The 56,341-nt window shown below is 71.9% G+C and carries 53 protein-coding genes and 1 pseudogene (2 of these 54 cut by a window edge); 18 read left to right on the top strand and 36 right to left on the bottom strand.

The annotated features are described in order from the left end of the window. Window positions 1–977, top strand: partial view of an esterase-like activity of phytase family protein gene (locus ACFWPQ_RS02600; RefSeq protein WP_384029175.1) — the 3' portion only. The gene continues 364 nt to the left of window position 1, outside the view; 977 of the gene's 1,341 nt are visible here — the last part of the coding sequence; its start codon lies off the left edge, out of view; its stop codon occupies window positions 975–977. A gap of 15 nt (window positions 978–992) precedes the next feature. Here the strand turns inward: ACFWPQ_RS02600 and ACFWPQ_RS02605 are convergent, their stop codons facing one another. Beyond that, entirely contained in the window at window positions 993–1,547 is a 555-nt protein-coding gene (locus ACFWPQ_RS02605; RefSeq protein ID WP_384029177.1) for a hypothetical protein, read from the bottom strand. A gap of 182 nt (window positions 1,548–1,729) precedes the next feature. Continuing rightward, window positions 1,730–2,896: a xylose isomerase gene (gene xylA / locus ACFWPQ_RS02610; protein WP_384029179.1), complete on the bottom strand. Its 1,167-nt coding sequence runs from the start codon at window positions 2,894–2,896 to the stop codon at window positions 1,730–1,732. A gap of 227 nt (window positions 2,897–3,123) precedes the next feature. On the opposite strand from xylA, the gene xylB reads away from it, so the two are divergent. The 8 genes from xylB (at window position 3,124) to adh (ending at window position 11,471) form a co-directional block, all read left to right on the top strand. After that, window positions 3,124–4,569 (top strand): xylulokinase, encoded by a 1,446-nt coding sequence (gene xylB, locus ACFWPQ_RS02615; protein WP_384029181.1) that lies wholly within the window; start codon window positions 3,124–3,126, stop codon window positions 4,567–4,569. A 44-nt stretch (window positions 4,570–4,613) separates the two neighbouring features. After that, on the top strand, window positions 4,614–5,822 hold the full coding sequence (locus ACFWPQ_RS02620; protein WP_384029183.1) for an ROK family protein: 1,209 nt from the start codon (window positions 4,614–4,616) through the stop codon (window positions 5,820–5,822). Window positions 5,823–5,966: 144 nt separating this feature from the next. Next, the gene (locus ACFWPQ_RS02625; RefSeq protein WP_384029185.1) at window positions 5,967–6,458 is read left to right on the top strand and encodes an NUDIX hydrolase; all 492 of its coding nucleotides are present in this window, start codon (window positions 5,967–5,969) and stop codon (window positions 6,456–6,458) included. Window positions 6,459–6,639: 181 nt separating this feature from the next. Further along, the gene (locus ACFWPQ_RS02630; protein WP_384029187.1) at window positions 6,640–6,828 is read left to right on the top strand and encodes a hypothetical protein; all 189 of its coding nucleotides are present in this window, start codon (window positions 6,640–6,642) and stop codon (window positions 6,826–6,828) included. Next, window positions 6,825–7,838, top strand: coding sequence for an acetamidase/formamidase family protein (locus tag ACFWPQ_RS02635; protein ID WP_384029189.1), 1,014 nt, complete (start codon window positions 6,825–6,827; stop codon window positions 7,836–7,838). The genes ACFWPQ_RS02630 and ACFWPQ_RS02635 overlap by 4 nt, the downstream gene beginning before the upstream one ends. 52 nt (window positions 7,839–7,890) lie before the next feature. Further along, the gene (locus tag ACFWPQ_RS02640; RefSeq protein WP_384029191.1) at window positions 7,891–8,493 is read left to right on the top strand and encodes an N-acetylmuramoyl-L-alanine amidase; all 603 of its coding nucleotides are present in this window, start codon (window positions 7,891–7,893) and stop codon (window positions 8,491–8,493) included. A 101-nt stretch (window positions 8,494–8,594) separates the two neighbouring features. Further along, complete coding sequence (locus ACFWPQ_RS02645; protein ID WP_384029193.1) at window positions 8,595–9,851, top strand: GAF domain-containing protein; 1,257 nt, start codon at window positions 8,595–8,597, stop codon at window positions 9,849–9,851. 96 nt (window positions 9,852–9,947) lie between these two features. Continuing rightward, window positions 9,948–11,471 carry an aldehyde dehydrogenase gene (gene adh, locus ACFWPQ_RS02650; RefSeq protein WP_384029195.1) on the top strand — a complete coding sequence of 508 codons (1,524 nt, stop codon included), beginning with the start codon at window positions 9,948–9,950 and terminating at the stop codon, window positions 11,469–11,471. Window positions 11,472–11,627: 156 nt separating this feature from the next. On the opposite strand, the pseudogene ACFWPQ_RS02655 reads toward adh, so the two are convergent. From ACFWPQ_RS02655 to ACFWPQ_RS02670, 4 genes and pseudogenes are all read right to left on the bottom strand, one after another. Further along, window positions 11,628–11,789 (bottom strand): annotated as a pseudogene (locus ACFWPQ_RS02655) (transposase); the annotation flags it as partial. Between the two features lie 326 nt (window positions 11,790–12,115). Then, window positions 12,116–13,363 carry a cytochrome P450 gene (locus tag ACFWPQ_RS02660; protein ID WP_384029197.1) on the bottom strand — a complete coding sequence of 416 codons (1,248 nt, stop codon included), beginning with the start codon at window positions 13,361–13,363 and terminating at the stop codon, window positions 12,116–12,118. 116 nt (window positions 13,364–13,479) lie between these two features. Next, window positions 13,480–14,283, bottom strand: coding sequence for a hypothetical protein (locus ACFWPQ_RS02665; protein WP_384029199.1), 804 nt, complete (start codon window positions 14,281–14,283; stop codon window positions 13,480–13,482). Window positions 14,284–14,668: 385 nt separating this feature from the next. Further along, entirely contained in the window at window positions 14,669–16,120 is a 1,452-nt protein-coding gene (locus tag ACFWPQ_RS02670; RefSeq protein WP_384029201.1) for an FAD-dependent oxidoreductase, read from the bottom strand. Window positions 16,121–17,248: 1,128 nt separating this feature from the next. On the opposite strand from ACFWPQ_RS02670, the gene ACFWPQ_RS02675 reads away from it, so the two are divergent. Together ACFWPQ_RS02675 and ACFWPQ_RS02680 are read left to right on the top strand one after the other, a co-directional pair. Continuing rightward, entirely contained in the window at window positions 17,249–18,052 is an 804-nt protein-coding gene (locus ACFWPQ_RS02675) for an SDR family NAD(P)-dependent oxidoreductase (protein ID WP_384029203.1), read from the top strand. A gap of 24 nt (window positions 18,053–18,076) precedes the next feature. Further along, window positions 18,077–18,826 carry an SDR family NAD(P)-dependent oxidoreductase gene (locus tag ACFWPQ_RS02680; protein WP_384029205.1) on the top strand — a complete coding sequence of 250 codons (750 nt, stop codon included), beginning with the start codon at window positions 18,077–18,079 and terminating at the stop codon, window positions 18,824–18,826. On the opposite strand, the gene ACFWPQ_RS02685 is transcribed toward ACFWPQ_RS02680, so the two are convergent. From ACFWPQ_RS02685 to ACFWPQ_RS02765, 17 genes are all read right to left on the bottom strand, one after another. Beyond that, window positions 18,823–19,896 (bottom strand): MBL fold metallo-hydrolase, encoded by a 1,074-nt coding sequence (locus ACFWPQ_RS02685; RefSeq protein WP_384029207.1) that lies wholly within the window; start codon window positions 19,894–19,896, stop codon window positions 18,823–18,825. The genes ACFWPQ_RS02680 and ACFWPQ_RS02685 overlap by 4 nt on opposite strands. Beyond that, window positions 19,893–21,464, bottom strand: coding sequence for a class I adenylate-forming enzyme family protein (locus ACFWPQ_RS02690; RefSeq protein WP_384029209.1), 1,572 nt, complete (start codon window positions 21,462–21,464; stop codon window positions 19,893–19,895). The genes ACFWPQ_RS02685 and ACFWPQ_RS02690 overlap by 4 nt, the downstream gene beginning before the upstream one ends. Before the next feature lie 64 nt (window positions 21,465–21,528). Continuing rightward, window positions 21,529–21,849, bottom strand: a complete 321-nt coding sequence (locus ACFWPQ_RS02695; protein WP_361291007.1) for an EthD family reductase — start codon at window positions 21,847–21,849, stop codon at window positions 21,529–21,531. 19 nt (window positions 21,850–21,868) lie between these two features. Next, window positions 21,869–22,252, bottom strand: a complete 384-nt coding sequence (locus ACFWPQ_RS02700; RefSeq protein WP_384029211.1) for a nuclear transport factor 2 family protein — start codon at window positions 22,250–22,252, stop codon at window positions 21,869–21,871. Then, entirely contained in the window at window positions 22,249–22,599 is a 351-nt protein-coding gene (locus ACFWPQ_RS02705; protein ID WP_361291001.1) for a nuclear transport factor 2 family protein, read from the bottom strand. The genes ACFWPQ_RS02700 and ACFWPQ_RS02705 overlap by 4 nt, the downstream gene beginning before the upstream one ends. A gap of 105 nt (window positions 22,600–22,704) precedes the next feature. After that, entirely contained in the window at window positions 22,705–23,331 is a 627-nt protein-coding gene (locus ACFWPQ_RS02710) for a TetR/AcrR family transcriptional regulator (RefSeq protein WP_361290998.1), read from the bottom strand. Between the two features lie 148 nt (window positions 23,332–23,479). Next, on the bottom strand, window positions 23,480–24,268 hold the full coding sequence (locus ACFWPQ_RS02715; protein WP_384029213.1) for an enoyl-CoA hydratase-related protein: 789 nt from the start codon (window positions 24,266–24,268) through the stop codon (window positions 23,480–23,482). Continuing rightward, complete coding sequence (locus tag ACFWPQ_RS02720) at window positions 24,265–25,035, bottom strand: SDR family NAD(P)-dependent oxidoreductase (protein WP_384029215.1); 771 nt, start codon at window positions 25,033–25,035, stop codon at window positions 24,265–24,267. The genes ACFWPQ_RS02715 and ACFWPQ_RS02720 overlap by 4 nt, the downstream gene beginning before the upstream one ends. Next, window positions 25,032–25,838 carry an SDR family oxidoreductase gene (locus ACFWPQ_RS02725; RefSeq protein ID WP_384029217.1) on the bottom strand — a complete coding sequence of 269 codons (807 nt, stop codon included), beginning with the start codon at window positions 25,836–25,838 and terminating at the stop codon, window positions 25,032–25,034. Before ACFWPQ_RS02725 ends, ACFWPQ_RS02720 begins: the two co-directional genes overlap by 4 nt. Then, window positions 25,835–27,049 (bottom strand): acyl-CoA dehydrogenase family protein, encoded by a 1,215-nt coding sequence (locus tag ACFWPQ_RS02730; protein ID WP_384029219.1) that lies wholly within the window; start codon window positions 27,047–27,049, stop codon window positions 25,835–25,837. The genes ACFWPQ_RS02725 and ACFWPQ_RS02730 overlap by 4 nt, the downstream gene beginning before the upstream one ends. Before the next feature lie 12 nt (window positions 27,050–27,061). Next, window positions 27,062–28,069 (bottom strand): phosphotransferase family protein, encoded by a 1,008-nt coding sequence (locus ACFWPQ_RS02735; RefSeq protein ID WP_384029221.1) that lies wholly within the window; start codon window positions 28,067–28,069, stop codon window positions 27,062–27,064. Further along, a complete protein-coding gene (locus ACFWPQ_RS02740) occupies window positions 28,066–29,277 on the bottom strand; it encodes an acyl-CoA dehydrogenase family protein (RefSeq protein WP_384029223.1) in 1,212 nt (403 codons plus the stop codon). Before ACFWPQ_RS02740 ends, ACFWPQ_RS02735 begins: the two co-directional genes overlap by 4 nt. 70 nt (window positions 29,278–29,347) lie before the next feature. Beyond that, window positions 29,348–30,496 (bottom strand): thiolase family protein, encoded by a 1,149-nt coding sequence (locus ACFWPQ_RS02745; protein WP_384029225.1) that lies wholly within the window; start codon window positions 30,494–30,496, stop codon window positions 29,348–29,350. Further along, window positions 30,493–30,864: a Zn-ribbon domain-containing OB-fold protein gene (locus ACFWPQ_RS02750; RefSeq protein WP_384029227.1), complete on the bottom strand. Its 372-nt coding sequence runs from the start codon at window positions 30,862–30,864 to the stop codon at window positions 30,493–30,495. The genes ACFWPQ_RS02745 and ACFWPQ_RS02750 overlap by 4 nt, the downstream gene beginning before the upstream one ends. Continuing rightward, the gene (locus ACFWPQ_RS02755; RefSeq protein WP_351492692.1) at window positions 30,849–31,637 is read right to left on the bottom strand and encodes an enoyl-CoA hydratase/isomerase family protein; all 789 of its coding nucleotides are present in this window, start codon (window positions 31,635–31,637) and stop codon (window positions 30,849–30,851) included. The genes ACFWPQ_RS02750 and ACFWPQ_RS02755 overlap by 16 nt, the downstream gene beginning before the upstream one ends. A gap of 101 nt (window positions 31,638–31,738) precedes the next feature. Beyond that, window positions 31,739–32,872: an acyl-CoA dehydrogenase family protein gene (locus ACFWPQ_RS02760; protein ID WP_384029229.1), complete on the bottom strand. Its 1,134-nt coding sequence runs from the start codon at window positions 32,870–32,872 to the stop codon at window positions 31,739–31,741. Window positions 32,873–32,883: 11 nt separating this feature from the next. Beyond that, window positions 32,884–33,690, bottom strand: coding sequence for an SDR family NAD(P)-dependent oxidoreductase (locus ACFWPQ_RS02765; RefSeq protein ID WP_384029231.1), 807 nt, complete (start codon window positions 33,688–33,690; stop codon window positions 32,884–32,886). A gap of 57 nt (window positions 33,691–33,747) precedes the next feature. On the opposite strand from ACFWPQ_RS02765, the gene ACFWPQ_RS02770 reads away from it, so the two are divergent. From ACFWPQ_RS02770 to ACFWPQ_RS02800, 7 genes are all read left to right on the top strand, one after another. Next, complete coding sequence (locus tag ACFWPQ_RS02770; RefSeq protein ID WP_384029233.1) at window positions 33,748–34,839, top strand: NAD(P)-dependent alcohol dehydrogenase; 1,092 nt, start codon at window positions 33,748–33,750, stop codon at window positions 34,837–34,839. Window positions 34,840–35,042: 203 nt separating this feature from the next. Further along, on the top strand, window positions 35,043–36,413 hold the full coding sequence (locus tag ACFWPQ_RS02775; protein WP_384029235.1) for an FAD-dependent oxidoreductase: 1,371 nt from the start codon (window positions 35,043–35,045) through the stop codon (window positions 36,411–36,413). A 165-nt stretch (window positions 36,414–36,578) separates the two neighbouring features. Then, window positions 36,579–37,448 (top strand): branched-chain amino acid ABC transporter permease, encoded by an 870-nt coding sequence (locus ACFWPQ_RS02780; protein WP_384029238.1) that lies wholly within the window; start codon window positions 36,579–36,581, stop codon window positions 37,446–37,448. A gap of 12 nt (window positions 37,449–37,460) precedes the next feature. Continuing rightward, entirely contained in the window at window positions 37,461–39,998 is a 2,538-nt protein-coding gene (locus tag ACFWPQ_RS02785) for an ATP-binding cassette domain-containing protein (RefSeq protein ID WP_384029240.1), read from the top strand. A 77-nt stretch (window positions 39,999–40,075) separates the two neighbouring features. Beyond that, window positions 40,076–41,254, top strand: coding sequence for an ABC transporter substrate-binding protein (locus tag ACFWPQ_RS02790; protein ID WP_384029242.1), 1,179 nt, complete (start codon window positions 40,076–40,078; stop codon window positions 41,252–41,254). A gap of 120 nt (window positions 41,255–41,374) precedes the next feature. Beyond that, a complete protein-coding gene (locus ACFWPQ_RS02795; protein ID WP_384029244.1) occupies window positions 41,375–42,559 on the top strand; it encodes an acyl-CoA dehydrogenase family protein in 1,185 nt (394 codons plus the stop codon). A gap of 111 nt (window positions 42,560–42,670) precedes the next feature. Beyond that, entirely contained in the window at window positions 42,671–43,393 is a 723-nt protein-coding gene (locus tag ACFWPQ_RS02800; protein ID WP_384029246.1) for a phosphatase PAP2 family protein, read from the top strand. 12 nt (window positions 43,394–43,405) lie between these two features. Here ACFWPQ_RS02800 and ACFWPQ_RS02805 read toward each other — a convergent pair whose 3' ends face one another. The 13 genes in view from ACFWPQ_RS02805 to ACFWPQ_RS02865 are tightly spaced (at most 13 nt apart) and all read right to left on the bottom strand, a layout consistent with a single transcriptional unit that may run on beyond the window. Continuing rightward, a complete protein-coding gene (locus ACFWPQ_RS02805) occupies window positions 43,406–44,731 on the bottom strand; it encodes a glutamate-1-semialdehyde 2,1-aminomutase (RefSeq protein ID WP_384029248.1) in 1,326 nt (441 codons plus the stop codon). Window positions 44,732–44,738: 7 nt separating this feature from the next. After that, a complete protein-coding gene (rfbC, locus tag ACFWPQ_RS02810) occupies window positions 44,739–45,290 on the bottom strand; it encodes a dTDP-4-dehydrorhamnose 3,5-epimerase (RefSeq protein ID WP_384029250.1) in 552 nt (183 codons plus the stop codon). Further along, on the bottom strand, window positions 45,287–46,537 hold the full coding sequence (locus ACFWPQ_RS02815; protein WP_384029252.1) for a polysaccharide pyruvyl transferase family protein: 1,251 nt from the start codon (window positions 46,535–46,537) through the stop codon (window positions 45,287–45,289). The genes rfbC and ACFWPQ_RS02815 overlap by 4 nt, the downstream gene beginning before the upstream one ends. Further along, on the bottom strand, window positions 46,534–47,481 hold the full coding sequence (locus ACFWPQ_RS02820; RefSeq protein WP_384029254.1) for a glycosyltransferase family 2 protein: 948 nt from the start codon (window positions 47,479–47,481) through the stop codon (window positions 46,534–46,536). The genes ACFWPQ_RS02815 and ACFWPQ_RS02820 overlap by 4 nt, the downstream gene beginning before the upstream one ends. Continuing rightward, on the bottom strand, window positions 47,478–48,767 hold the full coding sequence (locus ACFWPQ_RS02825; RefSeq protein WP_384029256.1) for a hypothetical protein: 1,290 nt from the start codon (window positions 48,765–48,767) through the stop codon (window positions 47,478–47,480). Before ACFWPQ_RS02825 ends, ACFWPQ_RS02820 begins: the two co-directional genes overlap by 4 nt. A 5-nt stretch (window positions 48,768–48,772) precedes the next feature. Further along, on the bottom strand, window positions 48,773–50,056 hold the full coding sequence (locus tag ACFWPQ_RS02830) for a DUF4910 domain-containing protein (RefSeq protein ID WP_384029258.1): 1,284 nt from the start codon (window positions 50,054–50,056) through the stop codon (window positions 48,773–48,775). Continuing rightward, window positions 50,044–51,078, bottom strand: a complete 1,035-nt coding sequence (locus tag ACFWPQ_RS02835) for an NAD-dependent epimerase/dehydratase family protein (RefSeq protein WP_384029260.1) — start codon at window positions 51,076–51,078, stop codon at window positions 50,044–50,046. The genes ACFWPQ_RS02830 and ACFWPQ_RS02835 overlap by 13 nt, the downstream gene beginning before the upstream one ends. Before the next feature lie 6 nt (window positions 51,079–51,084). Beyond that, complete coding sequence (locus ACFWPQ_RS02840; RefSeq protein ID WP_384029262.1) at window positions 51,085–51,732, bottom strand: PIG-L deacetylase family protein; 648 nt, start codon at window positions 51,730–51,732, stop codon at window positions 51,085–51,087. Next, window positions 51,729–52,523 carry a sugar phosphate nucleotidyltransferase gene (locus ACFWPQ_RS02845; protein WP_384029264.1) on the bottom strand — a complete coding sequence of 265 codons (795 nt, stop codon included), beginning with the start codon at window positions 52,521–52,523 and terminating at the stop codon, window positions 51,729–51,731. Before ACFWPQ_RS02845 ends, ACFWPQ_RS02840 begins: the two co-directional genes overlap by 4 nt. Next, window positions 52,520–53,767 (bottom strand): methyltransferase domain-containing protein, encoded by a 1,248-nt coding sequence (locus ACFWPQ_RS02850; protein ID WP_384029266.1) that lies wholly within the window; start codon window positions 53,765–53,767, stop codon window positions 52,520–52,522. Before ACFWPQ_RS02850 ends, ACFWPQ_RS02845 begins: the two co-directional genes overlap by 4 nt. After that, entirely contained in the window at window positions 53,764–55,005 is a 1,242-nt protein-coding gene (locus tag ACFWPQ_RS02855) for a glycosyltransferase (protein WP_384029267.1), read from the bottom strand. Before ACFWPQ_RS02855 ends, ACFWPQ_RS02850 begins: the two co-directional genes overlap by 4 nt. 2 nt (window positions 55,006–55,007) lie before the next feature. Then, window positions 55,008–56,252: an O-antigen ligase domain-containing protein gene (locus tag ACFWPQ_RS02860; RefSeq protein ID WP_384029329.1), complete on the bottom strand. Its 1,245-nt coding sequence runs from the start codon at window positions 56,250–56,252 to the stop codon at window positions 55,008–55,010. Window positions 56,253–56,265: 13 nt separating this feature from the next. Continuing rightward, window positions 56,266–56,341: the final stretch of a right-handed parallel beta-helix repeat-containing protein gene (locus ACFWPQ_RS02865; protein ID WP_384029269.1), read on the bottom strand. Its footprint extends 1,466 nt past the window's final position; 76 of the gene's 1,542 nt are visible here — the last part of the coding sequence; its start codon lies off the right edge, out of view — the gene reads right to left on this strand; it ends in the stop codon at window positions 56,266–56,268.

Here is a 56,341-nt window from a genome sequence, read left to right on the forward strand (position 1 = left end):
TGAAGATCCGCGTCTCCGGCGACGCCGTCGAGGTGATCGACGCGATCCCGATCACCACGTCCTCCGGCAAGGCCGTGACCGGGCTGTCCAACCAGGCGAGCCGGGACGAGGCACCGTACTCCTACGACGCGAAGACGCCGCTGTCGTACAACCCGAACGGCCTGGACACCGAGGGCATCGTGCGCGCGGCGGACGGCACCTTCTGGCTCGTCGACGAGTACGGCCCGTCGCTGGTCCACGTCTCCGCGCGCGGGAAGGTGCTCACCCGGTACGTGCCCAAGGGGCTGAACCTCACCGGCACCGACTACCCGGTGGTCGAGGCCCTGCCGTCCGTCTTCCTGCACCGGAAGGTCAACCGTGGCTTCGAGGGGCTGGCCCTGCTGCCCGACGGGGACCTCGTGCTGGCCCTGCAGAGCCCTCTCTCCCTGCCCGACGGGGACGCCGGGGACGCCTCTCGCACGACCCGCCTGCTGCGCTTCTCGCCCCGGAAGAAGGCGGTCACGGCCGAGTACGCCTACCGGTTCGACCCGGTGAACGTGGTGGACCCGAGCGAGGACGACACCTCCGAGCTGAAGATCTCGTCGATCGTTGCCGTCGGCGGCGACCGGCTGCTGGTCGAGGAGCGCACCGACAAGGCCGCGCGGCTGGAAGAGGTGAAGCTGGACCGCAGGTCGGACATCCTCGGCGGCGCCTACGACGACGACACCACGTCCCCGTCGCTGGAGCAGCTGGACGACCCGGCGGCCGCCGGCGTCCCGGTGCTCGGCAAGCGGCTCGTGGTCGACCTGAACACGGTGACCGGGGTGCCGTTGAAGATCGAGGGCATCGCGCGCGTGAACCACCACACGCTCGCTCTGATCAACGACAACGACTTCGGGATGACCGACGGCGCGGGCGCGTTCGACGCACAGGGCCGCCTCGTCGACAGCGGCATCGAGACGACCCTGGTGTACGTCCGGCTACCCAAGGGGCTGTGAGCCGGGCGGCTGCGACTAGCCCAGGAGTGAGGGCAGGAGGGAGTCCAGGCCGCTCGGCAGCTCACTGGGCAGCTCCGAGGGCCACTGGGAGGGGAACTCGCTCGGCAGGCTCGACGGGAGGCTGCTGGGCAGTTCGGTCGGCAGGCTGAACGAGGGGCGGGGCGAGCCGGACGGGGTCGTACTGCTCGCGGTGGGCTTCTGGTCGGCCGGGTCGTCGCCGTCGGACCTCATCAGGACGACGGCGGCGACGGCCACCGCGGCCACCAGCAGGACCAGTACGGCGAACAGCGGGCCCCTGCGCCGGCGAGGCGGCCTCGGCGGCGGTGGGGGCATCCAACCGACGGCGGTGGGCGGATCCTCGGCGCCGGGTGGGGCGCCGAAACCGGCGTGCGGGGACCGGTCGGACATGTCGTCCGGCGGCGGGCCGAAACCCCCGGCGGAGGACGTGGCGAAGCCGTCGTCCGGGGGCGGTCCGAAACCCCCGTGCGGAGGCGGGTCGTAGCCTCCGCCGGAAGGCGGGGTGCCATCCGGCGGGCCGGGCGGTCGAGGCGGTACGGGCGGCATGGCCATACCGCCAAGAGTCACCGCGTTCCGGTCATCGCGCGAGCCCCGCACCGGAGTTGGCACGGACTCATGCCATGGACCGCATGATTCCGGAGCATTTCCGGTGCGAACCGGCCGTGCGCGCACAGGTGACGACACGCGCGCGCGGGCGTCCGCTCCGCATCGGCCCGCACGCGCGCGTGCGTGGGTCAGCCCCGGGCGCCCAGCAGGTGGTCCATCGCCAGCTGGTCGAGCCGCTCGAAGGCCATCCCGCGTGCGGCGGTGGCGTCCGCGTCGAACTCCTCGAAGGCCGTGCGGTCGGCGAGGAGCGACTGGAGACCGTCCGCGGCGGTCGGCAGGGCCAGCTGGTCCAGGCGGGAGGCGCGCAGGGCCTCCTGGACCTCCGGGTCCGCGCGGAAGGCGGCCGCGCGCTCCTTGAGGATCAGGTAGTTGCGCATGCAGCCGGCAGCCGACGCCCACACACCGTCGAGGTCCTCGGTCCGCGGCGGCTTGAAGTCGAAGTGCTTCGGGCCGGCGTAGCCCGCGCTCTCCAGGAGGTCGACCAGCCAGAAGGCGGCACGCAGGTCGCCGGCGCCGAACCGCAGGTCCTGGTCGTACTTGATGCCGGACTGGCCGTTGAGGTCAATGTGGAAGAGCTTGCCCGCCCACAGGGCCTGGGCGATGCCGTGCGGGAAGTTCAGGCCGGCCATCTGCTCGTGGCCCACCTCGGGGTTGACCCCGTACAGCTCGGGGCGCTCCAGGCGCTCGATGAACGCGAGGGCGTGGCCGACGGTGGGGAGCAGGATGTCGCCGCGGGGCTCGTTCGGCTTGGGCTCGATGGCGAAGCGCAGGTCGTAGCCCTGGGAGGTGACGTACTCGCCGAGGAGGTCGAAGGCCTCCTTCATGCGGTCGAGGGCGACCCGCACGTCCTTGGCGGCGCCGGACTCGGCCCCCTCGCGGCCGCCCCAGGCGACGTACGTCTCGGCGCCCAGTTCGACGGCCAGGTCGATGTTGCGGATGGTCTTGCGCAGCGCGTAGCGGCGCACCTCACGGTCGTTCGCGGTGAACGCGCCGTCCTTGAAGACCGGGTGGGTGAAGAGGTTGGTGGTGGCCATCGGCACCTTCATGCCGGTGGCGTCGAGGGCCTGGCGGAAGCGCTTGATGTGCGACTCGCGCTCGCTGTCGGAGGACCCGAAGGGGATCAGGTCGTCGTCGTGGAACGTCACACCGTGGGCGCCCAGTTCGGACAGGCGCTGGACCGTCTCGACGGGGTCGAGGGCGCGGCGGGTGGCGTCGCCGAACGGGTCCCTTCCCTGCCAGCCGACGGTCCACAGGCCGAAGGTGAACCTGTCCTCGGGGGTGGGCTGGAAGCTCATGCCGCGGCTCCTTGCTCGGGGGCTGTGCTCGATGACTGCGGTGGATGACGGGTGGATGACTGTCGTGCCGACTATTTCGTCATCGCGGTTTACAAATTAGTATGCCGACGCGTCCCTGGGAAGGGTCACCCTGTCCCCGAAGGACGAAAACCGGGTCGCGACACCCCGACGAACCGGGAAAATTGCAGGTCAGGTACACCGCGAGCCGCGGAAAAAGGGAGAGCCCGATGTCAGCAGCCGAGGGTCCGCTCGTCGTCGGCGTGGACACGTCCACCCAGTCCACCAAGGCGCTGGTCGTCGACGCCTCCACCGGCGAGGTGGTGGCGAGCGGCCAGGCGCCGCACACCGTGACCACCGGGGCGGGCCGGGAGAGCGATCCGCGCCAGTGGTGGGACGCGCTGTGCGAGGCGCTGCGCCAGTGCGGGGACGCAGCGCACGAGGCGGCGGCCGTGTCGATCGGCGGGCAGCAGCACGGTCTGGTCACTCTGGACGAGCACGGCGAGCCGGTGCGGCCCGCACTGCTCTGGAACGACGTGCGTTCGGCGCCGCAGGCCCAGCGGCTGATCGAGGAGCTGGGCGGCCCGAAGGCCTGGGCGGAGCGCACCGGGAGCGTGCCGGGCGCGTCGTTCACGGTCACCAAGTGGGCCTGGCTGGCCGAGCACGAGCCGGAGGCGGTCCGCGCGACCAGGGCCGTACGGCTCCCCCACGACTACCTCACCGAGCGGCTGACCGGGCTGGGCACGACCGACCGCGGCGACGCCTCCGGCACCGGCTGGTGGGCGTCGGCGACCGAGGCGTACGACGCGGAGACCCTGGCCCATGTGGGCCTGGACCCGGCCTTCCTGCCCCGGGTGGTCCGGCCCGGCGAGGTCGCCGGCACCGTCCGGGACAGTCACGACCTGCCGTTCTCCAAGGGCACCCTGGTGGCGCCCGGCACCGGTGACAACGCGGCGGCCGCGCTGGGGCTCGGACTGCGTCCGGGCACCCCCGTGCTGAGCCTCGGCACCTCGGGCACGGTGTACGCGGTCTCCAAGCACCGGCCCGCCGACCCGACCGGCACGGTGGCGGGCTTCGCGGACGCGCACGGCGACTGGCTGCCGCTCGCCTGCACCCTGAACTGCACCCTCGCCGTCGACCGGGTCGCGGCCCTGCTCGGCCTGGACCGCGAGGCCGTCGAGCCCGGCACCTCGGTGACCCTGCTGCCCTACCTGGACGGCGAGCGCACCCCGAACCTGCCGCACGCCTCCGGGCTGCTGCACGGCCTGCGCCACGACACCACCGCGGGCCAGCTCCTGCAGGCCGCCTACGACGGTGCCGTGCACGCCCTGCTGGGCGCCCTGGACCTGGTCCTCGACGAGGACGCGGACCGGACCACCCCGTTGCTGCTGATCGGCGGCGGCGCCCGGGGCCGGGCCTGGCAGGAGACCGTACGGCGGCTCTCGGGGCGGCCGGTGCAGGTGCCGGAGGCGAAGGAACTGGTCGCCCTCGGCGCCGCCGCACAGGCGGCCGGGCTGCTGACCGGCGAGGACCCGGCCGCGGTGGCGCGGCGCTGGAACACGGCCGCGGGGCCGGTGCTGGACGCGGTGGAGCGGGACGCGGCGACGCTGGCCAGGATCTCCGGGGTACTCTCCGACGCGGCCCCGCTGCTGGAGCGGGCGCCGGAGAACCGCTGACCGGCAGGGGACTGTCCAGAGGATCCCAGAGGGTTGATGGAGGCATGACCGCACCGCTGCACGAGGCCCGCCCGACGGCTCCCGGCCGTGCCCTGCCGGACACCCAGCAGGGCATGCGCCGGCGCAACCTCGCGCGCGTGATGCACGCGGTCAGCGCGGAGGGTTCGCTGTCGCGGGCCGCGGTCGCCTCACGCATCGGCCTCACCAGAGCGGCCGTGTCGACCCTCGTCGACGAGCTGATCCGCTGGGAGCTCCTGGAGGAACTGGGCCCCGAGCGGCCCAGCCGGGTCGGGCGGCCGGGTTCGGCGCTCGCGGTGAGCGGGCACGGCCCGGCCGGTATCGGGGCGGAGGTCGGGGTCGACCACCTCGCCGTGTGCGCGGTGGACCTGCGCGGCGAGGTACGCGCGCGTGCCGTGCGGCACGGCGCGAACCGGGGCCGGGATCCGCGCCCGGTGCTGGCGGAGCTCACCGGGCTGGTCCGGCGGGTCGTGGCGGACGCGGAACGGGAGGGTCTGTGGCCCGCCGGTCTCGCGGTCGCCGTCCCCGGCCTGGTGGCCCGTGACGGGCACACGGTCGTGCACGCCCCGAACCTCGACTGGCACGGCACCGACCTCGGCGCGCTGCTGCCCGCCGGCCTCCCGCTGACGGTGGACAACGAGGCCAACTTCGGCGCCCTGGCCGAGCTGTGGCTCGGTGAAGCCACGCCGCGCGACTTCCTGCACGTGTCCGCGGAGATCGGTATCGGTGCCGCCGTCGTCGTGGACGGGCAACTGCTGCGCGGCAGACGCGGTTTCGCGGGCGAACTCGGCCATGTGCCGGTCCACCCCGACGGGCCGCGCTGCGCCTGTGGCGGGCGCGGCTGCCTGGAGCAGTACGCGGGCGAGGAGGCGGTGCTGCGCGCGGCCGGCCTCGAATCCCGGCAGGACGCGGTGGGCCTGCTCGCGCAGCAGGCGGGCGCGGACCACGAGGGCGTCCGCCGCGCCCTGCAGGACGCCGGTACGGCCCTGGGCATCGCCCTGACCGGCGCCGTCAACCTCCTCGACCCCGAGTCCGTGGTCCTCGGCGGCGCCCTGGCCGGCCTCGCCCCCTGGCTCCTCCCGTCCCTGGAGGCCGAGCTGGCCGACCGGACGACGGGCCCCGCCTGCCCGGTCTCCGTCTCCCGCCTGGGCCCCGAGGGCCCCCTCCTGGGCGCGGCCCACTCGGTGGTCCGGGCCGTCCTGGACGATCCGGCGAGGGTGGCGAAGCGGGTCTGACCGAGGCGCCCCGGACGGCCTGACCATGCCGCCCCCGGACGGCCGGAAGGTGTCGCTTCCTCCGCCGCCTTCGCACCCGGTGGTTCGGGACGCCCCCGCCGTGGGGAGTCACCCTGAGGTTCCGTAGGACTCCGGGAGGTTGGCGTGGCCGAGTGGGTTCCCCGCGCGGAATGGATCAGGACCCAGCCTCAGGCACTCATCGCCGCATGCGTGTTCGTGCGGGACGAACACGATCGTGTCCTGCTGCTGCGCTACGGCCCCGGCCAGCCGGTGGCGGGCGAGTGGTGGCTGCCGGGCGGGATGCTCGACCACGGCGAGGATCCCCTGACCGCGGCCAGGCGGGAGATGCTGGAGGAGACCGGCATCGTTCTCGGTCCGGCGCTCAGGTTCCTCGGTATCGACCATCGGGCCGATGTGGACGGCACCGGCCCCGTGCTGGACTGCTTCTTCGACGGCGGGATCCTCGCCGAGGAGACGGCGGTACGGCTCAGCGACGAGCACGACCGACATGCGCTGGTCTCCGTACAGGAGTTGGCGGCCACGCCCCTTGTCGCCTCTCCTGCGACTCTCGTCGCACTCCACTCGGCGGCAAGCTCGGGCTCGTGCGCCTATCTGCGCGAGGGGGCACCCGTGTGAGGCCCCCGCTCCCCTTCCACCGTCTTCACCCGTCCGAGTGAGGAAGTTGTCCACTGTCCCCGCGCCGTCCACAGAACCACCGGGCGCCCTTCTGCCCAACCCGCGGGCGCCGTACCGTGATTCACGCGAGGCAACCGCCGGAACGAGGGCACCACTCACGTCGGAGGCAGTCTTCGGCTCCGTGACGAAGCCGACCGCCCCGGTCTCGTACGGCGGTCCGGTGGCCGCCGTCCGGATGGCGATCGGGGTGGTCCTGCTCCTGGTGCTGATCCGGCGTCACCCCGAGCGCATGGCCGAGACCGCGCGGGTCCACCTCGACGAGGACACCACAGGCACCGTCGCCGCACAGAACGGAGCAACACCGCAATGACCGACCCCCGGATCCTCACCGTCCGCCCCGGACCGGACGAGTACGCCTGGACGTTCGGCGGGGCGCCGCCGGTGGCGCGGATCGCGCCCGGCACGGTCCTCGACCTGTACACGGAGGACTGCTTCGCCGGACGGGTGCGGTCCGAGAAGGACCTGGTGTCCGAGGTGTGCGAGTTCCCGTTCCTCAACCCGCAGACCGGGCCCTTCCACGTCGAGGGCGCGGAGCCGGGCGACACCGTCGCGGTGCACTTCGTGTCGATCGAACCCGCGCGGGACTGGGCGGCGTCGACGACGGTCCCCCTGTTCGGCGCGCTCACCTCCACGCACACCACGGCGACCCTCCAGCCGCCGCTGCCGGAGAAGGTGTGGATCTGGCAGCTGGACCGCGCCCGGCGCACGGCCCTGTTCCGGGCGCACGAGGGCGACATCGAGCTGGAGCTGCCGCTGGACCCGATGCACGGCACGGTCGGGGTGGCCCCCGCCAATCTGGAGGTGCGCTCGGCCCTGGTGCCGGACGCGCACGGCGGGAACATGGACACGCCCGAGATGCGGGCCGGCGTCACCTGCTACCTCGGGGTCAACGTCGAGGGCGCACTGCTCAGCCTCGGCGACGGGCACGCCCGGCAGGGCGAGGGCGAGACCTGCGGGGTGGCAGTGGAGTGCGCGATGAACACCGTGGTGATCGTCGAGCTGCTGAAGGGGATCGCGACGCCGTGGCCCCGCCTGGAGTCGGACACGCACATCGTCTCGACGGGCTCGGCGCGTCCGCTGGAGGACGCCTTCCGGATATCGCAGCTCGACCTGGTGCAGTGGCTGGTGCGCGACTACGGCTTCGGCGAACTCGACGCGTACCAGTACGCAACCCAGACGGTGGAATCGCCGTTGGCCAACGTGTGCGACACCAACTACACGTGCGTGGCCAAGCTCCGCAAGGAGTGGCTGCCCGCGCGCGAGACTTACCGCGGACTGCATGCGCGACTGCGCGAGACGGCGGCGACCCTGCGCCGCTGACCACCCCTCGACTCCCCGTGCTTCGAGCACGCTTGCGAAAGGCACCCCATCCATGGACCGGGCACGACCGCTCCTCGGCAGGCGACGGCTCCTGAAGGGCGCGGCGCTCGCCGTCGTCCCGTACGCGCTGCTCCCCGCGGGCCGGGCGGGCGCGCAGACCGGGGTCGTCGACTATCCGTCGGCGGAGTGGCAGGCGGCGAGCGGCGAGAACCGGACGCCGGCCAACCGCCCCGACGACTACGCCGTCGACCGGGTGATCATCCATGTCACTCAGCAGTCGTACGCGGGCACGCTGTCCATCTTCCAGAACCCGAAGAAGCGGGTGTCCGCGCACTACCTGGTGCGCTCGGCCGACGGGCATGTCGCGCAGTGCGTGCGGGAGTCGGACGTGGCCTGGCACGCGGGGAACTGGGACTACAACACGCGGAGCGTCGGCATCGAGCACGAGGGCTGGGTGGACAAGCCGGAGTACTTCACCGACGCCCTGTACCGGGAGTCGGCGCGGCTGACGGCGTCCATCTGTGACAGATTCGGCATCCCGAAAGACCGGGACCACGTCATCGGCCACGTCGAGGTACCGGGGACCGACCACACCGATCCGGGCAAGCACTGGGACTGGGTGCGCTACATGAAACTGGTCGTCCAGTCGGAGTGAGCCGGTGCGGCTGTCGTCTCGGTGAGGCCGGTCGAAACGGTTGTCGGCGCGGACACCGCGAGTGACGATGTCCGCAGCCGCATCGCCGTCGGGAGGCCGAGTTGACCGATCCCTGGGTGGCCCTGGAGCCGGGGGCCGACCCTGCCGAGCGCGTCCGGGTGCTGCGCCGGGCGCACGAGACGTTCACCACGGCGGGCACCGTGCCGCGTCCGGTGCGGTCCGTGGTTGCCGAGTCGTGGCGGCGTTCCGCGCGGGCCGGGGTGGGGCCGGACGGCGCGGCGCGCGTGGAACTGACGGACGGTGACCTCGGGGCGTACCGGGCGGAGCATCCGCTGGCCCGGGTGATGCCGCTGTTCCGGGAGCTGATGGGCACCTTCGCGGCGGACGGCGAGCATCTGCTGGCGGTGTGCGACGCGGACGGCAGGCTGCTGTGGGTCGAGGGGCATCCGGCGACCCGGCGGCGGGCGGACCGGATGAACTTCGTGCCGGGCGCCCGCTGGTCGGAGACCGCGGTCGGGACCAACGCGCCGGGCACGGCGGTGGCCGTGGACCGGCCGGTGCAGGTGTTCGCCGCGGAGCACTTCATCCGCCGGGTGCAGCCGTGGACCTGCGCGGCGGCGCCGGTGCACGATCCGCGCACCGGGCGGGTGCTGGGCGCCGTCGACATCACCGGCGGCGACCGGCTGGCGCATCCGCACAGCCTGGGCTTCGTCCAGGCGGTGGCGCGGGCCGCCGAGTCGCAGCTGGCGCTGCTCGATCCGCCGGTGCCCGCCGACGAGGCGCCGGCGCTGACGGCGCTCGGCCGGGACGAGGCCGAACTGCGGCTGGACGGCCGTCGGCTGCGGCTCGGACGCCGGCACAGCGAACTGCTGGTGCTGCTCTCCCGCCACCCGGAGGGGCTGACCGGCGACGAACTGCTCTGCGCGCTCTACGAGGACGAGTCGGTGACGCCGGTGACGCTGCGGGCGGAACTGGTCCGGCTGCGCCGGCTGCTGGGCCCGGGGCTGCTCGCGTCCCGGCCGTACCGGCTGACCGCGCCGGTCGAGTCGGACGCGACCGTGGTGGAGCGGCGGCTGGAGACGGGCGCGGTGGCGGCGGCCGCGGGGGCGTACACGGGGCCCTTGCTGCCGGGTTCGCAGGCACCCGCGGTCGTACGGCTCAGGCAGCGGCTGGCCAACGGGCTCCGGGCCGCGCTGATCGGGTGTCAGGATCCCGACCTGCTGGCGGACTGGGCGCACGCGCCGTGGGGCGAGGACGACGTGGAGGTGTGGCGGGCGCTGGCGGCGGTGCGGCCGACGGCGGTCGTGCGGTCCCGGCTGGCGGCCCTGGAGGCGGAGCTCGCGGCACCGGTCGGCTGACCTGCGGCGCAACGTGTTCGCAACGTCCGCTCCTCTAGCCTCCGCGCCGAGAGCTGCCCAACGGCGGGCAGCGCATCTGCAAGGAGGCAGGCCACCATGACCCGTTTCGCGGCGCCCGGCACCGAGGGCGCGATCGTCTCCTACCAGGCGCGCTACGACCACTTCATCGGCGGCGAGTGGGTGCCGCCGGCCCGCGGTCAGTACTTCGAGAACCCGTCGCCGGTGAACGGGCAGCCGTTCACCGAGATCGCGCGGGGCACCGCCGAGGACGTGGAGCGGGCGCTGGACGCGGCGCACGCGGCCGCGCCGGGCTGGGGCCGTACGTCGGTGACGGAACGCTCCGACATCCTCCTGAAGATCGCCGACCGGATGGAGGCCCACCTCGAACAGCTCGCGGTCGCCGAGAGCTGGGAGAACGGCAAGCCGGTGCGCGAGACACTGGCCGCCGACATCCCCCTCGCCATCGACCACTTCCGCTACTTCGCGGGGGCGATCCGCGCGCAGGAGGGTTCACTGGGCGAGGTCGACGACGACACGGTGGCGTACCACTTCCACGAGCCGCTCGGCGTCGTCGCGCAGATCATCCCGTGGAACTTCCCCATCCTGATGGCGACCTGGAAGCTGGCGCCCGCGCTGGCCGCCGGCAACGCGGTCGTCATCAAGCCGGCCGAGCAGACACCCGCCTCCATCCACTACTGGATGAGCCTGATCGCCGATCTGCTGCCGCCGGGCGTGGTGAACATCGTCAACGGGTTCGGCGTGGAGGCGGGCAAGCCGCTCGCGTCCAGCCCGCGGGTGGCGAAGGTCGCCTTCACCGGTGAGACCACCACGGGGCGGCTGATCATGCAGTACGCCTCGGAGAACATCAAGCCGGTCACGCTCGAACTGGGCGGCAAGTCCCCGAACATCTTCTTCGACGACGTCTGGGCGCACGACGACGACTTCCGCGACAAGGCCCTCGAAGGGTTCACGATGTTCGCGCTCAACCAGGGCGAGGTCTGCACCTGCCCGTCCCGGGCCCTCGTCCAGCGGGGCCACTACGCCGAGTTCATGGAGGCGGCGGTCGCCCGCACCCGCCTGATCAAGCCGGGTCACCCGCTCGACACCGACACGATGATCGGCGCCCAGGCCTCCAACGACCAGCTGGAGAAGATCCTCTCCTACCTGGACATCGGCCGGCAGGAGGGGGCGAGGGTCCTCACCGGCGGCGAACGCATCGACTACGACGGAGAGTTGAAGGGCGGCTACTACGTCCAGCCGACCATCTTCGAGGGCGACAACCGGATGCGGATCTTCCAGGAGGAGATCTTCGGCCCGGTCGTCTCGGTGACGTCCTTCGACGACTTCGACGACGCGATCAAGATGGCCAACGACACGCTGTACGGCCTCGGCGCGGGCGTCTGGACCCGCGACATCAACACCGCGTACCGCGCGGGCCGCTCGATCCAGGCGGGCCGGGTGTGGACCAACTGCTACCACGCGTATCCGGCGCACGCGGCGTTCGGCGGCTACAAGCAGTCGGGGATCGGCCGCGAGACCCACAAGATGATGCTGGAGCACTACCAGCAGACGAAGAACATTCTTTGTTCTTACAGCCCTCAGAAGCTTGGCTTCTTCTAGAGCCTGAAGTCGGTTGCCTGGAGGCTTCGTTACGCTCCAGGCGATCCGACACGGGAGACACCCTGCGCAATCAACTCAATGCCTTACGTCAGTGTTCGAACTGCCAGTGAACCCGTCCCGGACCAGCCGCGGACCAAACGGCGTCCCCACTACCAAACGCGCAGGCAGATCCCGCCACGGCACCCCGGTCCGGGTCCGGTGCAGGATCCCGTTGATGATCCTGCGATGACTGCCCCAACGTCCCTCACGGAGCCCGGACTTCGGCAGATGCGGCTTCAGCCGAACCCATTCACCTCTTGTGAGATCTCCCCGCCCCATGCGCATGCCAACGAACCAAGACGGAGACGGTCACAAGATCCGCCGGACAGCCCCTAGGGACATCACCGCGCGAGCCGCCGCTGCCCCGAAGCTGATCACCGACCGGACGCGCAGTGATCACGTCCGTCGCGAAACCCCCACCCGCGACAGTCCCGACACGGCACTGCCCGACGAGACCGACTCTCTCCTGGACTCCCTCGACGTGGCCCCTCTCCTGCGCGACCTGTCCCCGGAACACCGGGAAGCGTTCGTCCTCATCTACCTCCGGACGTACGGCGAACGAGGTGTCACACATCCTGGAACGGCTGACACCGGTAGCCCGGCCGTCACCAGCGGACCGGCAGCTCCTCCAAGCCGCCGACCAGAATCCCTGACCTACGCTTCAACTGCGCGGCCGGTAACGCGAGTTCGAGCGTCGGAAGCCTCTTGAGCAGGGTGGCCAGAACGGTCCTCAGTTCGGTGCGGGCGAATTCACGGCCCACGCAGATCTGGGGACCGTATCCGAAGGTGAGATGAGGGTTGGGGGCGCGCCGCAGATCCATCCGGTCCGGGTGCGGGAAGACGGTCCCGTCACGGTTGGCCGCAGCGATCTCGGCCATGACGGTGCAGCCGCGGGTGAGGGTGGTGCCGCCGAACTCCATGTCGGCGGAGAGGTAGCGCGGCAATGCGAAGCCGTGGTTGGCGTCGAAGCGCAGCGCTTCCTCCACCGCGGTGGGTACGAGCCCGGGGTCGGCCAGCAGTTCGCGCCAGCGGTCGGGATCGGCGAGCAGCATCGCGGTCATCTTGCCGATCATCTGGGAGGTGGTCTCGTGTCCGGCGACGAGCAGACCGATTCCCGCGCTCGCGAGCTCGGGTTCGTTGAAGCGTCCGTCGTCCGCGTCGACGATCGCGGCGAGTTCGCTGATGACGTCGTCGCCGGGGGCGGCGCGCCGGCTCTCTATGTGCGCGATCATGTAGTCGTAGAAATCGCCTCCGGCCTGGTCCATCTCGCCCTGTGTGTGGCGGGTGAGGCTGAGCAGGACCGTCGACCATTGCAGAATCCGGTCGTGGTCCTGGTGCGGGATGGCGAGGGCTTCGCAGATCACCCACAGGGGCAGCGGCCTCGCGAGGGCACTGATCAGATCGGCGGGACCCGGACGCGCGGTCATGGCGTCGATGAGCTCGTCGGCCTTCGCGGCGATACGGGGGCGCAGTTCGTCGAGCCGCCGCCCGGTCAGGGCCCGGGTGAGGACGGCACGCCAGCGGGTGTGCTCGAATCGCTCGTCGCGGCCGGCGTCCGCTAAACCGTCTCCGCCGGCATCGGGGTTGTAGAACAGTGCGCCGTCCTCGGTGTCGCCCAGCCGGGAGGTGTCCTCCGCGGCCAGGTTCCGGCGGAATCTGCGGTCGGCGAACAGCTTGCGGACGTCTTCGTAGCGGGTCAGCAGCGCGGTCTCGTCACCGCCGGGTGTGCGTACCCATGTCACGGGGCACTTCTCGCGCAGCCCGGCCCACTGGGCGGGTGGTTCGAGGGCGGTGGCGCTCACGAACGGGTAGTCCTGCGGGTCTTCGTCATCGTGGCCGGCGGCCGAGGTCATGTCGTAGTCCTGCCTTCGTAGGTGTGGCAACTTCCATCACTGGTGGAAGCGGCTGACGCGAATTCCTGGTCCAGAAGACCGGGCTCCTGGGCCCCAGTCCCTGTCCGTGCCAGGAGTCAGTTTTGGTTCCGTCCGGCCGCAGGGACTGTCTCGCCCCGGTCGCTCTTGGGGATGCCGGCCTTGATCGCGAACCACACTCCGTTGGCCCCCTGGCCGTTCGTGTCGCCGGGTGCTTTGTCTCCGTCGAAGGTGTAGGCGGGCCAGCAGTTGAACGATTCCTGGTCGGTTCCACCTGGTGTGCTGAACGTGAAGAGGACCTCCGGGCTGAGACCCGCGGCCTCGGCATCAGCAGCGGTGACCGGGGCGCTCGGCGTCCACTTCTGGAGACACTTGGCATCGCAGGCTGTGGTCATCGGCCACGGGGTGTCCTTGGTGAAGAGGTAGAGCGTGCGTCCGTTCCTGTCCTGGAGGACCCGGCCCAGCTTCGGGCTGTCGAGGACGCCCAGAGCCGGCCTGCCGGCACCCGTCTTGGCGCCGTCCACGGCTGCGGCGTACCACGCCTTCTGATACCCCTGCCCCTTGGTGTCGCCCGGTTCGTGGGCGCATTCCGCGACGCAGTTCGACTTGCCCGGAGTCGCCTCGTCCCTTTCGAAAACGTAGACGGTCTTGCCGCTCCCGTCGACCACTACGGACTTGAGTTCGTCGTCGACCCGCACGGTCACGGTCGTGGGAGTGGCTGGTTCGACGCCCCCTTGCGGAACGTTCAAGGAGGGATCACTGGTCGGGATCAGGCTGACCTGCTGTGTCTTACTCGGCTGGGTTCCCTCCGCAGAGCCGCACGCGGACAGGAGGAAGGAAAGTACAACTGCCCCCGCTGCGATCCGCATCCCTTGTTCAAGCCTTGTCACGACAGTCCTCATGCTCGGTACTGCCAGTTCTGACGTGACAGCATCGCCATACACACGTTGCGGGCATGCCGAAGCGTTCGACGTGGCAGGCATTCGACAGCGAAGACGCCCGGCTCGCAGGCCGGATCGGGGTCGACGCAAGGAGGCGGCGCGATTACCTCGCGCCCGGCTCGGGCTCGGCGCTTCAGCGAGGGCTGTGCCGAGGACTTCGCCTTGGTCCGCGCAGCGGCTGCCCGCCGGACTGGTCCGAAGAGCAGGCGGACAGCGGCGGCGTCAACGCGGCGGGTCCTACAGCCAGAGCGACTCCTCGGCTGTGCTTGTTCATGAGGAGTCACGCCACAGCGATCCGGCCCGCAGCGCCTGACAGTCTGTCAACGAGGTGGCGGAGGGGCGTGGCCTACCGATTGGTGGTCGGGGTCGATTCGCCGTCGTGCTCCGTGAGTCCGTACTCGCGGTGGAGCACTTCGTTCGGTATGTCATTGGCTGCCGCCGCCCGGCGCACCAACTCCGGTGCGAGCAGTGTGGCCGGGTGGGCGGTCATGAAGCCGACGGCCCGGAAGGCGGTGGCTGTCCGAACGTCTCGGTTGGCCGCGGCCATCACTTGTTGCATGGCCCACGCGTAGCGACGTTCCTGCACAGTGGTCGGGTTCCTGGCGACTCCCAGCCGGACGGAGTCGGCGGCCGTGGAGGTCTGCCACGCGGCCTGGACCATGACCCTCTGCAGGTCGAAGAAGTACCGCGCCGGAGCGTCGAGGTCCGGCGCGGAGCGCAGGTACTCCGACAGGCACGACGCGTGGAGCGCGGCGGAGGACATGCCCTGCCCGTAGACGGGGTTGAACGACGCCACGGCATCGCCGATGACTGCGAGGCGGGCGGGAAAGCGGTCGAGTTCCTCGAAGTGGCGCCACCTGCTGTCGGGGTGGCGGTAGGAGACCACCTCACCGATCAGCTCGCCGGCAGCCGCCTCTTGGTAGATCGGTTGCAGCTCGCGGCAGCGGGCGAGGAAGTCCTCGGTGCCCACGTGCTCGCTCTCGCTCCCGAAGTAGGCGAGCATGACTGCCCACCGGTGGCCCTCGATGGCGTTGACCGCTGCCACAGCCAGTCCTTTCGACGGGAAGTGCGGGCTGTAGCGGCTGATGCCGCTGGAGGGGCCGGACCAGTCGGGGGAGCGGGTGAAGCGGGCGGTGAAGTAGCGGATGTCGACTTTCAGCCGCTCCAGGTCAGGACGGGGCCAGCCTCCCTCGTCCAGCCAGGTGGAGAGCCTGCTGCCGCGGCCGGTGGCGTCGACGACGAAGTCCGTGGTGGCGACGGTCTCCTTGCCGTCCGTCGTGTAGCGCACCGCGTCGACGGCCCCGCGCGCGTAGTTCAGACCCGTCACGCGGCCGATGGCCACGTCGACGTTCGGCAGGCTGAGGGTGTGACTCTGGATCAGCGCTTCGAGGAAGGGGCGGCTGCTGGTGACGAGCTCGGTGTTGGGTGTGGTGATCTGCTCCACGCCGTCGAGGTAGGCCGCGGCGTCCTGCGGACTGGACAGAACCGCGCCCCCGTCGAGGGCCCGCTGGATGATCCCGGGGTACCAGCGTTCGAGCTGCGCACGGCCGCCCGGCAAGAGCGTGTGGACCTGGTAGCCCTGCGGCACACCTGGGCGGGGCTCCCCCTTGGCTCCCGCCTCCGCCCTGTCGGGCTCGACAATCACGACGTGCTCGGCGTGGTCAGCGAGCACCCGCGCGGCGAGGAGCCCGCCGATCCCCCCGCCCAGGACGTGCACGGTACGGAAGAGGACTTGAGGGTCCTTCGGTGTGGTGAGAGCGCTGAGTCGCTCGAAGATCGAGACAGGAGAATCCGGCATGTGAGCCTCCAAGGCGAAGTGTGTAGATGCTTCAACTCGCTTGAAACACGAGGCGGTTGCTCACGGAGTTCATCCGGGCCTCAGCACCAGGTGACCGTCCGTCGTGGCATGGCCGTCGCGAGCGATTTGTTCTTCGGCGGCCTGTCACTGCCCGAGACTCCGTACGGCGGCACGGGTGAGGACGGGATACCGGTCGGTGAATTCGAATCCCCGGAAGGCGAGGACGCCCCTTTCCGTCCCGGCGAATCCGTTCTGGCCTGCCAGGGGCGGCCGCGGACGAAGCCGACAGTGGTGTGGCGGCCGGTGCCGACGCGGACTTCGACCAGGAGCAGCGGCTGGACGGGATGGACGGGCCGTGTTCGTGGTCGGTCGCATGGTTGCCGGTGAAGGCGCCACCGCAGACGACGGGAGTCCCTGCGTCGAGCCGCGACACCCACGCGAGGCCTCGGTCTCCTGCGCGTGGACGGGCGGTTCCGCCTCGTTGGCGTACTCGGCTCCGGTGTCCGGTGGCTCAGCCCATCCCCACCGGACGCGGGCGGCGGAATCCGTACGCGGAGGGGATCACCGACGGCTCGTCGCACGATCACCTTCCGGCTCTCCGGACGCCGAACGTACCCAAACCGCGGTGAAAGCACTCTCACCCACCAAGATCCGGACCAGGAGCGGACCAACTTCGCCTCACGTCAGGCAATCTCACTCATTCCTGCAGCTCAGGATCAGTTGGACTCGTGTACCACCAGCGGACCAAGAACATCCTCACCTCGTACAGCCCGAAGAAGCTCGGGTTCTTCCAGAGCCGCCTCAGGTCGGGTTGCCTGGAGGCATCGCCGCTCTTCGGGCAACCCGACACCGCAGGTACTCACCGCAGTCGCTTCGGTCCTTCGGGTTACTGTCCTGCCCGGCGACCACGCCCGGCAGGCGGCGTGCGAGGCGCTGACGGCCGGGACCGGTTCGGCCCGGTGAGTCAGGTTCACGTAGGCGGCCGCGGCGGAGCGCCCCACAGGGACGGCCCGCACCAATGAGGAGTCGCCGGTGCGCACTCCTTGTCGCCCTCATTGCAGGAACCTAGACTCTGGCCATGGACTGAAGTTAGTTCAGTTCAGGCATTCCGGCGGAAGGGAGTGGGTCATGGACGGTTCCCTCAAGGGCAAGGTCGCTCTCGTCACCGGGGCGGGCCGGGGCATCGGGCGGGCCATCGCGGTGGAGTTGGCCCGGCAGGGCGCCTCGGCCGTGGTCGTCGCCGATCTCGACGAGGCGGGCGTCGGCGAGAGCGCCGACATGGTGCGTGCCGAGGGGGCGAAGGCCGAGGCGGTCGGGTGTGATCTGCGGGTGCGCGACGACATCGAGGCCATGGTGACAGGGTGTGCTGACCGCTTCGGCGGCCTCGATGTGCTGGTCAACAACGCCGGAGTGATCGACACCGCGTTCACGACCGGCCAGGACCACGGTGTCGGTTCGCTCCCCGAGGAGGTCTGGGACGCCGTCTACGAGGTCAACCTCAAGGCCGTCTGGCTGACGACCAAGTTCGCGGCACCGTACCTCCGCAGCTCCGCCCGCGGCCCGGCCATCGTCAACACCGCCTCCGTCTCCGGCCTGGTCGGCTTCCCCAACTGCCCCGCCTACGGCGTCACCAAGGCCGGTGTCATCCATCTGACCAAGGTCACCGCGGTCGACCTGGCCCCGGTGCGCTGCAACTGTCTCTGTCCCGGCGTCATCGACACACAGCTGACGCGGGAGTACTCCGCCGCGGCCGGGGACCGCGAGGCGATGGCACGGGAACTGGTGGCCCCGCAGCTGGTGGAACGGCTGGGCCGGCCGGAGGAGGTGGCGCGGCTCGCCTGCTTCCTGGCTTCGGACAGCGCGGCGTTCATCACGGGCGCCGCCCATGTGATCGACGGCGGCGCGCTGGCCTGGCGCGGCGTCAAGGGCTGAGGGACCGAAGGAGGGACGGGTGTGATGGAGGCGAGGCTGGGCGGCCGGGTGGTCCTGGTGACCGGCGCGACCGGAGGCATCGGCGACGCCGTCGTACGACGGCTCGCGGCCGAGGGCGCCACGGTGGTGGTGACGGACGTCGACGGGGAGGGCTGCGAGAAGCTCGCCGACGAGGTCGGCGGCGGGGCCGTCGGGCTGGCGCTGGACGTGAGCGACGAGTCGGCCTGGGAGGCTGTCGTGGACCGGGTGACCGGTCGGTTCGGCTCGTTGTCCGTGCTGGTGAACAACGCCGGTATCGCCGCGATGCGCACCGTCGAGACGGAGACCCGGGAGTCCTGGGACCAGGTGATCGGGGTGACCCAGACCGGGGTCTGGCTCGGTATGAAGCACGGCGGCGCGGCCATCGAGCGTTCGGGGGGCGGCTCCGTCGTCAACGTCGCGTCGATCTTCGGTACGGTCGGCGGTTTCGGCTCCCAGTTCTCCTACCACGCGGCCAAGGGCGCCGTGCGTCTCATGACGAAGAACGCCGCGTTGCACTGGGCGCGGCGCGGTGTCCGGGTCAACTCCCTGCATCCCGGTTTCATCGAGACGCCCCGGTCCCGTGAACTGTGGCGGGGCACACCACGGCTGGCGGCGATGCTCGACGGCACACCGCTCGGCCGGCTCGGGACGCCCGAGGAGGTCGCGGCGGCCGTGGCGTTCCTGGCCTCCGACGACGCCAGCTTCATGACCGGCTCGGAGCTGTATGTCGACGGAGGCTGGACGGCACGCTAGGCGAGAGCGGTCGGCGTCCGAGGGGGCGCGGTGTAGTGGTCGACGCCGTCGGCCGACCGGGTGCGCCGGACGTGACCGCGGGCCACCAGTACGTCGAGGTGGGCCGCGGTCTCGTTGACCGCGAGCATCTGGTTGAAGGCGTTCAGGTCGGTGAAGGGCACCTTGCGCCGCGTCCACCCCAACTCCCCCGCCACGTCGTGGGCGTTGAGAGTACGGTCGCCGAGGACCGCCTGGGTCTGGGCGAGCCGGTCGTCGTGATGGGCCAGCAGCTCCCCGACCCTGCCGTGCACGCTGTCGCCCACCGGGCCGTGCGCGGGCAGCAGCCGGGCGTCCGCGAGCGTCGTCAGCATCCGCAGCGAGTCGAGGTAGTCCCCCAACGGCAGTTCGGCAGGGCCGAGTTCGAAGCCGATCGACGGAGTGATGTGCGGCAGGACGTGGTCCCCGGAGAACAGCAGGCCCCGGGCCCGGTCCAGGTAGACGACGTGTCCCCGGGTGTGGCCCGGGGTCGGGACGACCTGCAACCGCGCGTCGCCGAACCGGAGTTCCTCCGCCTCCAGCCAGCGGTCCGGGGCCTCCCACACACCCGGGTCGAAGTCGCCGTGGTCCATCGCGGCCACGCGCTCGGCGAGTTCGCCCGCGCCGGACCGCGTCAGTGTCTCCAGCGAACCGGCCGGCCGCGTCGTGCGCAGTGCTCCGAGCAGTTCCAGGCCCCGGCGTTCGCCGGCGCCCAGGTAGACCCGGGAGCCGAGCAGTCTGCGCAGCGTCACGGCCTGGGTGTAGTGGTCGCGGTGGATGTGGGTGACCAGGATGTGGCTGATCTCGCCGAGGTCGTGGCCGAGGGCGGCGAGCGCCTCCTCCAGTGCCTTGCGGGACTCGGGGATCGACCAGCCCCCGTCGATCAGGACCAGCCCGTCCACGAGGCCTTCCAACGCGTACACGTTGACCGCCCGCAGTCCGTCGTCCGGCAGCGGGAGCGGGATGCGGTGGACGCCGGGCCGTACGGTCTCGGCTCCCGCCTCCGCCCACCGGCCGCGGTCGAAGCGGGAGGTGCGGGTCGTGGGGGTGGTCATGCGTCTCCTTGCCGATGCGGTTGCCGGTGCGGTTGCGGGGCCGGCTCCGGGGAGAGCCGGGTGTGCAGTTCGTGGGCGAGTCTGCGGGCTCCGGAGCGGTCGAGCTTGCCCACCGTGGTCTGGGGCAACTCGGCCACGGTGAAGGCGAATTCGGGCCACTTGGCCTTGGACAGACCGGTACGGTCGAGGTGTGCGGTGATGTCGTCGAGGCCGATGCCTTCGTGGCCGTCCTCCGTGACCACGAGCACGGCCGCCCGTTCGCCGAGCAGCGGGTCCGGTACGGGCACCACACAGGCGCGGGCGATGCCCGGGTGGGCGGCGACGGCGCGTTCGATCTCCGTGATGTCGAGGTTGCGGCCGCCCCGGATGATGACGTCCTTCTCCCGGCCCATGACGGTGACCGTCCCGTCGTCGCCGGTCACCAGCAGGTCCCCGGTGGGGAAGAAGCCGTCCGGGGTGAGAGCGGGCGGCTCGACCTTGCCGTCCCTGGCGTACCCCAGGAACAGAGAGGGGCCGCGGACCTCGGCCCGGCCGGTCCGGCCGGGGCCCAGGACGGTGCCGTCGGCGCCGACCGCGCGCAACTCGGTGCCGGGGAAAGGGCGTCCGTCCCGGCCCAGCCGGATCTCCTCGGGGTCGTCGGGTCGCGGGGAGGTGTGCCCGAGGCATTCGGACATGCCGAAGACACGCAGGATCCGGGTCCCGAGCGAGCGTTCGGCACGGGCGAGGGCGCCGCGGTCCATGGGACCGCCGCCGACCGTGATCGAGCGGACGCCTGCCAGAGCCCGTGATCCCGCGGCCGCCGAGCCCATCTGGAGTGCCATGGTGGGCACGCACATGGTCCATCGGACGTCGTTCGCGGACATCCGCGTCAGCGCCTCCTCGCGGTCCCACCGGCCGCTGAGGACGAGCGGGCCGCCCAGCATCAGTGCCATGCACACGCCGAAGCAGTACGCCGCGGTCGAGGAGAGCGGCACGATCGCGGCCACCGCGTCGCCGTCGCGCAGTCCGTTGACCTCCGCGGTGCGGGCGCATGCGTAGCGCAGGGCGCTCTCGGACTGGACCACCCCCTTGGGCCGCCCGGTGGAGCCGGAGGTGAGGCCGACGAGCGTGCCGCCGGACCAGCGGGAGACATCGCGCGGGCCGTGGCCGGCGAGCACCTCCCAGCCGTCGAGGGCGTCGGCCGTCCACGCACCCGACACACCTTCCCCGGCATCCGCGACGCCCTCCCGCGCCCGCCATGCCTCGGCCGCGGACGGTTCGGCGATGACGACGTCGGGGCGGATGTCCTCCAGGGCCGCCGCGAACTCGGCCTCGGTCGTGTGCCGGTTGACCAGCGCCAGGACCCCGCCGGTCAGCCCCACGGCGAGAGTCGCGGCGACGGTGCGCCAGGAGTTGTCGGCCTGGAGCAGGACGGTCCCGCCGGGCGTTCCGTCCGGTGCCATGGCGTCGGCCAGTTCGGCCGCGCGCGCCAGCAGGTCACGCGCGCCGTGCCGGCCGAAGTCGTCGACGACGGCTGTGAAGTCGGCGCTCTCCGCGCGTTCCTGGAACTCCCGCACTGTCTGTCGCATCCGCTGCTTCCTCGCCTCTTCGCGTGAAAGGTGGTGGGTGACCGTCCGTCCCGGACGGGCGTGATCAGCCCGGGTACAGCTCCGTCTCGCCGCCCATGACGGCGATCCGCCGGCCCCGCATGTCCCCGACCTGGGCGACCGCGGCCGCCCACTCGGGACTGGCGAGCGCCTTGCGCAGGTCCTCGGCGGTGTCGAAGCCCAGGACGGAGACCCCGTCCCAGCCCTCGGAGCGCGGTTCGAGGGCCGTGTCGATGTCGGTGTGCCGCCAGGAGCGCAGCCCGGGCAGGACGCGGGTGAGTTCGGCGTGTTCGCCGCGCCACCAGCCGATGAACCGCTCGTGGGTCCACTCGGGCGGCCGGGCGGCCAGCAGGATCAGGTTGTACACGGCGCCCTCCTCGGGCTTCTCAGGTGAACGGCACCTCGGGCGAGCGTCCGATCATCAGGCGGCGCAGCCGGCCGGTGTCGTCGAGGCGGGCGCCTGCCACGAAGGTGGCCTCCGGCACCCCGGAGCGCCGTACCTCGCCGAGGAACAGTTCGTCCCGGCCGACGGTGCCCGCGGTGAGCAGGTGGTGCGTGCGGACGCCCACCTCGCGCTGGGCGAGGTAGCCCTCCAGCTCGGCCCGGCCGCCATGGAAGTCGGTCGCGCCGCCGCCTCCGGTCGAGAAGAGGATGGAGAAGGAGAAGTCGTCGCTGATCAGGTCCAGGATGCGGTCGGCGTCCTCGCTGTCGAGGAGGGCGAACCACCGGGTCAGGAACGCCGCGGTGGACTGCGTGGCCGGGGCGGTCACGGCCGGTCCACCAGGTCGAAGTCGGTGGTGAAGAAGGACTGGTAGCGGGCCATCAGCCCGGCGGGCGAGATCTGGGCGGCGGAGAGGAACGCCCCCGTGGTGACACCCTTCTCGACGACGAAGCCGTACGCCGTCTCGACATCGCCGTCGACCGCGAACCTCTTGATCTCATGGGTACGGTCCACGGCCCGGCGCCCCGCTATGTACGCGGCGAACTCCGCACGCGAGGTCCCGCTCCGCTCGCCGCCGGGCAGGGCGATGAGGAACCGGAATCCGGGCTCCACCAACTCCAGTGCCTTCTCCGGATCCTGGCCGTCCATACGGGCCATGTACTCGCGCAGCACCATTGCCGATCGTTCTCCCTCGCACCCCTTGGAACAACCTGAGTTCAGTTCAGTTTGACTGTAGGACGGCCGCCCTGACCCCGACAAGAGGCGGGACGGATCCGGAGACTACTCGGCGACCATGCGCACCACGCATCCCTCGATCATCTCGCTGATCTCGGCCAGGGGGATCGCTCCGGTCGGGCGGTACCAGCGCCAGACGCTGACGATCATGCCGAGCACGGACAGGCCGAGGGTGTGGGCGTCACGCAGCGGGAAGGCGCCCTTGGACATGCCCCGCATCAGCAGGTTCGTCCAGTCCCGCTCGACCATCTGCACCAGCTGGCGGGCCGCGACCCGCTCGGTCTCCTCCCGCTTGGACTTGCGGGGGTTGGCCAGCAGGGACATGTTGGCCTGGAGGATGCGCATCTGGCGGATCTCCTGCTCGCTGACCGCGAAGGCGGCGCGTACCGCCGCGCGCACCTCCTCGACCGGCTCCGTCACGTCCTTCGTGGCCTCGACGAACTGGTCGTGGGAGCGCTGCAGCTCCAGGCGCATGATGGTGAGCAGGCAGTGGGCCTTCGACTCAAAGTAGTGGTAGAGCGCGGTCTGCCCGATGCCGACCCGGTCGGCCACCTCGGACCACTTGGTGCTCTCGTAGCCGTCCTCCCCGAACCGCTCCACCGCGGCCACCAGGATGGCCGCCCGCTTCGACCTGGGCCCCTCCTCCGGATCCACGATCCGCGCCCTTGCCATCGCCGCTCCCTCTGCTCCACGGCCGGTTCCGATCACCGTCCGGTCGTCCGAGAGTAGACCCAAGTTCAGGTTGGCTTCGAATCGACGGGACGCAGCCCGCCGGTGCCCCGCCCCACCGTGCTTCCGCCCGTCACCGTGCTTCCGCCCGTCACCCTGCTTCCGCACGCACGAAGTCCGGCCGTCGCCGGCCGAGGAACGCGGCCAGGCCCTCCCGCCCCTCCCCGGACACCGCGGCGGCGGCCAGCCGGCGGGCCTCCGCGTCGAGCTGTTCGTCCAGCCCGGCCGAGAACGCGCCGGCGACCAGCCGCCGCGTCACGCCGTACGCCTCGGTGGCCCCGCGCGCCAGTGTCCTCGCGGCGCCCGCGGCCTCCTCCCGGAGCCGCTCGGGTGCGACGACCCTGCTCACGAGCCCGATCTCCAGCGCTTCCCCGGCGGACACCCGCCGGTTGGTCAGCAACAGGTCCAGCGCCCGCCTGGGGCCGACGAGGCGGGGCAGCAGCCAGCTCACCCCGGCGTCCGGCGAGTACCCGACCGCGGTGTACGCGGCCATGAAACCGGCGTCGTCGGCGGCGAACGCCAGGTCGGCGGCCATGGCGAGCCCGAGTCCGGCCCCGGCGACGGCTCCCTGCACCGCCGCGACCAGCGGCGCGTCCAGCCCTGCGAAGATGCGCAGCGCCCCGTGCAGGGCGTCGGTGACATCGGTGAGATGCCCCGCCAGCAGTTCCCCCGGCAGCGCGCCGAACTCCTTCAGGTCGCCGCCCACGCAGAAGGAGCTCCCCCGCCCGGTGAGCAACACCGCCCGCACCCGGGCCGCCTCGCACTCCCGCGCCGCCTCCAGCAGCCCCCTGGCCATCGCGAGGTCGATCGCGTTGCCCGAACCCCGGCACATCTCGACAAGGGCCACCCCGTCGTCGTCGATCCCGACCGTGACCCTCATCGCGCCGTCCACCCGCCGTCCACGGTGAGCACCTGCCCGGTGCAGTACGAGGACGCGTCCGAGGCCAGATAGAGCAGCGCGCCGTCGAGTTCGCCCGGTGCGCCGCCGCGCCCGAGCATCGTGCCGCGCTCCACCCAGCGCCGGGAGCGCTCGTCGGCGAACAGCGCGTCGGTCATCTCGGAGCGGAACCAGCCGGGGGCGAGGGCGTTCACCCGTACCCCCGCCCCTCCCCACTGCCCGGCCAGCTCGCGTGTCAGCCCGAGGAGCCCGGCCTTGGAAGCGGCGTAGGCGGCCCCGCCGAGCGGGGCACCGGAGACGAGCCCGAGGACGGACGAGACGTTGACGACCGAACTCGTACGGTCGTGATCGCGCCGTGCCTCGGCGAGCAGCCGGGCCAGGTGGAACGGCGCCACGAGGTTGACGGCCAGGACGTCCGCGAAGTCGCCGGGGCTCTCGTCCTCGGCCCGTACGGCACCGGACGCCCCCGCGTTGTTGACCAGCACGTCGAGCCTGCCGGTGTGCTCGAAGGCGGTCCCGGCCAGCCGGACGCGGTCCGCCTCCTTCGCCACGTCGCAGACGACGGGGTGGATGCGGGGGTCGGCGTCGGCCAGTTCCTTCAGCCGGTCCGGTCGTCTGGCGGCCGCGAAGACGGTGGCCCCGGCTGCCGCGAGCACCGTGGCGAACCGCGCGCCCAGTCCTGACGAGGCCCCGGTGACCACGGCCGTCCGGCCTTCGAGCGAGAACAGGTGCGCGCCCGCGCCGGTCACCCTTCCACCCCGATCGGCAGCGCGGTCGCCCCGCCGTCCAGGACGAGCGTCTGGCCGGTCATCCAGGAGGAGGCCCCGGATGCGAGGAACACGGCCGCGTTCGCCACGTCCTCGACCGTTCCCAGTCGGCGCAGAGGGAGCTTCGCGGTCAGGATCGGCTCCCGCGGTTCCCATACGGCCCGCGCCAGTTCGGTCTTGATCAGACCGGGCGCGATGGCGTTGACGCGGGCGTGCGGCCCCAGTTCATAGGCGAGTTGCCGGGTCAGGTGGAGCATCGCCGCCTTGGTGGCGTTGTACCAGCCGATGTGCGGATCGACGACCAGGCCTCCGACGGAGGCGATGTTGACGACGGCTCCCCCGTGCTCCCGCATCCATGCCCGCCAGGCGCACCGGGTCCAGACGACCGGGCCGTACTGGTTGACCTCCACGGTCTTGTGGGCGCGCGACGGGTCGAGGTCGAGGAGGGGGCCCATGTACGGGTTGGTGGCCGCGTTGTTGACGAGCACGTCGAGTCGGCCGAACCGGTCCATGGTCTCCTCGGCACACCGTTCGGCGTCCTCCGGCCGGCCCGCGTGGGCGACCGTCCGGTGCACCTCGCCGTCGCCCTTGACCCGCAGCAACTCCTCGCGGGCGGCGGCCAGTCCGTCCGGTTTGCGGGCGGCGATCACCACATGGGCGCCCGCCTCCCGGTACGCCTTCGCGATGCCGAGACCGATCCCCCGGGAGCCGCCGGTGATGACGGCCACCCGTCCGTCCAGCGGCAGCACATTGAGTGGTTGTGCGTTCAATGCCTGTGCGTTCATGCCGACTCCTCGGGATACCTGGCCAGTTCGCGTCGTGCGACGGTGCGCAGATGCACCTCGTCCGGCCCGTCCGCGATCCGCAGCGCCCGGGTGATGGCGTACAGGCGCGCCAGTACGGTGTCGTCGCTGACCCCGGCCGCCCCGTGCGCCTGGACCGCGCGGTCGACCACCCGGTGGGCCACCTCCAGTGCGGCCACCTTGATCGCGGCGACTTCGGTGCGGGCGGCCGCGTTGCCGGAGGTGTCCATCAGCCAGGCCGACTTCAGGACGAGCAGGCGCAGTTGCTCGATCTCGATGCGGCTGCGGGCGATCCACTCGCGCACGACGCCCTGTTCGGCGAGCGGCCCGCCGAAGGCGCTCCGGGTCAGGGTCCGGCGGCACATCAGCTCCAGGGCGCGTTCGGCGAATCCGACCGCGCGCATGGCGTAGTGCATACGGCCGGGCCCCAGCCGCCCCTGCGCCAGGGCGAATCCCTCGCCCTCGCCGCCGAGCAGCGCGGACGCGGGCACGCGTACGTCCTCGAAGAGCACGTCGCCGTGGCCGCAGCGGTCGGTGTAGCCGAACATCGGCAGGTCGCGCAGGACTTTGATGCCGGGGGTGTCGCGCGGGATCAGCAGCATGCTCTGCTGCCGGTAGGTGGGAGCGTCGGGGTCGGAGACCCCCATCAGGATGATCAGCCGGCAGTCCGGGTCGAGGATCCCCGAGGTGTACCACTTGTGCCCGTCGACGACGTACTCGTCGCCGTCCCGGGTGATGCGGGTGCGGATGTTGCGTGCGTCGGAGCTGGCCACCTCGGGTTCGGTCATGGCGAAGCAGGAGCGGATCTCGGCGGCCAGCAGCGGTCGCAACCAGCGGTCCTGCTGTTCCGGTGTGCCGAAGAGGGCGAGGAGTTCCATGTTGCCGGTGTCCGGTGCGGAGCAGTTGAAGACCTCGGGGCCGATGACGGAGCGGCCCGCCAGCTCGGCGAGCGGCGCGTACTCCAGGTTGGTGAGGCCGGCGCCCCAGTCGCCGTGGGCGAGGAAGAGGTTCCACAGCCCCTCGGCGCGCGCCTTCTCCTTCAGCTCCCGCATGACCGGGGGGAGTCGGTGCGGGTCGTCCGCCTCGGCGAGCTGGCGGTCGTGGACGGGCTCGGCGGGCAGGACGTACTCCGCCATGAACGCGGCCATGCGCGAACGGAGTTCCTCGGCCCTCGGCGAGAGTCCGAAATCCATGGTGCGGCTCCTTCAAGGCCGTGGGGACCGTCGGGACCGTTGGGTCCTTCGGGATCGCTGGGCGAGGATGTCGCCGGCCGTGCGGATCATCGCCGCGATGGTCGGGGGCAGCCGTTCCTGGTCGGGGTCGTGGTGCTTGCCCTCGCGGTGTCTGCGCAGGTTGTGACCCATGATCGCGGCCATCTTGGTGCGGGCCAGGGCGCGGAACCAGTCGAGGGCGGGTGGTTCGGGACGGCCGTCGAGGTAGGCGGTGAGCAGCTCTTCCTCGGTGGGCAGCCCGGGGACCGGGTGGCCGAGGCGGGGGAAGTTGCGGTGGTCGGTGAAGAGGAGGAACCACGCGAGGTCGATGCGCGGATCGCCGTACCCCCAGATCTCCCAGTCGACGACGGCCGTGGGCCGTTCCCCGCGGCACAGGACGTTGCCGAGGCGGAAGTCGCCGTGGGTGAGGGTGGGTGCCGTGCCGTCGGGGATGTGTGCGGCCAGGGTGCTCAGCAGTTCCTCGGCGCCGGGGCGGAGTTCGGGCGGGACCGCCCGCATGGTGTGGCTCCATCGCGCCAACTCCGCGACCGGGGTCAGGGGTTCGGGATCCGACGGGACGGCGGTCCGATGCAGATCCCGCAGCACGTCGGCCAGGGCCAGCATGCGGGTCCGGCACAGTGCGGGTTCCGGACCGTGCTCGTCGAGGACCGGTTCGACGGCCTCGCCGTCCACGAACTCCATGGCGAACCAGGCGGGTTCGCTCTCGTCCACGGCCACGACGGCCGGGACGGGCACCGGTGACCCGGCGAGCGCGCGCAGGATCCGGGCCTGCCGCAGGACGTCGTTGCGGCCTACGGCACGCTGTCCGGGTGGCACCGCCTTCACGACGTACGAGACCGCTCCCGCCGTGAGCGAGTAGGTGAGGCCCGAGTGTCCGCCGGGCAGCGTCCGCAGGTCGCCCGGCGTCTCGTGCGGGTGCCGGTCGGCGAGCCGCTCGCGGACCCGGCGGCCGAGTTCGGCCACTTCGGTCGACGTACTCAACTCCCCACCCCTTTGGGTTCCTTGGGCAGCCGGAGCACGCGCTCGGCCAGGATGTTGCGCTGGATCTCGTCGCTGCCGCCGGCGATGCGGTAGCCGGGGGCGCCGAGCAGGTGCTCGGTCCAGGCGAACGTGCCCCACTCCCCCGTGTCGGCGGCCAGCCGTGGTCCGAGGAGCTGCTGGACGAGATCGGTGGTGGCGCGCATGGTCGCGGTGGCGTGCAGCTTGCCGACCGAGGCCTCGGCGCCCGGTTCGCGGCCGGCCGCCAGGGCGGCCGTCACCCGGAGTCCGGTGAGCCGTTGGACGAGGCTGCGGACGTACAGGTCGGCCGCCTGCTGCTGTTCTGCGCCGGTGAGCGGGCGGGGCAGCCGCCGGGCGAGGTCGAGGGCGCGTTCGGCGTTGTCCAGGCCGAGGCCGCCGGAGTCGAGGCGTTCGGCGGCGAGCACGGTGAGGGTGACCCGCCAGCCCTCACCGACCGGACCGAGCCGGTCGGTGTCGGGCACGAACACGTCGTCGAGATAGACCTCGTTGAAGCTGGCGCCGCCGGTCATCTGGCGGATGGGCCGTACGGTCACGCCGGGCGCGTCCATCCGGACCAGGAAAACGGTGATGCCCGCGTGCCTGGGGGCGTCGGGGTCGGTGCGGCAGACGGCCACGCCCCAGGTGGCGACCCGGGCGCCGGACGTCCAGACCTTGTGGCCGCGCACCACCCAGCCGTCGCCTTCCCGTACGGCGCGGGTACGGACGCCGGCCAGGTCGGAACCGGCCTCGGTCTCCGAGAAGAGCTGGCAGGCGAGTTCGTCGGTGCGCAGCATGGGGCGCAGCCAGCGCCGCTTCTGTTCGTCGGTGCCCCAGACGCGGACGGCGGGGGCGACGAGCTGCTGGGTGACCGGGAAGACCTCGGTACGCCGCGGCACGTCGAAGGCCGCCTCCTCCGCGCGGTACAACTGCTCGTAGTAGGAGGGCAGTTCGCGGCCCCCGTACTCCGGTGGCCAGTCGAGGGCGCCCCAGCCGTGGTCGTACCGGGTGCGTTCCCACTGCCGTATGAGGTCGGTGTGGGCACGCTCCTCGGACTCGGTCCGGTTCTCGAAGACCGCAACCGAGTCGTCGCCCCGGCCCCAGTCCCGTTGCGCGGTGCGTTCCTTCGCCACACCGGTCAGCCAGTTGCGGGCCTCGGCGCGGAACTCCGCGGGCTCGGGAATGCCGCTCATGGTGCTCCGCCCTCCCTTCTTCTTCTCGATTCCGCGATCGGGTCAGCAGACAGCGGACAGCGGTCAGCCGTCAGCGGGTCAGCACGGTGCAGGCGCTGACGCCCGGCGCGCCGTACACGTGGGTGAAGCCGGCCGTCGGATCACCCGGCACCTGGCGCTCGCCCGCCCGGCCGCGCAACTGCTGGACGACCTCGTGGACCTGGCGCAGCCCGGAGGCCCCGACGGGTTCACCGTTGGCGATGCAGCCGCCGTCGGTGTTGACCGGCAGTGAGCCGCCGATCCCGGTCGCCCCGAACGGGATGAGCGACTCCTGTTCGCCGTGTGCGCAGAACCCGCACTCGGCCAGGTGCATCACCTCGGCGCCGCTCTCGGTGTCCTGGAGCTGGCACACCTCGATGTCGGCCGGTCCCAACCCGGCTTCCTCGAAGGCCTGTTGCGCGGCGTCGGTGCTCACGCTCGTCGGGATCCCGGGCGGCGCCCAGGGGCTGAACACCTCGAAGGAGCCGAACCTGCGGGTCCGTACGACGGCCGCCCGCAGGGTGACCGGTGTGCCGCCGAGTTCGCGTGCCACGGCCCGGCTGCACAGCACCAGGGCGACCGCGCCCTGGCCGGGCGAGCAGAACATGTAGCGGGTCAGCGGGTCGTTGACCATGCCGGACGCGAGGATCTCGTCGGCGTCGAGCGGCTTGCGCCGCCAGGCGAGCGGGTTGAGCGCGCCGTTGGCGTACGCCTTCTCGGCGACCAGGGCGAGGGTGCGGGGGCTGATGCCGTGGTCGTGCATGTACCGCTGGATCTTCAGGGCGAAGAACTGGGTGGTGACCATCAGCCCGTCGCGGCCGTAGGCCTCGTCGAGTCCCCAGTCGGCGGGACGTGGGTCGAAGGCGCCACGCGGGTGTTTGTCGAAGCCGACGGCGAGGGCCACGTCCGCCGCCCCTGACCGGATCGCGTGGACAGCGGACACCAGTGCGCTGCCGCCGGTCGCGCAGCCGTTGCGGACGTTGGTGAACGGCACCCCGGTCAGGCCGAGTTCGGAGACGAGTGTGTCGGCGTTGCCGGCGGCGTCGCTGCCGCCGTACGCGGCCCGCACCCGCGACCAGGGCAGTCCGGCGTCTTCGAGAGCGGCGCGTACGGCCCGCACGGCCAGCTCCCGGCCGGTCGCCTCCGTCCGGGCGAAGGAGGTGATCCCGGCACCGCAGACGAGTACGTCCTCGCCGCTCATACGACGGCTCCCACGCCCCTGGGCACGCCGTCCCCCGCCGTCACCGTGACCGGCATGCCGATCTCGGCGTCCTCGGGCCGGATGTCGAGGGCGGCCAGCACCCGTACGCCTTCGGGGAGTTCGACGTATCCGACGGTGTAGGGGGTGAATCCGGCGGCGGGCGGGACGTACGGCGGCGACTTGGGCGGGTACCGCTGCACGGTCCAGGTCCACAGCGTGCCCGTGGCGGAGAGCAGGACCGGTTCGGCCGGCCCCCCGCAGCGCGGGCACCCGGGGCGGGCCGGGTAGGCGGCCACCGCGCAGCCGGCGCACCGGGAGCCACGCAGCAGGCTCCCGGTCCCCGCCGCGGCGCTCAGCGGCCCTTCCACTGCGGCTCCCGCTTCTCCAGGAAGGCCGCCACGCCCTCCGCCGCGTCCTCGGAGTTGAGCATCACGCCGACGGCGAGGTGTTCCATGACCATCAGGGACTGGATGTCCGCGTCGAGACTCCGGTCGATGGTCATCTTGGTGATCCACATGGTGAACGGGCTCTTGTCGACGAGCTGGTCGGCGAACTCCTCGACGGTGGCGTCGAGTTTGTCCGCGGGCGCCGAGGAGTTGATGAGCCCGAACTCGGCGGCCTCGACCCCGGTGAGCAGCTTGCCGGTGAGCATGAGCTCCTTGGTCTTGCGGACGCCGATCATGCGCGGCACCCGGTAGATCGGTCCCGCTCCGCCGAACAGGGCGCGGCGGATGTGGAAGTCGCCGATCAGGGCGTCGTCCGCGGCGATCGCGAAGTCGCAGGAGATCATCAGCTCGAAGCCGCCGGCGGTGACATGCCCTTCGAGGACGGCGATCGACGGGGTCTTCATCGAGTACAGCCGGTCGCAGACCTTGGCCGACAGCACGGCGACGTCGATCGCGTTGGACCTGCCGACGAAGTCGGCCTTGAGGCTGTCCAGGTCGAACCCGGAGCAGAAGGTGTTGCCGCGACCGCGCAGCACCAGCACGCGCAGTTCGGGGTCCGCGTCGACCTCGGTGATGATCTCGTCGAGGCGGTTGAGGATCGGCACGGTCACGCAGTTCTTCTTGTGCGGGCGGTTCAGCCAGACCCGCGCCACCTGCCCGTCCCGCTCGAACTGGATCTCGTCTTCGACTGCCATGAGCCCCTCCAAACTGAACTGAATTGAGTTCGATTTTGGGGGCGGTAGATGCCCCTGTCAATGGTCTGGAACGTGACCGGCCGGCGAGTGACCGCGCGTGCTCAGCCGCTGCGACCGGCGAGGCCGAGCAGCCCGGCCAGCCGCAGGGCATGGTCGTCCGCCGCGCCGAACAGCGCCTCGTCGGCCCTGGCGCGACGCACGTAGAGGTGGGCCGGATGCTCCCAGGTGAAGCCGATTCCGCCGTGGAGCTGGACGTATTCGGTGGTGGCCAGGCGATACGCACGGGTGCAGGCGACCGCCGCGGCGCTCGCGGCGACGGGCAGCTCCGGCCGTCGCACAGCCAGGCAGGCACTCGCGTACGACGACGCCGAGCGGGCGCCCTCGATCGCGACGAGGAGGTCGGCCAGCCGGTGCTTGATCGCCTGGAACGAGCCGATGGCCCTACCGAACTGAGTTCGGTGGGACACGTGGTCCAGGGTGGCGTCCAGGGCGTGCGCGCTGCCGCCGACATGCTCGGCGGCCAGCGCCACCCGTCCGGCGTCCAGTACGGCGGCGGCTGTCGCCGGGGCCTGTCCCGGCTCGCCGACGGGCTCGGCCGCGGCGCCCGTGAAGCGGAGGTGCGCCTGGCGGCGGGTGGGGTCGAGCACGCGGCGCGCCGTGCGACGGCAGGTGGCGGCGTCCGGGGCGCAGGCGAACAGTCGCGCGCCGTCCGGGGCGCGGGCGGCGACCAACAGCAGCTCGGCGCCCTCGCCGTCGGGCACGAAGTCGGCCTCGCCGCGCAGCACCCAGCCGTCGGGACCGCGCTCGGCGGTCACCTGAGCGGGGTGCAGCACTCCGGCGACGGTGGCCGTGCGGGCGCCGGAGGCGATGCCGGGCAGCCAGCGTTCACAGGCCCGCCGATCGCCGCTCGCCAGCAGGGCCTCCCCGGCCAGTACGACGGTCGGCAGCAGCGGCGCGGGACACAGGACGCGTCCCGTCTCCTCCAGAGCGACGGCGAGTTCGGCGAAGGTGTAGCCGGCGCCTCCGTACTCCTCGGGGACGGCGAGCCCGTGCACGCCGATCTCGCCGGCGAGCCTGTCCCACAGCGCCCGGTCGAATCCGCGCGGGCTCGCGGCCTGCTCGCGGACCCGCCCGGGCCCGCAGGCGTCCGTGAGCACATCCCTGAGAACCGCTCGTAGTTGGTGCTGCTCCGGGGTCCCCCGCAGCAGCGCGGGATCGACATCGAGCCGGACCATCCGAACCTCCCTCACACCGTGAACCGGCCGCCGTTGGCCAGCAGGACCGCACCCACGAGATTCGCCGCATCCTCGCTCGCCAGGAACAGCGCGATGTCGGCGATCTCCTCCGGCGTCGCGTACGGCCGGACCCGCGGGTCGGCGAAGCCCCGCCGGAGCGGCGCGGGCGTGCGCGCCGCCATGCCCGTCTCCGTCGGCCCCGGCGCGACCGTGTTGACGCGCACGCCGAACGCGATCGCCTCCTTGGCGACGGCCTGGCTCAGCGCGTGCGCGCCCGCCTTCGACGCCGCGTAGTGCGGATATCCGGCCACCGTGTCGAAGGCCGAGGAGGAGCCGACGGTGACGACCGCGCCGGACCTGCGGGGCACCATGACGCGCAGTGCGGCGCGCAGCACATGGAAGGTGCCGTCGAGATTGACCCGCAGCACGCGCCGCCACGCATCGTCGCCCAGCCGCGCGGTCACCTCGGGCGGCCGGTCGTCGAGCAGCGCCTCGGCGATCCACTCCTTCGCGACGGGGTCGTCGACACCGGCCGCGTGCACCACCACGTCCAGCCGGCCGTGCGCCCCGGCCGCCTCCCCGAACGCCCGGTCGACCTGCGCACGGTCCGCGACGTCCATGGTCAGCGCGTGCGCGCCGGACAGTTCCTTCGTCACGGTCCCGACCGCGGTGTCGTCGATGTCGGCCGCGAAGACCTCGGCACCCTGTCCGGCCAGCCGCCGGACGACCGCCGCTCCGATGCCGGAGCCCGCACCGGTGACCAGAGCGACCCGCCCGTCGAAGCGTCCGGCCCTCCCGCCACCGCGTTCGTCACCCACAGCGTCACCCCTCTCCCGGGATATTGAACTGACTTCATTTTTGTTACCGTCTCAGTCATGTCAACAGGCAAGGCAGGAGCAGTGCCCACTGGCAGGACAAGAGCGGTCCGGCTGACACGGTGGGGCGGGCCTGCCGTCCTCACCGAGCTGCCGCGACCCGTGCCCACGGGCGAGGAAGTGCTGGTCCGGGTCGAGGCGGCCGGGCTGTGCCGGTCCGACCTCCATGTCATCGACAGCCCGCCAGGGGGTCTCCCCTACCGGATTCCGTTCACCCTCGGGCACGAGGTCGCCGGCCGGGTGGCGGCGCGAGGCCCACGGGCCGTGGGTCCGGCCGTCGGCGAGCGCGTGGTCGTGTACGGGCCCTGGGGCTGCGGGCGCTGCGCGCACTGCGCGTCGGGCGCGGAGAACTACTGCGACCGGCGAACGGCTCTCGACCAGGAGCTGACCGGGACCGGGGCGGGACTGGGCCGCGACGGCGGTATGGCCGACACGCTGCTCGTCCCGTCCGGGCGGCTGCTGGTCCCGGTGGGCGATCTGGACGCGGTCCGGGCGGCGCCGCTGACCGACGCCGGGCTCACCGCGTACCACGCCGTCACCGCCGTGGGGCACTCGCTCTCCGACGGCGCGAGCGTGGTCGTTCTCGGCGTCGGGGGGCTGGGCCACCTCGCGGTGCAGATCCTGCGGGCGACGACGACCGCGCACGTGCTGGCCGTGGACGTACGGCAGGAGGCGCTGGCCCTGGCCGACGCCTGCGGCGCGCACTTCGGGACGCTGCCGCGGCCCGACACCGCCCAGGTCCTGCGGGCCCGGACCAGCGGGGCCGGAGCCGCGGCCGTGCTCGACTTCGTCGGCAGCCGCTCCAGTCTGGAGCTCGCCGTCGCCGTACTGCGGGCGGGCGGGGAGCTGGCCGTGGTCGGCAGCGGGGGCGGCGAACTGACGGTCCGCAAGCCCGGGGTGCTCCCGCCCGGGACGCGGATCTCGCTGCCGTTCTGGGGAACCGTGCCCGAACTCGAACGGGTCGTCGCGCTGGCCCGCGAGGGTTCCGTGCGGGTGGAGGTGGAGCGGTACGGGCTGTCGAGCGCCCTTGAAGCGTTCGAGAGGCTGCGGGCGGGCGCGGTGCGGGGGCGCGCCGTCGTCGTCCCCGACTGAGATTTCCCGACCGCCTTCCCGACCGGGTTCCCGACCGCCTTCCCGACCGGGTTCCCACCGGGCTTCCGGCCGGGCTTCCGACCGACGTGTCGGCCCGGCCGAAACCGTGCCGCCGCAGCGTATCCACACCGACCTCTCGACTACAGAAGTGAGTTCAATTAGCGTCGTGTCCCATTCAGCGACGCGAAGGCGGTGGGCTGCCCATGGGCGCGGACACAGTGGATCTGCTGGTGATCGGTGGCGGCATGGCCGGGCTCTCGGCCGCCGCCCGGGTGGCGGCCGAAGGCGGCTCGGTGGTGCTGGTGGAGAAGGCGGAACGCCTCGGCGGCTCCGCCCGCTTCGCCGGTTTCATCTGGACCGCCCCGACCGTCGAGGAGTTGCGCCGGGTCAATCCGGACGGCGACCCGGAGCTGGCCGCGGCCCTGGTCGACGGGTTCGCCGACGGTGTGGCCTGGGTGCGGTCGCTCGGCGTGGAGTGCCGGCCGCCGGTGCCCGTTCTCGGCTTCGGCCGCGGGCATCAGGTCGACACCCACCACTACCTCGACACCTGCGAACGACTGGTCCGGGACCGGGGCCAGGAGGTGCTGACCGGCACCTGGACCCGCACCCTCCTGACCGAGAACGGCAGGGTGACGGGAGCCGAGTGCCTGCTGCCGGACGGCTCGGCGCGCCGCGTCGAGGCCACCTGGACCCTGCTCGCGACGGGCGGCTTCCAGGGCGATCCCGGCCTGCGTGCCCGGCACCTCCACCCGCAGGCCGCGGACGTCGGCCTGCGGGCCAACCCGCACAGCCGTGGCGACGGGCTCGCGCTCGGCCGGGCCGTGGGGGCGGGGTTCGGCAAGAAGGACGCCGGTTTCTACGGCCATCTGATGCCGGCGGGCGTCTCCCTCGCCGACCCGGCGCGCTTCGTCGACCTCGCGCTCTACTACAGCGAGCACGCCCTGCTGTTCGACACCACGGGTGAGCGCTTCGTCGACGAGACGGTGGGCGACCACCTCACCGCTATGGCCCTGCTGGACCGGCCGCGGGCCCGCGGACTGCTGGTCGCGGACGCACGCGTGCACCGGGAGTGGATCAGCGCCTCGTACGTCGAGGGGATCCCCGGCGTCGACAAGTTCCAGCTGTGCCATCGCGCCGGTGCCCGCTGCGCGGTGGCGGACGACCTGGCGGACTTCGCCTCGATGCCCGAGGAGTGGGGGTATCCCGGCGCCGCGATCCGCGACCGCATCGAGGAGTTCAACGCCGTTGCGGCAGCGGGCGGCACCCCGGCACCCGAACGTCTGCTGGACTCCCGCCCGCTGGACGAACCGCCCTTCTACGTCATCGAGGCCGCCCCGGCGGTCACGTTCACCTTCGCGGGGCTGCTGGTCGACGCCGGGGCCCGCGTCCTGTCGGCGCCGGGCGACGGGGGCGCCGACGGAGACGGTCCGGTCCCGGGGCTGCTCGCGGCCGGCGCGGACGCGGGCGGGCTGTACCGGCGCGCCTACGCGGGCGGCCTCGCCCCCGCCCTGGTCTTCGGGCTGGCGGCGGCTCGTACCGCGCTCGCCGGGAAGCCCACGGCCGACGGCCGCTGAGACGGCGCGGGCGGGCTCGGCACAAATCCCGTGCACGAGTCTTGCCCGTCCGGCACCGCAGTGCCTAGCGTACTGAATTGAGTTCACTTTGATTTAACGCCGCCTGCCGTGCCCGTGAATCCCGCACGCATGGCGTGAAACGCGCTCTTCCCCGAGGGAGGGACTGTGAGCCAGTTCCTGCTTGTCCTGGTCAGCGGTGTGGCGAGTGGAGCCGTGTACGGCCTCATGGGCCTCGGGCTGGTCATCATCTACCGGGCCACGGATGTCGTGAACTTCGCGATGGCGTCGCTCGCGACGCTGGGCCTGTATGTCGCGGTCTCGCTCCACGACCGCGGGGTGGCGACGGTGTTCGGCCTCCTCGCCGCCATCGCGGTCACCGTCGCGGCGGGCCTGCTGGTGCGCGAGACCGTGATCCGCCCACTGGGTCAGGGACAGCTGTTCTCCGCGCTGGTCGTGACCATGGGAGTCTCGCTGATCGCCGAGAACCTGGCCGGATCCGTCTGGGGCGAACAGCCCCGGGACTTCCCCAGCCTGGTGGACGGCACGGTGCGTTGGTCGGGCGCGGCCCTGCCGGTCCAGAGCCTGGTGACGATCGGTGTCGCCGCGGTGGCGATGGCGCTGGTGGGTTATCTGTTCGCCCGCACCACGCTCGGTTCGGCGATGCGGGCCGTGGCCGAGTCGCCGGGGACGGCGCGGGTCGTCGGCCTCGGCGCCCAGCGTCTCGCCCGGATCTCCTGGGCCCTCGGCCTCGGGCTCGCGGCGCTCGCCGCGTGTCTGTACGCACCGCGCTCGGGCCTTGCGACCACCGCGCTCACCGCACCGCTGTTCCGGGCCTTCGCCGGGATCTTCCTGGGCGGTCTGACCAGCATGTACGGCGCCGTCGTCGGCGGGCTGGCCATCGGTGTCCTGGACAACCTGGCGGCGAACTACGTCTCCGCCAGCTTCCGCGACACGTTCGTGTTCTCGTTCACCGTGCTGGTGCTGCTGATCCGCCCCCAGGGCCTGTTCGGCACCCGCACCTTCCAGCGCGTCTGAGGGGTCGCATCCATGGTCTTCAACCGTTCCGTCCTGGCGAGGGCCGCCCTGGGACCGGCCGCCGGCGCGGTGCTCATGGTGTTCATGGCGGCCGGCGCGATCCCGGCCTACCAGATGTACTCGGTGGCGCTGGCGGCCGTGTACACGATCGCCGTGCTGTCGGTCGGTCTGCTCGCCGGCTGGTCCGGCATCTGGTCGGTCGGCCATCCCGCGTTCTTCGCCATCGGCGCCTACTTCGCCGCGTACGGCAGCGCGCACGGCTGGGCCCTGGAGGCGGTGGTGCTGGGGGCGGTCGCGGCCGGCGCCGCCCTGGGCGCCTTCCTCGGGTACGCGGGTGCCCGGTTCTCGGTGCTCTACATCGCCCTGCTGACCCTCGCCTTCACCACGGTCACCCTGGAACTGGTCAACCGGTGGAGCAGTGTGACAGGGGGCGACCAGGGAGTTCCCGTGCTCCAGTTGCGCAGCGCCGTCGGCCTCGGCACGTTCCCGGGCGGCGGCACCGAGGCCCAGTACCTCGCGGTGGGCGCGGCGGCCGTGGTCCTCGCCCTGGCCGTGCCGGCCCGCGTCTCCGCGCTGCGGATGCGGCTGGTGGCCGCCAAGTCGCATCCCATGGCGGCCCGTACGGTGGGTATCGCACCGGAGGCCCAGTCCTCGCTGTCGTTCGCGGTGAGCGGCGCGTCCACGAGCTTCGCCGGCGTGCTGCTCGGTCTGATCACCGGGTTCGTCAGCCCGGACCCGTTCTCGCTCTCCTTCGGCATCTCCCTGATCGCGGCGTGCGTGCTCGGCGGGGTCGGCTCGGTCCTCGGCGCCGTGGCCGGCGGCATCTATCTGACCTGGAGCCCCTCGCTCTCCTCCACCGTGGGGATGCCCCAGCCGGTGGTGCAGGGCCTCGTGCTGATCGCGATCCTTCTCTTCCTGCCCGGAGGAGTCGTGCCGTTCCTCGCCGGGCCGGCGCGACGGGTCCTGAGGCGCGTGCCGCGAAGGCCGGAGGCAGGGCACCCGCCGTCCCCCGAGCCGTCCGCTCCGGTCACCGAGTCGTCCGCTCCGGTCCCCGAACCCGCCCCCGCATCCGACGGTCCGGCCCTCCTCCATCTGGAGCACGTGTCCGTCTCCTACGGTGGCCTCAAGGCCCTGGAGGATGCCTCGCTGTCCGTGCGGCAGGACGAGATCCTGGCCGTCATAGGGCCCAATGGGGCAGGGAAGACGACGCTGTTGAACGTGCTGTCCGGGCTGACCGGCAGCGGACGCGTGAGCGGGTCGGCCGACTTCGCCGGCCGGCCGCTGCTGAGGGCCAGGGCGACCGCGCGTCGCCGACTGGGGATCGGCCGTACCTTCCAGCACGCGGAGGTGTTCTCCGAACTCACCGTCGCCGAGAACGTGTTGTGCACCCGCCGCCGGGTCAGGGCCGGCGACCGGGACGCCGTGGCGCAACTGCTGCACTCCGTGGGCCTCGCGGACGTGGCCGACCGTCGCCCCACGGAGCTGCCCTTCGGCCTGCAGAAGCGCCTCGATCTCGCGCGGGCGATGGCCGAGAGGCCGCGGCTGCTGATCCTGGACGAGCCCTTCGGCGGACTCGACGCGAGCGAACGGGCGTTGCTGGCCGGGCACATCCGCCGTCTCAACGCGGACGGCACCGCCGTGGTCGTCATCGACCACGTCCTCGACGACCTCTTCTCCGTCGCCCACCGGGTGCTCGCGTTCGACTTCGGCCGCACCATCGGCGACGGCACCCCGGACACCGTGCTCCAGGATCCGAAGGTGCGGTCGTCCTACCTGGGAACGGTCGGCAACCGGGCGCGGCTGCCCGACACCGTGGGCGAACGGAGCCTGATCCGGCTGCGCGGGACAGGTCATGCGTACGGCGGTGTGGTCGCCCTGCGGGACGTGGATCTCGACGTCCGGGAAGGGAGCGTGCTCGGTGTAGCGGGGGCCAACGGTGCGGGCAAGAGCACCCTCGCCGGCATCCTGCACGGCTCGCTCCGGCCCGCCCACGGCGCCCGGGAGTCGGACGGCGCCGTCCGCACCAGCCTCGCGCCCGAAGGCCGCGGACTGTTCAGGACGCTGTCGCTGCGCGAGAACCTGGAGGTCGCGGCGTACGCGGCCGGCATCACCGGTGCGGCACTGCGCGAACGGCTGGAGGAGACCGTCCAGTGGCTGCCGCCCCGGCTGCGGGACCGGATGTCCGTCCCGGCCGCCGGGCTGTCGGGCGGCGAACAGCAGATGCTCGCCATCGCCCGCGCGCTGATCGTCCGGCCGGACGTCCTGATCGTCGACGAACCGGCTCTCGGGCTGGCCCCCGCCCTGGTGGACGAGGTCTACGACCGGCTGATCGGGCTGACCCACGAGGGCCTGACGGTGGTGCTCCTGGAGCAGTCGCTCAGCCGGGCCATGGCCGTCTGCCACGAGGTGGCCGTCCTGCACGAGGGCGTCGTCGCCGCTCGGGGACGGCCGGGCGATCCGGAGTTCGCGGCCCTGGCGGAATCGGCGTATTTCAGCGGCGGCCTGGTGCCCGCCACGACCGCGGCGGCCACCGCCCGGTCCCCCAAGTGAAGTGAAACCCCGTGTGACCATTGCGACCTTTGTGAACGAGGTGGACCGTGTTCCGGACAATCAGCAGATCCCGCCGCGTGGCGGGAACGACAGCCGTTCTCGCCGTGCTGGCACTGACCGCAAGCGCGTGCGCCGGTCAGGACTCGGCGTCGGCGGGTGGCAACTCCTCCGAGATCCACATCGGCGCGTGGCTGCCCCTCACGGGCTCCACCGCCACGTACGGCGTGGCCGAGAAGGTGGGTGCCGACGCGTACTTCAAGATGCTCAACGCCCAAGGGGGCATCAACGGCCGCAAGGTGGAGTGGACCGTCAAGGACAACGCGGCCGATCCGCAGCAGACCGTACAGATCGCCCGTGAACTCGTCGGCCAGGACAAGGTCGTGGCCATCGTCAACGCGAACGGCACCTCACAGGCGGAGGCGGCCTTCCCGTTCGTCCTCAACCAGTCCAAGGTGCCGGTCCTCAACGAGGTGGGCGGCGCCGAGAACTGGTACAAGCCGCCGCGCGCCGGCCTGTTCGGCACCCAGACCCTCTACGAGGACCAGGCCGCGGCCGTCGCCGCGTGGGCGGTGCAGGACGGCGCGCGGAAGATCCTCGTCGTGCACAGCGACCCGGCCGCGTTCGTGAACGTGGCCGAGCAGGTGGCGCCCGTCGCGAAGAAGGTGGACCCCTCGGTCGAGGTCGACCGGCTGCCGGTCAAGTACCAGACCACCGACTACACCCCGGTGATCAGCAAGGTGAAGTCGGCGAAGCCGCAGGCGGTCATCCTGATCCTCACCTCGCCCGAGGCGGCCGCCTTCCTCAAGGAGGCCAGGCTGCAGGGCCTCTCCCTGCCCACCTACGCCTACGCCCCGGTGGCCGCGGAGTCGACGATCGCCCTGGCCAAGGACGCCGCCGAGGGTCTCAAGGCCGTCCAGCTGGTCAAGGCGCCCTCGGACGACGACCCCGCGGTGAAGGAGTTCCGGACCGCGATGGCCAAGTACGAGCCCGGCCAGACCGCCGGCTTCCTCGCCCTGTGGGGCTGGAGCAACGCCAGGGTCTTCGCCGAGATCGCGAAGACCGTCAAGGGCCCGGTCACGGCCCGGTCCCTCACCGCCGCCTACCAGAAGGCGACGAAGGTGGACCCGGGAGTGTCGCCGGTCATGAGCTTCAGCGCGAGCAGTCACCTGGGCACGCGGAGCGTGCAGAAGGTAGTGGTGAAGAACGGCGTCTGGACCTCCGTCGGCGGCTTCTACACACCCCCGGCACGCGGCTGACCGCCCGCCTCGACAGGGCGGAGTCCGGATCAACTTCGTTACGTCGAGGGGCCGTTGACAGTAGACGGGAACGGCGCGACGGTGAGGGTTCCCCTGCGTCCCGAGACCGGAGGTCGACCCTTGGCCGGTTCGTCAGCATCCCGATCGGACACCGACCTCGTCGAGCGCGTACGCGAGCTCCGGCCGCTCATCCGCTCGCACGCCCTGCGCGCGGAGCAGCGGCGACGGGTGACCGGCGAGGTCGTCGAGGCTCTCACGGACGCCGGGATCCACCGTATGAACGTCCCCCGCCACTACGGGGGTTACCAGACCTCGTTGCGGACTCAGGTCGACGCGCTGAGCGAGGTGTCCGCCGCGTGCGGGTCGGCCGGGTTCATGGCGTTGATCCAGGCCGGGTGTGCGTTCATCGCGGCCCTGTTCCCCGACGAGGCCCAGGACGAGATCTTCACCGGACCCGAGGTACGGGTCGGTGGCACTCTCGTCCCGGGCTCGAAAGCCGTTGCGGTGGACGGCGGTTATGCGGTGAGCGGGAAGTCTCCCTTCGCGACCGGCTGTCAGGACGCCGACTGGCATCTGCTGACCGCGCTGGCCGACACGGGGGACGGCCCGCCGGAGATGCTGTGGCTGGCGATCCCCATGGCAGACCTCAAGGTGCTGGACGACTGGGACGTCTCCGGTCTGGCCGGAAGCGGCAGCAACACCGTCGTCGCCCAGGACGTTCACGTGCCCGCCCGTCGCGTCCTGCCGATAGGGCCGTTGCTGGCGGGCACGTTTCCGTCGCAGCGCAACAGCGCCGACCCCTTCTACCGCATGCCGGTGCTCCTGTTGTTCTGTGCCTGGACGGCCGCGAACGCCCTCGGTCTGGCACGGGCGGCTCTGGCGGAGTTCGGCGAGAGCATCCATCGGCGGGGCATCACGTACACCTTCTACGAGCGCCAGCACGAAGCCCCGGTGACGCATCTCCAGTTCGCCGAGGCCTCGATGAAGATCTCCTCCGCCGAACTGCTCGCCGCCGACTTCGTGGCGCTGATCGAATCCAAGGCGGCCGGCGGAGAGCCGTACACGACGCAGGAGCGGGCCCGGATCAGGGCACAGTGCGGGTATCTGGTGCGGATGTGCAAGGAGGCCGCCGACCTGATCGGGTCCGCTTCGGGTGCCTCGTCCCTGCACCGGGAGGTGCCGGTCCAGCGGATCGTGCGGGACCTGAACGCCCTGAGCCTGCACTCGTTCGTCAACCCGACCGCCAACCTGGAGCTGTACGGCAGGGTGCTGTCGGGACTCGACGCCGGAACGCCGTTCCTCTAGCTTCCGGAACCTCGCGTCGGTCCCTCCGGCCGCTTCCCGGACCACCCGGACCACCCGCAAGCGGTTAGGGTGGCGATCAGAGGCTGGGGGCGGACACGAGGGGGGCTCGCGTTGGATCGCCTGGCAGGAGCGGACCTGGAAGTCGGCCCGGGCCAGTTCACGGCGCGCGCGGTGCTGCCCGCGGCGCTGCGCGCGTGGCTCGGACTCGTCGCAGCGCTCGCCACGCTGGTGGTCGTGGTGCTCGGGGTCCGGTACGCCGGCCACGGCGAGCCCGGCAGGGTGGACAGCTGGATCTTCCCGCCGACGGCGGACAGCGTGCGGCCGCCCTGGCGGAACGTCGCCCTGGTCCTGGACTTCCTGGGGGAACCCGCGGGATCGGCGATGGTGGTCGCGGCCTGCGTGGCGGGCTGTCTGCTGCTGCGGCGGCCCCGCGCGGCGGTGCTCGTCGTGGCCGGGGCCGGCCTCACCGTGGGGACGACCACACTCCTCAAGCACCTGGTGGGACGCACCATCCACGGCCCCGGCAACCTGTCCTACCCGAGCGGGCACACCGCCTTCTTCACCGCGCTCGCCCTCATGGCGGCGCTGCTCGCGACCGGCCGGCTCGGCCTCGGCAGGACGGCCGGCATGTCACTCGTGATCGCCGCGGCACTGGTCGCCGGCACGGTCATGGGCTGGGCGGAGGTCGGGCTCGGCGCGCACTACCCGACCGACGCCCTCGGCGGCTGGTGCACCGCGCTGGCGGTGATACCGGTGACGGCGTGGCTGGTCGACCGGACGGCCGACCAGCTCACCGCGCGGACCACCGACGCGGGCCGGCGTCCGCGCCGCTGACGTCACGTCACGTCACGCGAGACGGCGGAACACGGGCTTCACCGCCCGCCCGGCCAGCCACGGGGTGGGGTCGTCGGCGTCCAGTGCCTGCCGGTACACCGCACATGCGTCGGCCACCACGTCGACGGTGCGGTCGATGTCCGCGTCGTCGAGTGCGCTGCTCACCACGAAGGACGGGGCGAGCACCCCGCCCGCGAGGAGCCGGCGCAGGAACAGGGTGCGGTACCGCTGCGACGGCTGCAGGTTCCCGTCGAGGGTGGCGAAGACCAGGTTGCTGGCCCGGCCCCGGACGACGACGTGGTCACCGACGCCCATGGCGGCCGCGGCGTTGCGGACACCGGCGGCCAGCCGCTCGCCGAGGGCGTGCAGCCGCGCGGTGACGCCCTCCTCGACGTAGGTGGCCTGCACGGCCATCGCGGCTGCCAGGGAGTGCGTCTCCGCACCGTGCGTGGTGGACAGCAGGAACACCCGGTCACCGGAATCGCGCAGTCCGCCCCGTTCCATGAGGTCGCGTCGTCCCGCCAAAGCCGAGACGGCGAATCCGTTGCCCAGCGCCTTGCCGAACGTGGAGAGGTCGGGGACGACGCCGTACAGGCCCTGGGCGCCCGCCTCGGACCAGCGGAAGCCGGTGATCATCTCGTCGAAGACCAGGACGCAGCCGTGCCGGTCGGCCAGCTCGCGCAGGCCGGCGAGGTATCCGGGCGGCGGCTCGGTGTGGGTGGCGGGCTCCAGGATCAGGCAGGCGATCTCGTCCGGGTACCGGCTGAGCAGTTCCTCCGTGGCGGCCAGGTCTCCGTAGGGGAACGCCACGGTGAGCTCGTTGGTCGCCGCCGGGATGCCGGCGGACATCGGTGTGGTGCCGATGAACCAGTCGTCGACGGAGAAGAACGGATGGTCGGCGCAGATGGCCACCCGCGCGCGGCCGGTGGCGGCGCGGGCGAGGCGCACCGCGGCGGTGGTGGCGTCGGAGCCGTTCTTCGCGAACTTCACCATCTCGGCGGTCGGCACGGTGGCCAGGAAGCGTTCCGCGGCCTCGACCTCCACGATGGACGGCCGGACGAAGTTGCTGCCGCGGCCCAGTTCCCGCCGTACCGCCTCGACCACGCGCGGGTGGGCGTGGCCGAGGCTGACCGACCGCAGGCCGGAGCCGTACTCGATGTAGCGGTTGCCGTCGACGTCCCACACGTGGGCACCGCTGCCGTGGCTGATGACCGGGGCCAGGTTCTCGGGGTACTGGTCGTCGCCCTTGGCATAGGTGTGAGCGCCCCCGGGGATCATGGCGTGCAGCCGCTCGTTGGCTGTCCGCGACAGGGGCAGGTGGAGCTCTTCGGTGTCCACGAGGACCTCAACTCTCTCTGTGCTTCAGGACCTCGGCGAGACTCGGCGCCTCTCGGTCCCGTCGGGACATCAGTGCGACCGGCAGCGGCCAGGGAATGGCCAGCTCCGGGTCGTCGAAGGCGATGGTCACGTCCTCGGCCGGATCGTGCGGTCGGTCGATGCGGTACGAGGTGTCGGCGGTGTCGGTCACTGCCTGAAAACCGTGCGCGCATCCCGCGGGAATGTAAAGAGTTGGTTGTGTTTCTCCTGAAAGTTCAAAGGAGGCCCAGTTGCGGAAGGTGGGAGAATCCGGCCGCAGGTCCACGACGACGTCGAAGATCCTCCCGTACGAGCACCGCACCAGCTTGGCCTCGCCGGCGCCGGAGCGCAGGTGCAGGCCGCGCAGCACGCCCCGGACCGAGCGGGAGACGCTGTCCTGGACGAAGGCGTGCGGGTCGAGGCCCACCGAGCGGACCACGTCGGCGTCGAAGGTGCGGCAGAAGAAGCCGCGTTCGTCGGCGTAGGGCGTCGGCTCGAACAGGAACGCGCCCGCGATCTCCGGGACTTCGGTCGCTTTCATGGAGACTCCTGCCGGGCGTGGACGTGCGAGTGGGCGTGGGTGGGGTCGGTGGCCGGAAACAGGGTCGCGGTCAAGGCGGCGAACTGCTCGTCGAGTTGCCGGGCCGCGTCCAGGTTCCGCTCGGCGAGGGTCTGGCGCAGGTCGGCGGAGTTCTTCTCCAGCGCCCGGAACTGTTCAAGGAGCCGGTCGGCGTCGACCTCGCGGGCCGGATGGCAGTACGCGCCGAGGCCCATCCGGGCCATGAGGGCGTCACTCTTCGCCGCGTAGCAGAGGGCGAGCACCGGTGTTCCGGTCTTCAGCGCGCAGATCAGGTTGTGGTACCGGACCGCCACGACGGAGTCGGCGGCCGCCATCTCCTTCATCAGGTCGGCCAGTGAGGCCGGTTCGGCGGCGGTGACCAGCGATGAGTCCACCGCGTCGAGGATCGCGGCGACCACCGCCTCGTCGCAGTCGTCGCCGGTGAGCAGCCGGACCGGCCTGCCCTCCTCGACCAGCACGCGGACGAACCGGATCGTCCCGTCGAGGTAGCGCCGGTGGATCTCCTCGGCGCGGGCGCGGTCGTCGTTGCCGCCGTGGAAGTCCATGACTCCGAGGCAGACCGGGCCCGGTGAGCCCGAGGGCGCGCTCGTCGGCGGTGTCGGCAGGGAGAAGGCGAGGTCCGGGTAGACCTCGTCGTGCGTGGTGTCCACGCCCATCGCCCGCATCGCGTCCCGGGACTGGGCGTCCCGGTAGGACCGGTACGCGGCGAACCGCGCCGACCAGCGCACCAGGGCCCGGGTGGGCCGGTTGCGGATCTCGGCGGCGCCGACGCTGACCAGCGCGACCCGGGTGCCCAGCAGCCGGCCGCTCGCACAGAGCAGGAAGAGCGAGTACGGGAAGCCCCAGGGCCGCAGCGGCAGGGTGGCCTCCAGGACGCCCATGCCCGGGACGATCACCACGTCGTGCCGGCGCACCCAGGCGGCGGTGCGGAAGACGTCGACGAGTTTGCCGAGTCCCTTCGAGGCGATCGCGCCCACGCGTGAGGCGGTCCGGTACTCCGCGCGGTTCCAGTGCATCCGGGTGGCGGGGATCCCGAACCGGGCCGTCACGGCCTCGGGCCCGCCGCACAGCGCGTCCACGACCGCCTCCGGGTGCTCGGCGCGGAGGTAGCCGAGGACGGCCTCCAGTGACCCGTCGTTGCCGAGGTTGCCGGAGCCGAGCAGGCCGAACACCCCGACGCGCACCGGCTTCTTGTCCGCGGACGTCATCGCCGCCTCCCCTCACGGCCGGCGACCAGGGCGTCGACGGAGACCGTGAGCTGGGCCGGGTCGACCGGGGCGCGGTCCTCGACCCGCTCGCCGGCGCCCGGCCGGACCCTGCTGGTCATCCACGATGCCAGGTGGCCGTAGCAGGCGCGCCGGTCGGCCGGGGACAGCGGCGCCCGCCGGATCGCCGAGGCGAAGCCCCAGACGTACTCGGCGAGCAGCCGGGGCGTCGGGTGCAGCAGGCCTGCCCGGCGCGGGTCCAGGTTGACGCACCGGGAGCGCTTGGACGGGTTCGCCCGCTCGGCGCGGGTGGGGTGGTCGCGGCGGAAGTACAGCAGCTCCGGCACCTGGTGGAAGCGCCCGTGCAGGGTGATCTCGGCGACGAACGTGCGGTCCGCGTGGTGGTAGCTGTCCATCGGCCTCACCCGGCGCAGCATGTCGGCCCGCATCACCCCGTAGAAGTCGTCGCCGCCCGGCTCGAACAGCAGGCTGCGGAAGCGCTCCGGCGCGTGCGGCGAGCCGGTGGCGAGCGTGTACTCGTAGGGGACCGTCACCTGGCCGTCGCCGTCGATGACCGCCTGGTCGGTGTGTGCGAGGATCACGTCCGGCCGCTCGTCCAGCGCCTCCACGCAGCGCCGGATCAGGTCGCGGCCGTAGAGGTCGTCGTGCGAGGCCCACTTGAACAGCTCACCCCGGGACTCCGCGAACACCCGGTTGTGGTTCGGTGTGGCGCCGATGTTCCGGGGCAGCCGGAGGTAGCGGATGCGGGAGTCCTGCGCGGCATACTTGCGGCAGATGTCCTCGGTCCCGTCGGTCGAGGCGTTGTCGGAGACGACCAGTTCGAAGTCCTCGTAGGTCTGGCCAAGGAGGGCGTCGAACGACTCGGCCAGGTACTCCTCGCCGTTGTACACGGGCAGGCCGATGCTCAGCCTGGGTCGGTCGGTCATGCGGTCCTCACTTCGGGGATGGGATGGCGGTGGCGCTCGCGCAGGGCGGACCGCAACTGCAGCCACCACACGGCCGAGCCGCTGAGGGTCGCGGCGGCGACGCCCCAGGCCGAACCGGCCGTGCCGGCGACGGCCGCTCCGCCGAGACCGCCGCCGACATAGCAGGCGGAGGCGAACAACTGGCAGCGCAGGCTGCGCCGGGCCGCGCCGAGCGCGCGCAGCCCGGCCGCCGCGCCGGTGCCGAGGCCCGCTCCCGCGACGCTCAGGGTGATCTGCACGATGAGGTGCGAGGAGGAGTGCCAGACGTCGCCGAGCGCCAGGTCACCGAGCCGGTCCGGCATCAGCAGCAGCGCCGAGCCCCAGAGCAGCGCTCCGGCGGCCTGGCCGCCGCCGAGGAGGAGGCAGAACCTGCCCAGTTGGTGCGGGGCCTGCCGCAGCACCCGGGCCGCCTCCGGGACGGTGACCAGCGAGAGCCCCATCAGCACGGCGAGGAACGGGCCCATCAGGAGCTCGGCGCCCCGCACCGCGCCCACCGCGCTCACCCCGACGATCACGCCGAGCCCGTACGCCCGCACCTGGCTGGCGCCGCTGAGGCTGACGTTCTCGACCAGGTACCGGTAGCCGAGATCGCGCTGCTCGCGCAGCCAGCCGCGTGCCTCGGCCGACCGGGGCCGGATGCCGGACTGGAGGTAGCCGTATCCCGCCGCCACCGTGGCCGACCCGCCCCAGGCGAGGACGAACGCGGCCACCGTGTCCACGTGGGCCGCGACCACCAAGGCGGGGACGAGCGCGATGCCCCACACGACGTCGTTGACGAACGCCTTCCGCCCCGCGCCGGCGGCGAAGAACGAGAACCGCCAGGCGTCCTGGAGCAGCAGGCCCGGCAGCATGACGGCGAGGGCGGTGAACGCGGGCCCCACGCGGCCGCCGAGGCCGAGCCCGGCCGCCAGACACACCACGCCGAGGGCCGCGCCGACGCCGAGGGCGGTACCCGTCGAGCGGGCCACCGCCCCGCGCCAGGACGCGTCCGGCACGCCGCTGAAGCGCACCACGAGCGGGTCGGTGGCCAGGCCCCGGGAGACGTTGAGCACCACGCCGTACGTCACCCAGGCCAGGCTGAAGACACCGAACGCGGTCACTCCCAGCGAGCGGGCCACGTAGAGGCCCACCGCGAAGTTGCTGATGCTGGAGGCCGCCTGGTCGGCGAGCCCCCACGACAGCCGGCCGACGAGGGCCCGCTTGGCGGACCCGGCCGGTGCTGTCGTCTTCTCCCCCTGGGTGGTCATGGGCGTCATTCCTTGACCAGGTCGGCGCCGCGCAGCGCATCGGCCGCGGCGGCGACGGTGTCGAACGGGAGCCCGGACCGCTCGGCGACGTCCAGCAGGCTGTGCTCGCCGTCGGAGAGGTTGAGCACCCAGAGCATGGCCATCTGGGCCTGCTTGGTGTCGCTGCGGCCGCCGAGCGCGTCGTACAGCCCGCGCCGGCCCAGTTGCGGTTCGCCGTAGGGACTGAGGTTGACGTACCGCCGGTTGCGGTCGAGGACGGCGAACGCCTCGCGGCAGACGGCGAGGGTGTCCGCCATCGCCGCCGGGGAGACGAAGTCCAGGTTGTCCGCCGAGGTGTGGTACTCGGGGTAGCCGGCGTACGGGGTCCGGGTGAGCGAGCCGACGCCCAGGTTGAACCCGGGTGAGCAGAACTGCCGCTCGTCGTAGCCGTACGGGGTGAACTCGGTGATGCGGTGCGGGCGTTCGGACGCGGTCAGGACATGCTGGAGCACCCGGTCGATCTCCGCGTCGCCGCGCCGGCTCTGCTTGTACGTCACTTGGCCCGGGTCGCCGGCGCAGGCGAGGACGAGGCCGTGCCTGACCCGGTCCACCCGCTCCGCGTTGCGGGCCAGCCAGGTGATCGCCCCGATGGTGCCGGGGGCGAACAGGAACCGGTAGGTGTAGTACGTCGGTTGTTCGGCAAGGGCGCGGGCCAGGTACGTCGCCACCGCGATGCCGGCCAGGTTGTCGTTGGCCAGCGACGGGTGGCAGACGTGGCAGGAGACGATGACCTCGTCGGGGACCTGGCCGGGGACCACGTACTCGGCGTAGGTGAGGTGGCCGTCGGCGAGGGTGGAGTCGATGCGGACCTCGTACTCGCCGTCGGGCATGGCGTCCAGGGTCTCCTGGGCCAGGCAGAACCCCCAGTCCGGCTTGTAGTAGCTGGTGCGGTACGGCACCCAGGACGGGTGGTCGGGCAGGGTGTGCAGGTGGCCGCGCAGCTCGGCGAGGGGCATGGTCGCCGACACCGGGACGCTGTAGCCGAGCACGTGCAGGCTGGACGCGGCGAAGTCGACGACGCGGTTGCCCGCGCTGTCGGCGATGTACGCGTCCCGGATGTTCCACTCCTGCGGCACCGTCCAGTCGAGCACCTGCGTCCCGGTCGGTACCTCGTGCACCTGCAGTGGGATGTACTCGCCGACGATGTCCAGGGTGGCGCGCACGCCGTCGCCGGTGATGCTCCGGCAGAGCGGGTACATCCGCTCCACCAGCGCGTACATCTCCTCGCTCACGTCGGTCACCGGCGCCACCTGAGGGTGTCGTCGACGGTGCCGGCCTCGGAGGCCGCGCGCAGCACGGCGAGCCGGGTGAAGCGCTGCTCGAAGGCCTCCCGGGTGAGGTCGAACTTCCGGTAGGCGTCGGCGAGTTCGAGCGCGCCGCGCTTCACCGTCCATTCGCAGTCGAAGCCGGGGATCGCGGCCCGGAACCGGGAGAAGTCCACCCGGTAGGACCGCGGGTCGGCGCCGGTCTCCCCGGTGATCACCACCTTGGAGCCGGTCACCGCCTCGGCGACCTGCTCGGCGATCTCGGCGACCGTGACGTTGTTGACCTCGCTGCCGATGTTGAACGCCCGGTCGTGCACCGCCTCGCGCGGCGCGGTCAGCGCGGCCGTGAAGGCCCGCGCGATGTCGGCGGCGTGCACCAGCGGGCGCCAGGGGGTGCCGTCGGAGAGCACCAGCACCTCGCCGGAAAGCAGCGCGTGGCCCACGAGGTTGTTCAGCACGATGTCGGCGCGCAGCCGGGGCGAGTAGCCGAAGGCGGTGGCGTTGCGCATGAAGACCGGGGTGAAGTCGTCGTCGGCCAGCGCGTGCAGGTCGTCCTCCACCCGGACCTTCGACTCCGCGTACGGGGTCACCGGGCGCAGCGGGGCGTCCTCGGTCACCAAGTTCGACAAGTCGGGGTCGCCGGCGGCGCCGTAGACCGAGCAGGTCGACGCGTACAGGAAGCGCCGCACGCCGGCGTCGCGGGCCAGCTGCGCCAGCCGGACGGACGCGTGGTGGTTGATGTCGTAGGTGAGTTCCGGCGCCAGCGAGCCGAGCGGGTCGTTGGAGAGCGCGGCGAGGTGGATCACGGCGTCCACCCCGGCCACGTGCTCGGCGGTGACGTCGCGCAGGTCGACCTGGTACCCCTGCGGGTCATCGGGCTGCGGGCCGAGGACGCAGTCGGCGAACAGGCCGGAGTCGAGGCCGACGACCTCGTGCCCGGCGGCCTTGAGGACCGGGGCCATGACGGTGCCCAGATAGCCCTGGTGTCCGGTCAGTAGTACGCGCAAGGTGGTTCAACCCCCCAGGTTGAGCGTGAGTTTGGTGACGGCGAACGCCTCGGCGTAGCGCGCGTGGCATTCGATGCCGCGGATCCGGGCGAGGCCCAGGAAGGCCTCCCGGTCGTACCAGGGCCGGTGCCGCTGCGAGGGGTAGTGCTCCTGCAGCAGCCGCACCTTCTGTTCGGCGGTCTCCGGCTCCAGCGGCTGGTACGCCGACGGCCGGCCGAGGTCGCCGTCCCACTTGACGATCTCGTAGCCGAGCACGAGGTGGTCGCGGAAGGCGGTGGGCAGCAACTGCGCCAGGCCGCGGTGGTCCTGGTGCGCGTCGTCGGTGCGCGGGGCGAGGATCAGATCCGGGTCGGTCCGCTCGCGCAGTTCCTCGACCGCGGCCTTGGCCTCCTCCCAGTGCGCGGGCAGCCTTCCGTCCGGCAGCTTGAGCACGGTCAGCCGCAGGTCGGCACCGGGGCAGAAGGCCGCAAGGGCGGCCTGCTCCTCCTGCTCGCGCTCGCTGCCGCCGCCGGAGAGCACCAGCGCGTCGACCCGGACACCGGGCCGGGCCCGGCACAGCGTCAGCAGCGTGCCGCCGGCGCCGATGGCGATGTCGTCGCAGTGGGCGCCCACCGCGACGATCCGGTCCAGGGGTCCGGCCCCGAGCCGGATCACGCTCTGGCTCCGGCGGTGTCCCGCTCCCACACGGCCCACGGACGGTCGCCCTTCGCGTAGGCGTCGTCGAGCGCGGCCCGCTCCTTCACGGTGTCGGTCGGCTTCCAGAAGCCGCGGTGCTGGTGCGCCACCAGCCGTCCCCGCTTGGCGAGTTGGGCGCAGCCGTCGGCGACCAGGTCGCCGTTCTCCGGTATGTGGTCGAAGATCTCCTGGCGGAGTACGAAGTAGCCGCCGTTCTCCCACAGGGGCAGTTCGCTCACCGCGGTGATGCCGCCCACCAGGCCGTCCTCGCCCAGCTCCACGCAGTGGAACGATGACTGCGGCGGCACCACCATCATCGACGCCCCGGCGTCGCGCGCGGCGAACTTGTCGATCATCTCCGGCAGCGGGGCGTCGGTGAGCACGTCGGCGTAGTTGGCGAGGAACATCTCGTCGCCGTCCAGGCGGTGCCGTACCCGGCGCAGCCGCTCCCCGATGGGTGACTCGATGCCGGTCTGGGCGAAGGTGATCGTCCAGTCGGCGATGTCGGTGGAGAGCAGTTCGGTCTTCCCGCCGCGCAGGACGAAGTCGTTGGACGTCGTCTCCTCGTAGTTGAGGAAGAAGTCCTTGATGTGGTGGGCCCCGTATCCGAGGCACAGGATGAACTCGGTGTGCCCGAAGTACGCGTAGTAGCGCATGACGTGCCAGATCAGCGGTCGCGGGCCGACCATCGCCATCGGTTTGGGCACGTCGTCGGAGGTTCCGTTGCGCATCCGCATCCCGTAACCGCCGCAGAACAGGACGACCTTCATGCTGTGACCTCTTTCGCGGCCTCGACGATGCTCAGTTCCGGGATGGGGAAGACCAGCCGGCCGCCCCACTCGTGCACGAAGGCGAGTTGCTCGACGAGTTCGGCCCGCAGGTTCCACGGGAGGACGAGGACGTAGTCCGGCTTGTCGGCGGCGATCCGCTCGGGCGGCAGGATCGGGATGCGGGTGCCCGGGGTGAACCTGCCGTGCTTGTAGGGGTTGCGGTCGACGGTGTAGGCGAGCAGGTCGGGGCGGATGCCGCAGTGGTTGAGCAGGGTGTTGCCCTTGCCCGGGGCGCCGTAGCCGACGACCGTCTCACCGCGCTCGGCCGCGTCGATGAGGAACCGCAGCAGGTCCCGGCGCACCTTGGCGACGCGGGCGGAGAACTCGGCGTACCCGGACAGCTCCTGCAGTCCGGCGGCCTTCTCCCGGTCCAGTACGTCGGCCACCCGCTGCGTCGGCTCGCCGGCCACCTCGGCCGGGCGGGCCCACAGCCGGATGGAGCCGCCGTGCGTGGGCAGCAACTCGACGTCCACGAGCGCGAGTCCGCCGCTCGCAAGGGCCCGGATCGCCGAAGCCACCGTGTAGTACTGGAAGTGCTCGTGGTAGATCGTGTCGTACTGGTTCTCCTCGATCAGGGTCAGCAGGTGCTGCACCTCGATGGAGACCCAGCCGTCGTCGGCGACCAGTGCGCGCAGCCCCTGGGTGAAGCCGACCACGTCGGGGATGTGCGCGTACACGTTGTTGGCGACGACCAGGTCCGCCGGGCCGTGCTCGGCGCGGACGGCGGCGCCGGTGTCCGGGGAGAGGAACTCCGTCAGCGTGGGCACCCCCGCCTCCCGTGCCGCGGCGCCGACGTTCACCGACGGCTCGATGCCGAGGCAGCGGATCCCCCGGTCCACCACGTGCCTCAGCAGGTACCCGTCGTTGCTCGCCACCTCGACCACGAAGGCGTCGGGGCCGAGCGGAAGCCGCTCGACGGCACCGGCGACGAAGGTGCGCGCGTGCTCCACCCACGAGGTCGAGTAGGAGGAGAAGTAGGCGTACTCCTTGAACGTCTCCTCCGGTGTGATCAGCGGCGGGATCTGCGCGAGCCAGCAGTCGGTGCAGACCCGCAGGTGCAGCGGGTAAGCAGGCTCCGGATCGTCCAGTTGGTCCACGGCGAGGAAGCTCTCGCACGGCGGCGTCGCCCCCAGGTCGACGACGCTCGCCGTCGCCTCCGAGCCGCAGAGTCGGCATCGTGTCATCTGTTGTCCCCATCCCCCCTGCTCGCGCGGGTGTCCCCGTCGCGAGCCTGTGCTGACCGTCCCGCGATCGCGGTGCGGTACTCCTCCAGCAGGCGCTCCAGGCCGACGGCCGGGCTGAAGCCCTGCTCGTAGCGGCGGCGGGCGGCCTGGCCCATCTCCCGGTTGCGGACCGGGTCGGCCGCGATCCGGCGGATGCCGGACGCGAGCGAGGCGGCCTCGCCCGGCCGGTGCAGCAGTCCGGTGACCCCGTCCTCGACGAGTTCGACGAAGGCGCCGTGTCCTGCGGCGACGGTCGGCACCCCGGCCGCCATCGCCTCCACGACCACCAGCCCGAACGCCTCCAGCCACGTCGAGGGAGCCACCACGGCGACCGACCGCGCGATGAACTTGCGGCACTCCGCCGTGTCCAGCAGGCCGACGTAGCGCACGTCGTCCCGGCCCGCCGCCCAGGCGGTCACCTCCCGCTCCAGCGGCCCAGTGCCGGCGATCACGAGCGGCACGCCCACCCCGCCGACCGCCGCGATCTCGTCCCACGCGGCCATGAGCAGCCGTACGCCCTTGGCCTCCGCGAGCCGGCCGAGGTAGAGCAGGTGCTCTCCCTCGCCGTCCCGGCAACTGCCCGGGTCGGGCACGAAGTTGTGCTTCACCGTCAGCCGCTCGGCCGGCATGCCGGACCGGACCAGGACGTCGCGCTGTGCCGCGGAGATGCAGAGGAACCGCTCCACACCGGACCACCACCGCCGCCGGTTGGCCGACAGGCTGACGGCGAGCGGCACCGTCGCGAGGCGGGAGCCCCGGTAGCAGCCGTGCCGGACGGCGGGCAGCGGTGCGGAGCCGACGCACTCGGTGCACGGCCGGCCGTCCCGCTGCAGCGTGCCGGGCGGGCAGACCTGGGTGTAGTTGTGCAGCGTGGCGACGGCGGGCACCCCGGCGTCGGCGCACGCGGCGAGGACCGCGGGCGACAGGAGCGGGAAGACGTTGTGGACGTGCACCACGTCCGGCCGCTCGGTGCGCAGCCGGGCGGCGAGTTCCGTGCGGACCGCCGGGTTCCAGGGCACGAGGAGCGGCACCGCGATCTTGCCGAGGAGGGACCGGGCGGCGATGTCGTCGCTGCGCCGCTCGAACACCTCGACGCGGTGGCCGGCCGCGCGCAGCAGCTCCACCTCCTGGTCGACGACCTTGTTCTCCCCGCTCGGCTGCGCCGAGCCGTAGCGGTTGTGCACCACGAGGATGTGCATGGTCAGCTCACCTCCGATCGTCTGGGGAGTTCGGCCGTCGGGAGGGGTGTCGCCGCGACGGGCGACGCCAGCAGCGAGGCGGCCAGCGCCAGATGCAGCAGGTACGGCGAGGCGTCGCCGAGACCGGCCTCGGTGTAGGAGGCGATCGCGCAGTAGCTGATCAGGAAGATCGCGCAGGCCCGCTGCAGCGACGGCGGCCGCAGCAGCGCCACGGCGCCCAGCACGACGATGATCACCGCGACGAGGGTGACGCCCATCAGGCCCTGCTCGTTGTAGACGGCCAGCCAGCTGTTGTCGATCGGCAGCCCGCCGAACGACTTGTCGCCCAGGCCCACGCCGAGCAGCTTCTCCGAGGTGGTCCGGGGCGCGGCGAGCAGGGCGTCCCAGACCTTGGCCCGGCCGGTGAGGCTGGAGAAGTTCTCCTTGGTCTGGCCGCGCAGGAACCATGTCTGCAGGGCGGAGGCGAACCCCACCGCGGCCACCACGCCGAGCAGCACCGCCCAGCTGAAGAACCGGCGGGCGGCCGCGCTGGCCAGGATGAGCGAGCCGATCGCCAGCGCCAGGCCGAGCAGCAGGCCGAGCGTGGCCGTGCGGGTATGGGTCAGCGCGAGCAGCACGAAGGACGGCACGATGACCACGGCAGCGCTGGTCCGGTCGGTCCGGTGGCCCAGCAGGAGCAGCACGGTGAGCCCGATGATCACCGCCGCGTACTGCCCGATCTGCGGCGGGGTCAGCGGCCACAGCGCACCGACCAGGCGTCCGCCGTAGAGGTCGGGCAGGGCCGCGCCCGGTGAGACGACGAGGCCGGCGGCCACCGACCCGAGCACCGCGAAGTACGCCCGGATGTGGTATCGGACGAATGTCAGGCTGCCGTCCCACCAGCGGCTGAGCAGCCACAGGGTGCCGATGAAGAGAGCCAGCCGGAAGCAGCGGAACAGCGCGCCGAACCCGGACTCCAGGTTGGCGCTGGAGATCACGCTCGTCACCAGCAGCAGGGTGAGCAGCAGCAGGTAGGCGCTGGGCCGGATGCGCAGCCGGAGATTGACGGCGAGCGCCAGCGCGAACGCGGCGACCAGGGCACCCATGGTGACCATCTGGATGAGGGAGCGCGGCAGCGGGACGATGGTCTTCGCCCCGGCGGAGCCGAGCGTGTTGAGGACCAGCAGCCCCCAGACGATTCCGACGATCCTCGGGGTGCCGGCGGAGCCCGGTTCGGCGCCGGACCGCGTGTCCGGCACCGTGTTCATCTGCGCGTCCATCTCAACCACCGGCCCCTGGGTCGAGAGTGCTGCCCGCGTCCTGCCGGTAGTCCATGCCCTGCCACTCGTCGAAGTCG

It is taken from the genome of Streptomyces sp. NPDC058464, from assembly GCF_042721035.1.
In the GTDB taxonomy this organism is placed as follows: Bacteria; Actinomycetota; Actinomycetes; order Streptomycetales; family Streptomycetaceae; genus Streptomyces.

Excerpts from the sequence above, each read along its gene's own strand:
- ACFWPQ_RS02730 (WP_384029219.1), bottom strand. The coding sequence starts at position 27,049 with ATGGATTTCGGACTCTCGCCGAGGGCCGAGGAACTCCGTTCGCGCATG.
- xylA (WP_384029179.1), bottom strand. The coding sequence starts at position 2,896 with ATGAGCTTCCAGCCCACCCCCGAGGACAGGTTCACCTTCGGCCTGTGG.
- ACFWPQ_RS02715 (WP_384029213.1), bottom strand. The coding sequence starts at position 24,268 with ATGAGGGTCACGGTCGGGATCGACGACGACGGGGTGGCCCTTGTCGAG.
- ACFWPQ_RS02850 (WP_384029266.1), bottom strand. The coding sequence starts at position 53,767 with ATGACACGATGCCGACTCTGCGGCTCGGAGGCGACGGCGAGCGTCGTC.
- ACFWPQ_RS02680 (WP_384029205.1), top strand. The coding sequence starts at position 18,077 with ATGGAGGCGAGGCTGGGCGGCCGGGTGGTCCTGGTGACCGGCGCGACC.
- ACFWPQ_RS02845 (WP_384029264.1), bottom strand. The coding sequence starts at position 52,523 with ATGAAGGTCGTCCTGTTCTGCGGCGGTTACGGGATGCGGATGCGCAAC.
- ACFWPQ_RS02705 (WP_361291001.1), bottom strand. The coding sequence starts at position 22,599 with ATGGTGCTGCGCGAGTACATGGCCCGTATGGACGGCCAGGATCCGGAG.
- ACFWPQ_RS02860 (WP_384029329.1), bottom strand. The coding sequence starts at position 56,252 with ATGAACACGGTGCCGGACACGCGGTCCGGCGCCGAACCGGGCTCCGCC.
- ACFWPQ_RS02820 (WP_384029254.1), bottom strand. The coding sequence starts at position 47,481 with ATGACCGACCGACCCAGGCTGAGCATCGGCCTGCCCGTGTACAACGGC.
- ACFWPQ_RS02665 (WP_384029199.1), bottom strand. The coding sequence starts at position 14,283 with ATGAGGACTGTCGTGACAAGGCTTGAACAAGGGATGCGGATCGCAGCG.
- ACFWPQ_RS02640 (WP_384029191.1), top strand. The coding sequence starts at position 7,891 with ATGGACCGGGCACGACCGCTCCTCGGCAGGCGACGGCTCCTGAAGGGC.
- ACFWPQ_RS02605 (WP_384029177.1), bottom strand. The coding sequence starts at position 1,547 with ATGGCCATGCCGCCCGTACCGCCTCGACCGCCCGGCCCGCCGGATGGC.
- ACFWPQ_RS02825 (WP_384029256.1), bottom strand. The coding sequence starts at position 48,767 with ATGACCACCCAGGGGGAGAAGACGACAGCACCGGCCGGGTCCGCCAAG.
- ACFWPQ_RS02660 (WP_384029197.1), bottom strand. The coding sequence starts at position 13,363 with ATGACCTCGGCCGCCGGCCACGATGACGAAGACCCGCAGGACTACCCG.
- rfbC (WP_384029250.1), bottom strand. The coding sequence starts at position 45,290 with ATGAAAGCGACCGAAGTCCCGGAGATCGCGGGCGCGTTCCTGTTCGAG.
- ACFWPQ_RS02855 (WP_384029267.1), bottom strand. The coding sequence starts at position 55,005 with ATGCACATCCTCGTGGTGCACAACCGCTACGGCTCGGCGCAGCCGAGC.
- ACFWPQ_RS02670 (WP_384029201.1), bottom strand. The coding sequence starts at position 16,120 with ATGCCGGATTCTCCTGTCTCGATCTTCGAGCGACTCAGCGCTCTCACC.
- ACFWPQ_RS02760 (WP_384029229.1), bottom strand. The coding sequence starts at position 32,872 with ATGGTCCGGCTCGATGTCGATCCCGCGCTGCTGCGGGGGACCCCGGAG.
- ACFWPQ_RS02775 (WP_384029235.1), top strand. The coding sequence starts at position 35,043 with ATGGGCGCGGACACAGTGGATCTGCTGGTGATCGGTGGCGGCATGGCC.
- ACFWPQ_RS02815 (WP_384029252.1), bottom strand. The coding sequence starts at position 46,537 with ATGACGTCCGCGGACAAGAAGCCGGTGCGCGTCGGGGTGTTCGGCCTG.
- ACFWPQ_RS02745 (WP_384029225.1), bottom strand. The coding sequence starts at position 30,496 with ATGAGCGGCGAGGACGTACTCGTCTGCGGTGCCGGGATCACCTCCTTC.
- ACFWPQ_RS02770 (WP_384029233.1), top strand. The coding sequence starts at position 33,748 with ATGTCAACAGGCAAGGCAGGAGCAGTGCCCACTGGCAGGACAAGAGCG.
- ACFWPQ_RS02785 (WP_384029240.1), top strand. The coding sequence starts at position 37,461 with ATGGTCTTCAACCGTTCCGTCCTGGCGAGGGCCGCCCTGGGACCGGCC.
- ACFWPQ_RS02620 (WP_384029183.1), top strand. The coding sequence starts at position 4,614 with ATGACCGCACCGCTGCACGAGGCCCGCCCGACGGCTCCCGGCCGTGCC.
- xylB (WP_384029181.1), top strand. The coding sequence starts at position 3,124 with ATGTCAGCAGCCGAGGGTCCGCTCGTCGTCGGCGTGGACACGTCCACC.
- ACFWPQ_RS02725 (WP_384029217.1), bottom strand. The coding sequence starts at position 25,838 with ATGAACGCACAGGCATTGAACGCACAACCACTCAATGTGCTGCCGCTG.
- ACFWPQ_RS02635 (WP_384029189.1), top strand. The coding sequence starts at position 6,825 with ATGACCGACCCCCGGATCCTCACCGTCCGCCCCGGACCGGACGAGTAC.
- ACFWPQ_RS02685 (WP_384029207.1), bottom strand. The coding sequence starts at position 19,896 with ATGACCACCCCCACGACCCGCACCTCCCGCTTCGACCGCGGCCGGTGG.
- ACFWPQ_RS02675 (WP_384029203.1), top strand. The coding sequence starts at position 17,249 with ATGGACGGTTCCCTCAAGGGCAAGGTCGCTCTCGTCACCGGGGCGGGC.
- ACFWPQ_RS02740 (WP_384029223.1), bottom strand. The coding sequence starts at position 29,277 with ATGAGCGGCATTCCCGAGCCCGCGGAGTTCCGCGCCGAGGCCCGCAAC.
- adh (WP_384029195.1), top strand. The coding sequence starts at position 9,948 with ATGACCCGTTTCGCGGCGCCCGGCACCGAGGGCGCGATCGTCTCCTAC.
- ACFWPQ_RS02710 (WP_361290998.1), bottom strand. The coding sequence starts at position 23,331 with ATGGCAAGGGCGCGGATCGTGGATCCGGAGGAGGGGCCCAGGTCGAAG.
- ACFWPQ_RS02755 (WP_351492692.1), bottom strand. The coding sequence starts at position 31,637 with ATGGCAGTCGAAGACGAGATCCAGTTCGAGCGGGACGGGCAGGTGGCG.
- ACFWPQ_RS02690 (WP_384029209.1), bottom strand. The coding sequence starts at position 21,464 with ATGCGACAGACAGTGCGGGAGTTCCAGGAACGCGCGGAGAGCGCCGAC.